The organism is Vreelandella nanhaiensis, assembly GCF_003990185.1.
Classification (GTDB): domain Bacteria; phylum Pseudomonadota; class Gammaproteobacteria; order Pseudomonadales; family Halomonadaceae; genus Vreelandella; species Vreelandella nanhaiensis.
Genome location: NZ_RZHF01000016.1, coordinates 226,267 through 283,122, shown reverse-complemented (window position 1 = coordinate 283,122; position 56,856 = coordinate 226,267). Strand labels below are relative to the sequence as shown.

At 55.4% G+C, this 56,856-nt stretch carries 53 protein-coding genes, 1 pseudogene and 1 riboswitch (2 of these 55 cut by a window edge); of the genes and pseudogenes, 36 read left to right on the top strand and 18 right to left on the bottom strand.

Features of this window, described 5'->3' with window-relative positions; translation table 11 throughout:
- The 9 genes from ELY38_RS13615 to ELY38_RS13575 all read left to right on the top strand — a co-directional run.
- A protein-coding gene (locus ELY38_RS13615) for a flavodoxin family protein (RefSeq protein ID WP_127062813.1) crosses the window boundary here: on the top strand, positions 1–424 show its 3' portion. It extends 191 nt beyond the left edge of the window; only the last 424 of its 615 coding nucleotides appear in the window; its start codon lies off the left edge, out of view; the stop codon is at positions 422–424.
- Between the two features lie 182 nt (positions 425–606).
- Positions 607–1,134, top strand: coding sequence for a DUF1440 domain-containing protein (locus ELY38_RS13610; protein WP_127062812.1), 528 nt, complete (start codon positions 607–609; stop codon positions 1,132–1,134).
- Positions 1,135–1,501: 367 nt separating this feature from the next.
- On the top strand, positions 1,502–2,371 hold the full coding sequence (locus ELY38_RS13605) for a carboxylate/amino acid/amine transporter (RefSeq protein ID WP_127062811.1): 870 nt from the start codon (positions 1,502–1,504) through the stop codon (positions 2,369–2,371).
- Positions 2,372–2,525: 154 nt separating this feature from the next.
- A complete protein-coding gene (locus tag ELY38_RS13600; RefSeq protein WP_127062810.1) occupies positions 2,526–3,449 on the top strand; it encodes an NAD(+) kinase in 924 nt (307 codons plus the stop codon).
- 2 nt (positions 3,450–3,451) lie between these two features.
- Positions 3,452–4,438, top strand: coding sequence for a metallophosphoesterase (locus ELY38_RS13595; protein WP_127062809.1), 987 nt, complete (start codon positions 3,452–3,454; stop codon positions 4,436–4,438).
- Between the two features lie 253 nt (positions 4,439–4,691).
- Positions 4,692–5,543, top strand: a complete 852-nt coding sequence (locus ELY38_RS13590) for a rhomboid family intramembrane serine protease (protein ID WP_127062808.1) — start codon at positions 4,692–4,694, stop codon at positions 5,541–5,543.
- A 10-nt stretch (positions 5,544–5,553) separates the two neighbouring features.
- A complete protein-coding gene (locus ELY38_RS13585) occupies positions 5,554–5,838 on the top strand; it encodes a YeaC family protein (protein ID WP_106375930.1) in 285 nt (94 codons plus the stop codon).
- Positions 5,822–6,673 carry a DUF2797 domain-containing protein gene (locus tag ELY38_RS13580; protein ID WP_127062807.1) on the top strand — a complete coding sequence of 284 codons (852 nt, stop codon included), beginning with the start codon at positions 5,822–5,824 and terminating at the stop codon, positions 6,671–6,673. Before ELY38_RS13585 ends, ELY38_RS13580 begins: the two co-directional genes overlap by 17 nt.
- A gap of 83 nt (positions 6,674–6,756) precedes the next feature.
- A complete protein-coding gene (locus ELY38_RS13575; protein ID WP_127062806.1) occupies positions 6,757–7,182 on the top strand; it encodes a CopD family protein in 426 nt (141 codons plus the stop codon).
- A gap of 21 nt (positions 7,183–7,203) precedes the next feature.
- Here ELY38_RS13575 and ELY38_RS13570 read toward each other — a convergent pair whose 3' ends face one another.
- Positions 7,204–7,665, bottom strand: a complete 462-nt coding sequence (locus tag ELY38_RS13570) for a DUF2231 domain-containing protein (RefSeq protein ID WP_127062805.1) — start codon at positions 7,663–7,665, stop codon at positions 7,204–7,206.
- Positions 7,666–7,700: 35 nt separating this feature from the next.
- On the opposite strand from ELY38_RS13570, the gene coxB reads away from it, so the two are divergent.
- The 4 genes from coxB to ELY38_RS13550 are packed head-to-tail and all read left to right on the top strand — an operon-like array spanning position 7,701 to position 13,857.
- Complete coding sequence (coxB, locus tag ELY38_RS13565) at positions 7,701–8,762, top strand: cytochrome c oxidase subunit II (RefSeq protein ID WP_185858988.1); 1,062 nt, start codon at positions 7,701–7,703, stop codon at positions 8,760–8,762.
- Positions 8,759–11,287, top strand: a complete 2,529-nt coding sequence (gene ctaD / locus ELY38_RS13560) for a cytochrome c oxidase subunit I (protein WP_127062804.1) — start codon at positions 8,759–8,761, stop codon at positions 11,285–11,287. The genes coxB and ctaD overlap by 4 nt, the downstream gene beginning before the upstream one ends.
- A gap of 3 nt (positions 11,288–11,290) precedes the next feature.
- Positions 11,291–11,647: a hypothetical protein gene (locus tag ELY38_RS13555; RefSeq protein ID WP_127062803.1), complete on the top strand. Its 357-nt coding sequence runs from the start codon at positions 11,291–11,293 to the stop codon at positions 11,645–11,647.
- 17 nt (positions 11,648–11,664) lie between these two features.
- Positions 11,665–13,857, top strand: a complete 2,193-nt coding sequence (locus ELY38_RS13550) for a heavy metal translocating P-type ATPase (protein WP_246009145.1) — start codon at positions 11,665–11,667, stop codon at positions 13,855–13,857.
- An 18-nt stretch (positions 13,858–13,875) separates the two neighbouring features.
- On the opposite strand, the gene ELY38_RS13545 is transcribed toward ELY38_RS13550, so the two are convergent.
- Positions 13,876–14,193: a winged helix-turn-helix domain-containing protein gene (locus ELY38_RS13545; protein ID WP_127062802.1), complete on the bottom strand. Its 318-nt coding sequence runs from the start codon at positions 14,191–14,193 to the stop codon at positions 13,876–13,878.
- A gap of 84 nt (positions 14,194–14,277) precedes the next feature.
- Here ELY38_RS13545 and ELY38_RS13540 point away from each other — a divergent pair, with 84 nt between their 5' ends.
- The 4 genes from ELY38_RS13540 (at position 14,278) to ELY38_RS13525 (ending at position 16,747) form a co-directional block, all read left to right on the top strand.
- Entirely contained in the window at positions 14,278–14,499 is a 222-nt protein-coding gene (locus ELY38_RS13540) for a hypothetical protein (protein WP_185858987.1), read from the top strand.
- Positions 14,500–14,530: 31 nt separating this feature from the next.
- Positions 14,531–14,989: a histidine phosphatase family protein gene (locus ELY38_RS13535; protein WP_185858986.1), complete on the top strand. Its 459-nt coding sequence runs from the start codon at positions 14,531–14,533 to the stop codon at positions 14,987–14,989.
- 332 nt (positions 14,990–15,321) lie between these two features.
- A complete protein-coding gene (locus tag ELY38_RS13530; protein WP_127062800.1) occupies positions 15,322–16,506 on the top strand; it encodes a Na/Pi cotransporter family protein in 1,185 nt (394 codons plus the stop codon).
- A gap of 10 nt (positions 16,507–16,516) precedes the next feature.
- The gene (locus ELY38_RS13525) at positions 16,517–16,747 is read left to right on the top strand and encodes a hypothetical protein (RefSeq protein ID WP_127062799.1); all 231 of its coding nucleotides are present in this window, start codon (positions 16,517–16,519) and stop codon (positions 16,745–16,747) included.
- Between the two features lie 99 nt (positions 16,748–16,846).
- Here ELY38_RS13525 and ELY38_RS13520 read toward each other — a convergent pair whose 3' ends face one another.
- Positions 16,847–17,932, bottom strand: coding sequence for a PA0069 family radical SAM protein (locus tag ELY38_RS13520; protein WP_127062798.1), 1,086 nt, complete (start codon positions 17,930–17,932; stop codon positions 16,847–16,849).
- A 229-nt stretch (positions 17,933–18,161) separates the two neighbouring features.
- On the opposite strand from ELY38_RS13520, the gene ELY38_RS13515 reads away from it, so the two are divergent.
- The 3 genes from ELY38_RS13515 (at position 18,162) to ELY38_RS13505 (ending at position 21,060) form a co-directional block, all read left to right on the top strand.
- A complete protein-coding gene (locus ELY38_RS13515) occupies positions 18,162–19,601 on the top strand; it encodes an alkaline phosphatase (protein ID WP_127062797.1) in 1,440 nt (479 codons plus the stop codon).
- A 360-nt stretch (positions 19,602–19,961) separates the two neighbouring features.
- Positions 19,962–20,570 (top strand): cysteine hydrolase family protein, encoded by a 609-nt coding sequence (locus ELY38_RS13510; RefSeq protein ID WP_246009144.1) that lies wholly within the window; start codon positions 19,962–19,964, stop codon positions 20,568–20,570.
- A gap of 55 nt (positions 20,571–20,625) precedes the next feature.
- Entirely contained in the window at positions 20,626–21,060 is a 435-nt protein-coding gene (locus tag ELY38_RS13505; RefSeq protein ID WP_127062796.1) for a GNAT family N-acetyltransferase, read from the top strand.
- Between the two features lie 107 nt (positions 21,061–21,167).
- On the opposite strand, the gene pgi is transcribed toward ELY38_RS13505, so the two are convergent.
- From pgi to ptsP, 4 genes are all read right to left on the bottom strand, one after another.
- Positions 21,168–22,829 carry a glucose-6-phosphate isomerase gene (gene pgi, locus ELY38_RS13500; protein ID WP_127062795.1) on the bottom strand — a complete coding sequence of 554 codons (1,662 nt, stop codon included), beginning with the start codon at positions 22,827–22,829 and terminating at the stop codon, positions 21,168–21,170.
- Positions 22,830–23,143: 314 nt separating this feature from the next.
- A complete protein-coding gene (locus tag ELY38_RS13495; protein ID WP_127062794.1) occupies positions 23,144–24,880 on the bottom strand; it encodes a PTS fructose-like transporter subunit IIB in 1,737 nt (578 codons plus the stop codon).
- Positions 24,880–25,845: a 1-phosphofructokinase gene (gene pfkB / locus ELY38_RS13490; protein WP_127062793.1), complete on the bottom strand. Its 966-nt coding sequence runs from the start codon at positions 25,843–25,845 to the stop codon at positions 24,880–24,882. The genes ELY38_RS13495 and pfkB overlap by 1 nt, the downstream gene beginning before the upstream one ends.
- On the bottom strand, positions 25,845–28,742 hold the full coding sequence (gene ptsP, locus ELY38_RS13485; protein WP_127062792.1) for a phosphoenolpyruvate--protein phosphotransferase: 2,898 nt from the start codon (positions 28,740–28,742) through the stop codon (positions 25,845–25,847). Before ptsP ends, pfkB begins: the two co-directional genes overlap by 1 nt.
- A gap of 213 nt (positions 28,743–28,955) precedes the next feature.
- Here ptsP and cra point away from each other — a divergent pair, with 213 nt between their 5' ends.
- A complete protein-coding gene (cra, locus tag ELY38_RS13480; RefSeq protein ID WP_127062791.1) occupies positions 28,956–29,933 on the top strand; it encodes a catabolite repressor/activator in 978 nt (325 codons plus the stop codon).
- A 37-nt stretch (positions 29,934–29,970) separates the two neighbouring features.
- On the opposite strand, the gene ELY38_RS13475 is transcribed toward cra, so the two are convergent.
- Positions 29,971–30,444 carry a methylglyoxal synthase gene (locus tag ELY38_RS13475; RefSeq protein ID WP_127062790.1) on the bottom strand — a complete coding sequence of 158 codons (474 nt, stop codon included), beginning with the start codon at positions 30,442–30,444 and terminating at the stop codon, positions 29,971–29,973.
- A gap of 3 nt (positions 30,445–30,447) precedes the next feature.
- A complete protein-coding gene (pyk, locus tag ELY38_RS13470) occupies positions 30,448–31,926 on the bottom strand; it encodes a pyruvate kinase (RefSeq protein WP_127062789.1) in 1,479 nt (492 codons plus the stop codon).
- A gap of 257 nt (positions 31,927–32,183) precedes the next feature.
- On the opposite strand from pyk, the gene gap reads away from it, so the two are divergent.
- The 5 genes from gap (at position 32,184) to ELY38_RS13445 (ending at position 38,655) form a co-directional block, all read left to right on the top strand.
- Entirely contained in the window at positions 32,184–33,188 is a 1,005-nt protein-coding gene (gene gap / locus ELY38_RS13465) for a type I glyceraldehyde-3-phosphate dehydrogenase (RefSeq protein WP_127062788.1), read from the top strand.
- 784 nt (positions 33,189–33,972) lie between these two features.
- Positions 33,973–35,478: a glucose-6-phosphate dehydrogenase gene (gene zwf, locus ELY38_RS13460; RefSeq protein ID WP_127062787.1), complete on the top strand. Its 1,506-nt coding sequence runs from the start codon at positions 33,973–33,975 to the stop codon at positions 35,476–35,478.
- A 1-nt stretch (position 35,479) separates the two neighbouring features.
- Positions 35,480–36,145 carry a 6-phosphogluconolactonase gene (gene pgl / locus ELY38_RS13455; protein ID WP_127062786.1) on the top strand — a complete coding sequence of 222 codons (666 nt, stop codon included), beginning with the start codon at positions 35,480–35,482 and terminating at the stop codon, positions 36,143–36,145.
- Positions 36,146–36,177: 32 nt separating this feature from the next.
- Positions 36,178–36,840 carry a bifunctional 4-hydroxy-2-oxoglutarate aldolase/2-dehydro-3-deoxy-phosphogluconate aldolase gene (locus tag ELY38_RS13450; protein WP_127062785.1) on the top strand — a complete coding sequence of 221 codons (663 nt, stop codon included), beginning with the start codon at positions 36,178–36,180 and terminating at the stop codon, positions 36,838–36,840.
- A gap of 219 nt (positions 36,841–37,059) precedes the next feature.
- Positions 37,060–38,655, top strand: coding sequence for a solute:sodium symporter family transporter (locus tag ELY38_RS13445; RefSeq protein WP_127062784.1), 1,596 nt, complete (start codon positions 37,060–37,062; stop codon positions 38,653–38,655).
- A 95-nt stretch (positions 38,656–38,750) separates the two neighbouring features.
- Here the strand turns inward: ELY38_RS13445 and ELY38_RS13440 are convergent, their stop codons facing one another.
- The 7 genes from ELY38_RS13440 to ELY38_RS13410 all read right to left on the bottom strand — a co-directional run bounded on the left by ELY38_RS13440 (position 38,751) and on the right by ELY38_RS13410 (position 45,244).
- A complete protein-coding gene (locus tag ELY38_RS13440; protein WP_127062783.1) occupies positions 38,751–39,638 on the bottom strand; it encodes an SMP-30/gluconolactonase/LRE family protein in 888 nt (295 codons plus the stop codon).
- Positions 39,635–40,243 carry a 2-dehydro-3-deoxy-6-phosphogalactonate aldolase gene (locus ELY38_RS13435; protein ID WP_127062782.1) on the bottom strand — a complete coding sequence of 203 codons (609 nt, stop codon included), beginning with the start codon at positions 40,241–40,243 and terminating at the stop codon, positions 39,635–39,637. The genes ELY38_RS13440 and ELY38_RS13435 overlap by 4 nt, the downstream gene beginning before the upstream one ends.
- 42 nt (positions 40,244–40,285) lie before the next feature.
- Entirely contained in the window at positions 40,286–41,257 is a 972-nt protein-coding gene (locus ELY38_RS13430) for a 2-dehydro-3-deoxygalactonokinase (RefSeq protein WP_127062781.1), read from the bottom strand.
- Positions 41,258–41,288: 31 nt separating this feature from the next.
- The gene (dgoD, locus tag ELY38_RS13425; protein WP_127062780.1) at positions 41,289–42,437 is read right to left on the bottom strand and encodes a galactonate dehydratase; all 1,149 of its coding nucleotides are present in this window, start codon (positions 42,435–42,437) and stop codon (positions 41,289–41,291) included.
- Positions 42,438–42,545: 108 nt separating this feature from the next.
- Entirely contained in the window at positions 42,546–43,286 is a 741-nt protein-coding gene (locus tag ELY38_RS13420) for a FadR/GntR family transcriptional regulator (protein WP_127062779.1), read from the bottom strand.
- 600 nt (positions 43,287–43,886) lie between these two features.
- Positions 43,887–44,993: an NADH:flavin oxidoreductase gene (locus ELY38_RS13415; RefSeq protein ID WP_127062873.1), complete on the bottom strand. Its 1,107-nt coding sequence runs from the start codon at positions 44,991–44,993 to the stop codon at positions 43,887–43,889.
- A 110-nt stretch (positions 44,994–45,103) separates the two neighbouring features.
- Positions 45,104–45,244, bottom strand: a complete 141-nt coding sequence (locus ELY38_RS13410; RefSeq protein WP_222845160.1) for an SDR family NAD(P)-dependent oxidoreductase — start codon at positions 45,242–45,244, stop codon at positions 45,104–45,106.
- Positions 45,245–45,986: 742 nt separating this feature from the next.
- Here ELY38_RS13410 and ELY38_RS19705 point away from each other — a divergent pair.
- A pseudogene (locus ELY38_RS19705) lies at positions 45,987–46,139 on the top strand (IS5/IS1182 family transposase); the annotation flags it as partial.
- Here ELY38_RS19705 and glk read toward each other — a convergent pair.
- Both glk and edd read right to left on the bottom strand, forming a co-directional pair.
- Entirely contained in the window at positions 46,136–47,104 is a 969-nt protein-coding gene (gene glk / locus ELY38_RS13400; protein ID WP_127062778.1) for a glucokinase, read from the bottom strand. The pseudogene ELY38_RS19705 and the gene glk overlap by 4 nt on opposite strands.
- Entirely contained in the window at positions 47,101–48,993 is a 1,893-nt protein-coding gene (gene edd, locus ELY38_RS13395) for a phosphogluconate dehydratase (protein WP_127062777.1), read from the bottom strand. The genes glk and edd overlap by 4 nt, the downstream gene beginning before the upstream one ends.
- Before the next feature lie 211 nt (positions 48,994–49,204).
- Here edd and ELY38_RS13390 point away from each other — a divergent pair, with 211 nt between their 5' ends.
- The 9 genes from ELY38_RS13390 to ELY38_RS13350 form a co-directional block, all read left to right on the top strand.
- Positions 49,205–49,363, top strand: coding sequence for a hypothetical protein (locus tag ELY38_RS13390; RefSeq protein ID WP_246009143.1), 159 nt, complete (start codon positions 49,205–49,207; stop codon positions 49,361–49,363).
- Between the two features lie 109 nt (positions 49,364–49,472).
- Positions 49,473–50,519: a nicotinate-nucleotide--dimethylbenzimidazole phosphoribosyltransferase gene (cobT, locus tag ELY38_RS13385; protein WP_127062776.1), complete on the top strand. Its 1,047-nt coding sequence runs from the start codon at positions 49,473–49,475 to the stop codon at positions 50,517–50,519.
- A 5-nt stretch (positions 50,520–50,524) separates the two neighbouring features.
- Positions 50,525–51,481 carry an adenosylcobinamide-phosphate synthase CbiB gene (gene cbiB, locus ELY38_RS13380; RefSeq protein WP_127062775.1) on the top strand — a complete coding sequence of 319 codons (957 nt, stop codon included), beginning with the start codon at positions 50,525–50,527 and terminating at the stop codon, positions 51,479–51,481.
- Positions 51,478–52,602, top strand: coding sequence for a threonine-phosphate decarboxylase CobD (cobD, locus tag ELY38_RS13375; protein ID WP_340148037.1), 1,125 nt, complete (start codon positions 51,478–51,480; stop codon positions 52,600–52,602). The genes cbiB and cobD overlap by 4 nt, the downstream gene beginning before the upstream one ends.
- Complete coding sequence (locus ELY38_RS13370; RefSeq protein WP_127062774.1) at positions 52,586–53,122, top strand: bifunctional adenosylcobinamide kinase/adenosylcobinamide-phosphate guanylyltransferase; 537 nt, start codon at positions 52,586–52,588, stop codon at positions 53,120–53,122. Before cobD ends, ELY38_RS13370 begins: the two co-directional genes overlap by 17 nt.
- The gene (gene cobS / locus ELY38_RS13365; protein ID WP_127062773.1) at positions 53,119–53,889 is read left to right on the top strand and encodes an adenosylcobinamide-GDP ribazoletransferase; all 771 of its coding nucleotides are present in this window, start codon (positions 53,119–53,121) and stop codon (positions 53,887–53,889) included. Before ELY38_RS13370 ends, cobS begins: the two co-directional genes overlap by 4 nt.
- Positions 53,826–54,479 carry a histidine phosphatase family protein gene (locus ELY38_RS13360; RefSeq protein ID WP_127062772.1) on the top strand — a complete coding sequence of 218 codons (654 nt, stop codon included), beginning with the start codon at positions 53,826–53,828 and terminating at the stop codon, positions 54,477–54,479. Before cobS ends, ELY38_RS13360 begins: the two co-directional genes overlap by 64 nt.
- Entirely contained in the window at positions 54,431–54,862 is a 432-nt protein-coding gene (locus tag ELY38_RS13355) for a bifunctional adenosylcobinamide kinase/adenosylcobinamide-phosphate guanylyltransferase (RefSeq protein WP_127062771.1), read from the top strand. Before ELY38_RS13360 ends, ELY38_RS13355 begins: the two co-directional genes overlap by 49 nt.
- A 47-nt stretch (positions 54,863–54,909) precedes the next feature.
- Positions 54,910–55,117, top strand: a riboswitch (cobalamin riboswitch).
- A 133-nt stretch (positions 55,118–55,250) separates the two neighbouring features.
- Positions 55,251–56,856: the 5' portion of a TonB-dependent receptor domain-containing protein gene (locus ELY38_RS13350; protein WP_127062770.1), read on the top strand. 200 nt of this gene lie beyond the right edge of the window; the window shows 1,606 of its 1,806 coding nt (coding positions 1–1,606); it begins with the start codon at positions 55,251–55,253; its stop codon lies off the right edge, out of view.

Sequence of the window (56,856 nt, the reverse complement as noted above, 5' to 3'; positions counted from 1 at the left end):
TGCGATACGGCAGAAGATTCTTGATGCTGACATTTTTATTCTCGGATCGCCCGTCTGGCTAGGCCACCCTTCCAGCATTTGCCAGCGCGTGCTTGAGCGGCTGGACGCGTTTCTCGGCGAGACGGACGATGAAGGACGGCTGGTTTCCTATGGCCGCGTCGCAGGCGTCGCGGTGGTAGGCAACGAGGATGGAGCCCATCATATCATTGCCGAGCTTTTCCAGGGGTTGAACGATGTCGGCTTCACCATTCCCGCCAGTGCCTGCACCTATTGGGTGGGTGAAGCGATGCAGCCGACCGATTTCAAGGATCTCTCCCAAACGCCAGAGATGATCCAGAAAGCAACGGCTGGTCTCGCGCGTAACTGCGTGCACCTAGCCAACCTTCTCAAGCAAACACCCTACCCCGCGCAGAACACTGGGTGAGCGAAGAAAATTAGCTTCAGGAAAAATTGCTACAGAAACGATACATTCCTAGCTTGTTAGAAAGCCAGCTGGCTTCCACGTTGTATCCTGCTAGCTTAACCAAGCAGTAACATTTCGCTAATTGGTAATGGAATTGCTTAACTCCAAAGCTTAGTAAAAAACCGGTATCGAAGGAGGCGAAAATGCGACACGCAGACAATCGCATGGAGCGAAACAGTCTAATAAACGGCGCCCTGAAAGGGGCTGTAGCCGGTGCTATTGCCGTATGGGTTATGGACCGGTTCGATTGGTTTGACTGGGAACATGAAGATCCCGAAACGCGACAGCGCACCCAGCAGGTGCGTCCAGGCGGAATGGACCCCGCACATGTCACTGCGAATAAGGTAGCGGAGGCGACCGGCAAGGAGCTTTCTCCTTCTCAGCCCCACCCAGCCGGGCAAATGGTGCACTACAGCCTGGGAGTTGGGCCTGGTGCGCTTTATGGGGCGCTAGGTGATCAGTATCCAGTGCTCACGACAGGCCGAGGCGCACTTTTCGGACTTGGACTATTCATAGCCCAGGACGAAATTCTCAATTCAGTCACAGGCCTTGCAGCCAAACCCCAAGATTATCCTTGGCAAGACCATGCGCGCGGCCTTAAGCAGCACGTAATCTACGGATTGGTAACCGACTCCGTTTTACGATTGCTAAATAAGGTAATAAAGAGCTAAGTGACTTCAGAACCTGCCTTGAAGCTTATTCAGACAGATCAGGGAGCAGCCCAGTAGCGTAAAGGCATAATGAATATCGACTCGCCTTTGATAGCGAGTGGCGAGTCGCCTCATCCGTCCTAGCCAGGGAAAGGTCCGAGCGCAGAACGAACAGGATACCTGCCAGAGTTGCGGTTAGAAACGGGAGGTCTTCCGCCACGCGGCTTGGGTGTCCTTCACCTTCACCTTGCTTACAGTCCATTTTAGTTAAACCTACAGTACGAAGTGCCGGGCGCAAACCTACAGGTGTAAATGACGGTTTATTGGTTGGCAGGCGAGAAGAAGTCCGTATAATTCAAGTAAACCATTTTAGAGAATGAGGTTTACAGTGAGTTATCTAATAAGCATAACGGTGCTTTGGGCGTTTTCCTTTTCATTGATTGGCGTGTATCTGGCCGGGCAGGTTGACAGCTATTTTGCGGTGCTGGTCCGGGTCACGCTGGCGATGCTGGTCTTTTTGCCTTTTTTACGCCCCAGCTTACTGCGTGGTAAGCAGCGTCTGGCGTTGATGGCATTGGGTGCTATACAGCTGGGGGTCATGTACACCTTTTTTTACCAGTCGTTTTTACTGCTTTCAGTGCCTGAAGTGTTGCTGTTTACGATCTTTACTCCGGTCTACATTGCTCTGCTGGACGATCTTATGTTCAGGCGTTTCACGCCAGTTTATCTGTTAACTGCGCTGCTGGCCGTCGTGGGCGCTGCGGTGATTCGCTACGATGGTATTGATAGCGGTTTTTGGCTCGGGTTTCTCGTGGTACAGGGCGCCAACATGTGCTTTGCCCTTGGCCAGGTTGGCTATCGTCGCCTAGCCGCTGATTTACCGCCCACTCTGGCTTGGCATAATGTGTTTGGCTGGTTCTTTATTGGCGCCATGCTGGTCGCGCTGCCCGCTTACCTGCTGTTTGGCAATAGTGACGCGCTCCCTTCTACCCCCGTTCAGTGGGGCGTACTGGCGTGGCTTGGGCTAATGGCCTCAGGAGTCGGCTACTTTGTGTGGAATCGGGGTGCGACAAAAGTTGATGCGGGCGCGTTGGCGATCATGAACAACGCACTCATTCCGGCAGGGCTTCTGGTCAACCTGCTTATATGGAACCGCGATGCAGATATCATCCGGTTGCTGATAGGCGCGCTGATCATGGGCGCATCGCTTTGGTTGAATCACTGGTGGCTCTCACGCCGCAAGACGGCTATTGCCTGAGATGTTTTGCCAGCAACCGGCTCTGGCAGAGGATCAAGCGTGGGTGCTAATCAGACGACTTCTTACTAAGTAGTTGTCTTAATTTGACTAAGCCTATTTGCCCGATACCCTGGGTAGCTCCATAATGGGAAGCTGATGCTAGCGAGAGCCGTCCATGCTGAATCCAACGTCAAGGCCGTCACCCGACCAGAGGAGTACCCGGCCCTTTAAAACGATCGGCTTGATTGGTCGCCTGGGAAGTGAAAAAGTCGTCGATTCGTTACAGCGGTTGATTCGCTACCTTGTCGAGCACGACTATCACGTATTGGTCGAAGACCGTACGGCAACCGTGATTCCTCACCACGGCCAGCCCGAAGCGAGCCGCCGGATGCTGGGCGAGCTTTGCGATCTTGTGATTGTGATTGGTGGCGATGGTAGCTTGCTGGGTGCGGCCCGCACGCTTTGCCGAAGTGGCACACTGATTTTAGGCGTTAACCGCGGGCGGCTGGGGTTTCTTACCGATATCTCGCCGGATGAGCTGGAAAGCCGGGTAGGCGAAGTCCTGGCCGGTGAGTACGAGATCGAAGAGCGCTTTTTGCTGGATGCGGTGCTGTACCGTAACGGTGTTGCGGTAGGCAATGGCGATGCTTTGAATGAAGTGGTCGTGCATCCTGGAAAAGCCGTACGCATGATTGAGTTCGAGCTGTTTATTGACGGCCAGTTTGTGTACAGCCAGCGTAGCGATGGCTTGATTATCGCCACGCCAACCGGGTCAACGGCATACGCACTTTCTGGTGGGGGACCCATCATGCACCCCAAGCTCGATGTCGTGACGCTGGTGCCCATGTTTCCTCATACGCTTTCAAGCCGCCCCATTGTAGTGGATGCAGCCAGTGAGATTCGCATTCATATCGGGGAAACCAATCAGGCGTACCCGCATATAAGCTGCGATGGGCAGACCCGAGCCGTTGCCAAGCCAGATGACGTACTGGTAATTAAGCGCAAGGCCGAGCGCGTCAAGCTTGTGCATCCCATCGGGCATAATTTCTATGAAGTGCTGCGCAGTAAACTAGGTTGGAGCCACCGGCTGGGAGATTAAGCATGGCGGGTTACGACCTGATTGGTGATGTTCATGGCTGCGGTGCCACGTTGGTTGCCTTACTGGAAAAACTGGGTTACCGAGAGCAAGGCGGCGTATACCAGCATCCGCAGCGTAAAGTGATTTTTCTAGGCGATCTGATTGACCGAGGTCCGCGCATTCGTCTGGCCGTTACCGTGGCCCGGCGCATGGTGGAAGCGGGTGAAGCGTATATCGTCATGGGTAATCATGAACACAATGCGCTGGCATATACCCACCCAGCACCGCCCGGCAGTGCCAAGCGCTGGCTGCGCGAGCATACGCCACGTCATAATCGTATCATGGAAGATACACTGGCCCAGTACCAGGATTACACCAATGAATGGGATGACACGCTGGCCTGGTTTAAAACGCTACCGCTTTTTTTGGAAATGGATGGTATTCGCGTTGTGCATGCGTGTTGGGATGAAGCGCTTATTAATCAGTTAAAAAAGCGTTTTCCGGATGGGCGTATCGATAACAGCTTTCTGATAGAGTCGACCGATACCTCCACCCAGGCTTATCAAATTATTGACCGACTGACCCGTGGAGCGAATATCCCCCTGCCACGGGGCATGACTATTCAATCAGGCGATGGCTATACCCGGCAAAGCTTTCGGGCGCATTTCTGGGCTGCCCATCCCGAGCAGTGGGGCGATGTGGTGTTTCAGCCAGATAACCTGCCGGGCGATTTGGAAACGCGTCCGTTAAGCCCACATGAGCGTCAGCGCTTGAGCTACTACGGTCCCCAAGAGCCACCGCTTTTTATTGGCCACTACTGGTGTGAAGGAATTCCGGCACTACCGACCCAGAATATTGCCTGCCTGGATTATAGTGCAGTGAAGTATGGTCGGCTGGTGGCCTATCGCTGGAGCGGAGAAACTAAGCTAAGCGCTGATAACTTCGAGTGGGTTCAAGTAGTTGAAGAGGATTGCGCCTGCACGGATTTAGATAGAAATGATTCTGATTAACCTAAGCTTCTTTTTGATACAATTGCTTACATTATTTTTTCAAAAAGGCTGAACTAACTGTGCAGTCGGATATCAGAGTAGGTGTTCCCTTGAATGATCCCTTGCTTTGATCCGGCGGCCCCCTCCGCCGGATTTTTTTGGTTTATGGTTTTTATTCCCCTTTATCGAGAGAGGTTCAGTGATAAAGAGGCCGGTTATTTACTGAACTGACATATCCCTTTTGCATGGGCGAAGGTTTTTACAGGGAGAGACTATGCACCCCGTTGTGCGTTTACCAAGTGGCGCCAATACCCAGGAGCTGCGCAAGGCACTTTGGCATTATCGAATCGGCCACCGCATTACTGAAGAGCCCGATGGCCCTTTGTTGTGGATAGCCGATCCGCGCCAGCACGAGCAGCTCAAAGCGCTGGTTGTACGCTGGGAACGCGGTGAGCCGCTTGTTCTGGATCAACCCGTTGAACACCCTCATACAAAAGGCAACACGTTAGCCACACTCAGAAGGGTTCCCGTCACCGCGATGGTCATTGTCATCAGTCTGATGATTTTTACGCTAATAGGACTTTTTGGCGATAGCCTCATGACGGCACTTACCATTGTGCCGGTCGGCGTTAGTGGTAATCAGCTAGTGTATGGCAGCTTAGCCGATGCACTAGGGTCGGGGCAGGTATGGCGGTTGCTGTCTCCGGCATTTTTGCACTTTGGCTGGATGCATCTCATCTTCAACCTGATGTGGCTGTGGTATTTTGGGCGCCAGATCGAGGCGCTACAGGGCAGCCGAACCATGCTACTGCTTATCCTGGTGGCGGGTATTGGTGCCAATCTCGCCCAGTACGTGACGGGTACGGTACTGTTCGGCGGCATGTCGGGCGTCGTTTATGCGCTATTGGGCCATGTCTGGTTAATGTCACGCCGCGTACCCTACAGCGGATTTTTTGTGCCTCAAATGCTGGTGGTTTTCATGTTGGGGTGGATGGTATTCACCATGACGGACCTGGCGGGTTCAGTAGGTTTTGGCAACGTGGCCAACGAAGCGCATTTGGGTGGACTCCTCGTGGGGCTTGTGACGGGCTGGTACTATTCGTCCCGACGTTTGAGAAAAAAATGAGAGGCTTTCAATGAGCGATATGACCTTTGATAAAATGATTAACCAGATGACGCCTGCAATTTATGAAAGTCTCAAGCAGGCGGTATCGCTACGCAAATGGCCCGACGGTCGTTTCTTGACTCAGGAGCAAACGGAACTCTGTCTGGAAGCGGTCATGCGTTACGAGGCTGAAAACAACGTGCCTGAAGAGAACCGTGTGGGCTATCTTGAGCAGCGCACCTGCGGAGCAGCGTCTTCAGGTGCTAATGTCACGCCGGAAATGGCGGGCCTGGCTCGGGATGCAACGCGTGATTGAAGTGTCCAACCAGATTCAAGGATGTTTAAGCAAAATGGCGGCGGCACTGCCAAGCCACCAAGATGCTCAAGTGGTCTATCATTTGCGCGCAGGCAAGCATCAGGTTCCCCTGAATGAGCGAATCGGCAAACCGATATCGCTTGAGTGGAGCGGGGCGATTGCCTGTACGCATTGCGGTCGGGCAACCAAGAAAAGCTTTGCGCAAGGCTACTGCTACCCTTGCTTCAAGCGACTGGCCCAGTGCGATACCTGCATCATGAAACCGGAAACCTGTCACTTTTTCTTAGGTACTTGTCGTGAGCCCGAGTGGGGCGAAAAGCACTGCTTTCAACCGCATATTGTTTATCTGGCTAATTCCTCAGGACTTAAGGTGGGCATCACCCGTAAAACCCAGATGCCGACCCGCTGGCTGGACCAAGGTGCTATCCAGGCGCTTCCTATACTGGAAGTCAACACACGCCAGCAGTCAGGGTTTGTCGAGATGCTTTTCAAGGAGCAGGTAAGTGACCGAACCAATTGGCGAGCCATGTTGAAAGGGGAAGTGGAGTCGCTTGATTTAAGTGCCGAGCGTGATCGCCTGCTGGAAACGCTTAGCGATGGCTTGAATCAACTGCGTGACCTACATGGAGAGGACGCGATTCGTGCATTGAATGAAACACCTTCCACGTTTCACTATCCGGTCGAAGTTTTTCCACGCAAGGTGGTATCCCATAATTTTGATAAGCAACCGCTGGTCGAAGGCATACTGCAAGGAATTAAAGGACAGTATCTAATTCTGGATAGCGGGGTAATTAATCTCCGGAAATTCACGGGTTACGAAATTACCCTGACATAAATCGCCTAGCCAGAGTGTCAAGTGTTGACTAAAGTAAAGGGAGAACAATTTACCTAAGTCCAACGCCACGCAAGGAAGCTTCAATGCCCTGGCTAAAACTGCTGCATATAGCCTCGCTCGTTATCTGGTGCGGCTCACTTCTGTATCTGCCTGCGTTACTTAGCTATTCACTACAGCTGCGTAAAGATGCGGGCTTTGCCCAGGGCTCTCCGCCCATGCCGCGGTTTTTTTATATTTCCGTGGCAACACCGGCAGCTTTGATTGCCATATTTTCAGGCACCCTATTATTTCTGTTTCATGGCCTGCTGGGCGGATGGCTAGTGCTTAAACTGGGTGCGGTCGTTGCCATGGTAGCCGCCCACGGTAGCTGTGGGTGGCTTATTCTGCGCTTGGAAATGGGAATTTATAAAGGGGTAAAAATTGCGTCAATAGTGGCACTGCTGCTGGCGTTGGCGGGCATTATCAGCGTTTTGGGTTTTGTATTGGCCAAACCGCTGGATTGGAGCTAACCCGCCATGATATCTACCTTGTTACTCCTCTACCTCAACCCCCACCGCGTGTTCATACACCAACTGGCCGCCCAGCCAGCCCGCCAGCGCAACAAGGCCTGCAGTTACTACGGATACGGCGATACCCCAGGGCAGTACCAGATCGGGGTCAGTAAAGCGTATCAGCCAATTAAGCGAGGCCAGCGAAAGCATGACCACCGCGACAATGGCGTGACTCCAGCCGGTAATCAGGCGGCGAATTTGGCCTACGCTCACCAGGTCGATGGTGCCTGCGATACTCGCAAACCAGCCGCCCAACGCGCCAACGCCTGCCAGCCAAAGGCCAACACGCAGCCAGAAGGGGTCTTCGGTATACCAGTAACCCAAATCGCAGGCCACCAGAGTCATGAGCGCAGCAACGGGAAAATGAACCATCAAGGGATGCAGCGGGTGGCCAGCAATGGCAGCGCGACTTTTAATTGTACGCCTATTGGGGTTTGCCATGATCACTTCCTGTGGGCAGAAAAAGGGACAACAACATGAGGGAACGCTACTTGTATCACGTCACCTCGCTATGTATTCAACGTGTTGCGCTGCGACGGGTCAACCGGTTAATGGTGTTACTGACCGTGTTGGTACTTGCTGGGTGCGCAGGCGATAAATCTATTTTAGACCCCGCTGGGCAAGCTGCACGGGATGTCGCGCTTGTCTGGTGGGTCATGCTGACATTTTTCACGATCGTATTTATCGGCGTTATCGCGCTGTGGCTTTATGCGTTCAAGCGCAAGCACCATGAGCGCACGGCTGCCCAGGAGCGTAAAATTGCCCGGCGCTGGATTATAGGGGGGGGAATTTTACTGCCTGTGTTTAGCGTTAGTGCGCTTCTCATGTTTGGCATACCGGCTGGCAAGCGCATGCTGCCTTTGCCATTGAGCGAGCCACCTGAGGTGATTGAAGTCATCGGCCACCAGTGGTGGTGGGAAGTCCGCTACCCGGGCGCTGAAAATGGCGAAGTCGTCACCTCGAATCAGCTCATCATGCCAGCAGGAGAACCTGTTGATTTTCACGTGACTTCTGCCGATGTTATCCATGCTTTCTGGATACCCCGGTTAGGCGGCAAGATCGATATGCTGCCGGGACGCGTTAACGTGATCCGCCTTGAAGCCGATGAACCGGGTGTATACGGGGCTCAGTGTGCAGAGTTCTGCGGCGCCCAGCATGCGCATATGGACCTTTACGTCGAAGCCGTCGAGCGCGAGGAGTTTGACGCGTGGCTGGCGGATCGCCAGGAAGAGCGTTTGGCAGAATTGGCCGTGGCGGATGATGAGTTTGCCCAGGCGCGTGAGACTTTCACTTCCACCTGTGCGGCTTGCCATAGTGTTGCCGGTCTTTCTACTTCAAACATAGGTCCTGATCTTTCCGATATTGGCGCGCGCCCTATGCTGGGGACTGGCGTACTGCCTATGGAAGAGGGCGCTATTCAGTATTGGCTGGAAAATCACCAAACGCTTAAACCGAGTAACAAGATGCCGTCTCACAATTATATGGATACTGCCACCTTGGAGTCCCTGGGTGCTTGGCTGGAGACCCTGACCCCATGACTACGATAAATCGTGAAGCAACGGGCCCTGAAAATCTTCAAAAGTTACACGACGACCTCTCTGAGGTATGGGGTAACCCAAAGGGTTTAAAAGCATTAACCATCGTCAACCACACCACACTTGGCCTTCGGTTTATGGTCACGGGGATGGCATTTTTTCTGATTGGCGGCATTTTAGCAATGCTGATCCGCACGCAGATTGCCACGCCCGACCAGAATTTCATGACCCCGGAGATTTATAGCCAGGTCACCACCATGCACGGCACGGTGATGATGTTTCTGTTCGCTATTCCCATTCTGGAGGGGCTGGCGATCTATATGATCCCCAAGATGATTGGCGCGCGCGACCTGGTGTGCCCCCGGTTAACTGCTTTAGGCTATTGGTGCTATCTGTTTGGCGGCATCATCCTTTGCTTCAGCATGGTGCTGGAAATGGCCCCCGACAGCGGTTGGTTCATGTATACGCCGCTGAGCAGCAACGAATACTCGCCAGGACTTGGGTCTGATTTCTGGCTTTTGGGCATTACCTTTGTTGAGATTTCGGCGCTTTCAGCGGGTGTCGAGCTGGTGGTTTCCATCTTGCGCACCCGTACCCAGGGCATGGCGTTACATAAAATGCCGCTGTTTGCCTGGTACATTCTTGCCATGGCGCTGATGATTGTGGTGGGCTTTCCGCCCCTGATTCTGGGCAGTATTTTGCTTGAGCTTGAACGCGCGGTAGGCATGCCGTTCTTCGATATTGCAGGTGGCGGTGATCCGGTGCTTTGGCAGCACCTGTTCTGGCTATTTGGTCACCCTGAGGTTTACATCATTTTCTTGCCGGCTGCAGGCATTGTGTCAACACTCATTCCCGTATTCGCCGGACGGCCTATCGTAGGGTATGGCTGGGTTGTTTTTGCGATTACCGTTATGGGATTCATCAGTTTTGGCTTGTGGGTTCACCACATGTTCACTGTGGGTATTCCTCAGCTGGCCCAGGCGTTTTTCTCGGCAGCCAGTATGCTGGTGGCGATTCCAACCGGTATTCAGGTGTTTGTCTGGCTTGCCACGCTGTGGCTTGGCAAGCCAAAAATGAAACTGCCTATGCTATGGATCATCGGTTTTCTGGTGATTTTTGTGTGCGGCGGTTTGACTGGTGTCATGCTGGCGCTGGTGCCCTTCGACTGGCAGGTGCATGACACCCACTTTGTGGTTGCCCATATGCACTACGTGCTGGTGGGCGGCATGCTGTTTCCGCTTATGGCCGGGATCTACTACTGGCTGCCGCTGTTTTCCGGACGTATGCCGTCAGAAACAATCGGCAAGTGGGGGTTCTGGCTGGTGTTTATCGGCTTTAACGCCACTTTCCTGATTATGCACTGGACAGGGCTTCTGGGTATGCCGCGCCGGGTATATACCTACAATACTGGCTTTGGCTGGGATATCTTCAACCTGCTTTCCTCGATTGGCGGCTTTGTCATGTCGGCGGGCTTTGCCATGGTACTTATCGATATTACCTTGCACTTTCGTTACGGCAAGCCAGCCAAAACCAATCCATGGAACGCCGATACGCTGGAGTGGGCCAACAAGTTGCCACCTACTCCCTATAATTTTGTGAGCTTGCCGCCTATCGAAACGCGTCACCCGCTTTGGGAGCATCCTGAGCTTCCGCAGGAGATGCAGGAAGGCAGGCATGGCCTGGCCACAGCAAGCCACGGACGCCGTGAGCTTTGGGGGACCGACCCACTGACCGGTAAGGTGCGTGAAATTATTCACGTGCCCAGCAACTCCTGGTGGCCGCTATTTGCGGCTATGGCACTTGCCGTGGTGTGTATCAGCCTGCTGCTGCGCTGGTACCCGGTGGCAGGGGCCGGGGTGATGGTTGCCATTGGCTTTTTGTTGCGCTGGTCGTGGGAAAACGGCGCTCATCCTAAAGCAGCTCCCGATGCCAAAGTGATGCCCGGCGATCCTCCGCTTCATTCGCGTACCATGGATGGCCCCGGTTTATGGGCCATGACCACGGCGATGATCGCCAATGGCTCCTTCTTCCTATCCTATCTCTTCGGCTGGTTCTATTTATGGACCGTATCGCCAGAGTGGCGCATGCCTGACGCCTCGCCGCTCTCGCTGGTTGCTCTAGTCGTTGCAGGTGTCGCGTTACTGGGTGGCTCGGCACTGATGGAGAGCAGCGTACGTAGGTTACGTAAGCAGCTGGACAGCGGCCTAGCGATGCGCCTTTACGGGGCAGCGCTTTTAGGCGGCTTACAGTTTGTGCTGATTTTATGGGTGATGTGGAACGCCAACTTGGTTGTCACTGAAACCTCCCACGATGCCATCTTGATGGTAGGCCTGTACTACGCATTGCTGCATAGCGCCTTGGGAACAGTCATTTCCCTGTTACAAGGCATGCGTGTTGGCTACCGCTATGTGGGCGCCCATGCGCCGTTTGAGCCTGTAGTGGTTACCTACTTCTGGCGCTATAACGTCGTGGTGTTTTGGATACTGATTGCTGCGTTGGCTGTTTTACCACGAGTGATTGGAGGTTAAGGGATGAATGCGATGGTGCAGCGACTACACCTTACCCATCCGGGCCATTTCGTGGGTGGGCTGACTCTTTGGAGCATCTGGTTTATCGCCGTTTACGGCGGGCTCTCGGTGGCCTGCGCCGTGGTGCCGCCTGATCCGGCCCAAGGCGCACTCACCCATATCAATATCACCCTGCTATTGGTGAGTTTAATCACAGCTCTGCTGTTGGCAGGGCTGGCCTGGGGATGCTTTCAGGAAGCCAAGCAGCACAAAGGGCGTCAGCACTTCAACGCCTTCGTTTCCGCGTGGCTTTATGTGTTTTCTACCTTGGCTGTAGCGTTTGTCGCCGCACCAATCATTGGCCTACCGCCTTGCCTGTAAGCGGTAAAGAACAGCCGATGAAGGCGATTGGCGAGTCAGACACTAACGAAGCCCTCTACACGCTAAACGGTATGTGGTGCACTAGCTGTGCACTAGCAGTAGAGGGTGTGTTGGCCCATCGACAGGGTATTGAGCGTATTAGCGTTCATTACCCGAGCGCAACGCTGTGGGTAAGAGGAAGTGCCAAGTCCATTTCGCTTGAAGCGCTGGCGCCTAAAGTAAAACGTCTGGGCTATCGCTTAACCGAGCTTGAAGCTCACGCGGATGCGCATGCGCGACTAGAACAGGAAAGCCGCTATTTAAGTTTGCGCCTGCTGGTGGGCTCGGTGTTTGGCATGTGGACCATGCTCGCCTCCATCTTGATTTATGCTGGCGCGTTGCCTAACCCGACGATTGAATGGGTCGTTGCCTGGGTGTCAGGAGCGTTTTCTATTCCGGTGATCACCTTTGCCGGTTGGCCGTTTTATCGGGCGGGCCTGCGCACGCTGCGCGCCAAGCGCCCGGGCATGGATGTGCTGGTAGCCCTTGGCGTCTGGTCGGCGGTCGGGGTGTCAGTCGGGCTCTTATGGCGCGGCTCGGCAGAGGTGTATTTTGATACGGCCGTCATGCTGATTGTGCTGCTACTAGGCGGGCGGCTGGTGGAAACGCTATGCCGTCACCGCGGGTTAAAAGCTCTGGATGTTTTGCCCCAGCCAAGCGACGAGGCCATGGTTTGGGAAGATACCCAGTGGCGGTTCAAATCTTTAACCGACGTTCAACCAGGCGCGCGGGCTATGCTCAGTCCAGGCGAACTTATTTCACTGGATGGTGTTTTGGAAGAGGCCGCCTGGGTGGATACAGCGTCATTAACCGGCGAGAGCACACCTCGCCACTTTCCCAAAGGCGAGCCAGTTTATGCCGGGTGTCGGCTATTGGGTAGTGCTGATGTCGTTATTAGGGTCACTCACGCCCTAGGGCAGCGCCGCCTGGACCGCCTTCGTGATCAGATGCGCCACTATCAGACCCAAAAAGGTGAGCTGCAAAAACTTGCCGACCGGTTTGCCGCCTGGCTAAGCCCCGTGGCGTTGATACTGGGAGTGGCCACTCTACCAGTAGGCCTAGTGATGGGGCTTGGGATAGAGGACGCCATCGTTCGAGCGCTTTCAGTACTGGTAGTAGCCTGCCCCTGCGCGGTAGGGCTGGCCGTGCCCTTAGCAAGCCTGGCAGGGAGTGGGCAACTTTTGAATCAAGGCATTGCGTTGCGCGATCCGGCAGCGCTTGAAACGTTAGCTAGAGTAAAAGCTATTGCTCTGGATAAAACCGGCACGCTGACACAAGGCGAGCCTTTGCTTGTGAACTGGGCAAGCCGTGAAGGGATAACCGAACAAGCGCTTAAAGCCACGCTTTATCAGGTAGCAGCCAACAGCCAGCATCCTTTGTCTAAGACGCTCAAACGTTGGGCGCGTTCTGACCAGTCACCTGCGATGCCAGAAGTCAGCGCACCTCTCTGTGTAGTACAGGACGTTCCCGGGCAAGGTGTGCACCTTCGTTTATCAGAATATGGCGATATTTGGCTGGGCAGCCAGCGTTTTCTAAATAGTCAGGGTATTGAGCCACCTGCAAATAGAACCGACACCTCATTCCAGGCAGCTTCTGAAGTAATGCTAGCTGATGCCCAAGGCTGGCTAGGCAGCTTCTACCTTGAAGATACGCCGTATGAGGACGCCGCGCCGAGTATCCAATTACTGCAGGCCGATTACTGGGTGGTCATGCTGAGCGGGGACCGGCCAAGTGCGGTCGAAGCAGCGGCTGAACGAATTGGATTGGCGCCGGATGCCTGCTTTGCAGAGCGCTCGCCAGAGGCGAAAGCCCGCCTAGTGCAGGGGCTGCCAAGCCCCACGATGTTTGTAGGCGATGGGGTTAACGACACACTGAGCCTGGCTGCCGCCGATATTGGTGTGGCGCCTTTCAACGCCAGTGATGCTGCCCAGGAAGGGGCCGCGGCACACCTGCTCAAGCCCGGCATTGCGAGTCTGGTTGAAGGGCTTGCCATTGCCCGGGCCACCCGTCGTGTCATGCTGCAGAATTTAACCTTGTCGGCGGTGTATAACACCCTGGCGCTTGGGTTGGTGATCATCATGGCTATTCCCCCGCTGGTCGCGGTGCTGGCCATGGTCGCCAGCTCATTAAGCGTTACGCTAAATGCCGCGCGGCTTGCCTGGCGCGATTGATCTGTTGAGCAGGCAGACCTATGGAGCAGCATTGATAACCGGGTAGCCAAGTGCGTCGGCCAGCGATTTGGCCTGCTTTTTGACCCAGACAGGGTCAATGGGCCCCCAGCTGATAATCCGGTATTCGCCGCTGTTATGGCGTTCGCCTTCGGTCGGTTGAAACTGGCATTCAATATCCAGCTCGGCCAGAGAGACGAGGGTATCCTGAGCCGTACGTCGCGGCATGCCACAGGTGCTCACTAGCGCAGGTACGCTAGAAACCCCCTGATCGATCAGATAAGCCACGTAAAGACGGCGATAGAAGCTGGATTTTGTCTTGCTGAGAGGATCGGTCATAAAATCTACCGTGTGATTACCTTATAAATGAGCGCGGACTAAAGCATACTGAACGCCCTCTGCCACAGCCACCGTTTAATACGTATGCACATTCTCTTTAAAGACGCTATGCCGCATGCGTTGGCCCAGGCGATTGATGCGCTCCACACGGCGAGCTTCACCTCACGGTTGACGGCGCTGCTCAAAGCCATTATCCACTTCAACTGTGCAGTGATCATTGGGCATCGGCCCGGCAAACATCCTATCTATCTGTTCGATTCCATCCCCGAGCGCCGGGAACTGCTTTTTCAGCTCTATCTACTGTAGGACTATCAGCAAGACCCTTTCCTGGTGGCGCTTGGCCACGCCCCGCGTCTCAGGGGATATCGAAGAGCGTTTCGGTGGTATCTATGATGATCACCTGACATCGCTCGGGCAAGAACAAAGTAGAGAGGTCGCAAGGGCGCTTCAGTTAATAGGTGCTGAATCATTATATGCGAGCTCACTCATGCGGGCGCAAGAAACTGCTGCCATTATTAGTGAAGCCACTGGCTTAGTATGTAGGACTCTTCCTGAATTTCAGGAGCGAAATCGCTATGGCGTGCTAAGCGGGATAGTTAAATCAGAAGCAGCACGCACTTTTCCGGACGAAATTCAAAAAAATCAAGATGAAAAGAGCAGCATCGAAGGATCAGAAACATATGCGGCTTTTAAGCAAAGGGTTTTATCCGCGCTTGATAAGTTAAAACATGAATTGACTAAAACTCCTTCCATCCTTGTGGCTCATGGGGACGTTATTCGCCTTTTTCTCAAATAATTGTTTCATATTCAGCATGTTAAAGTGGGTGGTCGTGCTTGTTTGAAACTAACCCTTTTAGATGATAATTACGAAGTTAACGTTGTAAAGGGAGTGATGTTTCGATCATCGCCTAAAGATTGATATACATATCTAGCTTTTGTTAAAAAGCCTGATGCTTATAAATAACCGCAAATTAACTGAATATTTATTAAAACTCTTTTCAGTTCTTAAAATTAGCGCTGGAACATCATAGTGCCACGCCATTGTCACGCCTATGTCACTTATAGTCGCCATTCTTCGATGGAGTGGTTGGGTTATAAGTGCGTTCTTCCTTACAAGGGGATGTAGCAATGGCCGAAAATATCAATAGCGCTGTTCAAGAGGTTTTACCCAACCAGAGAGGAAGGGTAAAGGTAAGGCGCAAAGGTACGCTAAGGCAGTGGCTTACGCTTGCCTTACTGGTATATTTTTTGATTTGTGCGGTATCGATCATTGGCAATGGGTTTAAAATTGCCGCAGGTGAACACGCTGCTCAACTGTTTGAGTTTGCAGTTAACCCCTTTATAGGGCTGATGATCGGAATTACCGCTACAGCCTTGATTCAATCCTCGTCGACCGTTACCTCCGTTATTGTGGCCTTTGTGGCTGGGGGACTGCCGGTTGCTACCGCGGTGCCTATGATTATGGGAGCTAATATTGGTACCACTGTAACGAATACGTTAGTAAGCCTTGGTCATGTTCGCGATAAAGCCGAGTTTCGGCGGGCATTCTCAGCAGCCACTGTTCATGACTTTTTCAATTTACTGGCCGTAGCCATTTTCCTGCCTATTGAACTTATCTTTCATCCACTTGAGAAACTGGCACTAAGTACGGCGTTTATGTTTTATGGCGACGCGGACCTTTCCATGGGAAGCATCAATATTGTCGGTATGGCAACGAAGCCGATTACCTCTACCGTCGAAAGTATGGCCATGAACCTGCCCACGATTGCTGGTGGAATTGCCATGATTGTTTTTGGCATTGCCGTGATTTTTTTAGCGATTCGCTATATTGGTGCGCTGCTGAGAGTATTAATGGTAGGGCAGGCGAAAAATATCATGCATAACGCCATTGGGCGCGGCCCCGTTACCGGTATTGCTTCCGGCGCTTTGGTTACGTTTTTAGTCCAGTCCTCTTCCACGACCACAAGTTTAATGGTGCCATTGGCGGGGTCAGGGGCGTTCTCTTTACGTCAAATCTATCCCTTTACGTTAGGGACTAATATTGGAACTACGTTTACGGCGCTGCTTGCTGCCACTGCGATTACCGGAGCGACGGCCATACTGGCCCTTGAGATCGCCCTGGTCCACTTAATGTTTAACTGCTTCGCGGTGCTGATTATCTTCGGGTTGCCATTTCTTCGTCCGCTACCTGTTAAAGGTGCTGAGTGGCTAGGCCGGGTGGCTTCTGAAAGAAAAGTCTTAGCAGCCGCTTGGGTATTAGGCGTATTTATTTTAATACCAGCCATCCTGATCGCGTTCACTACGCTGCTTTGAGGTAAAACTCATGACGACCCCACACAAGATCGTTTCAACATCGACTGCTGAGCTTAAGTCCATGCTGGATGATTCAGCCGAGCTTATTGAAGAAATACGCGATGAACTGGCCGAGAGGGAGGCCCAAGAGCGCGAGCTGGAACCGTTTGATACGCTGATTGAACAAGCGCGCCCCAAGCTCGATGAAATACGGGGCTTCTTTACGCTGGTACTTAATGAGCTTCGTGACCGACGTAAATAGGGGTTGCGCATAGCTAATTACTAGCCATTACCCTCTAGGCATTTGTTTGGAACTCCCTGCTCGCTAGGAGAAGACCACTCAGATGCCTTTTACTAAACGCTAATAAAAAAGGTCGCCTTGAGCGTTGGGTGGTCGAAAGTCCTGAGTATTCAGCCCTTGCTCGGTGCGCGCCTGGAAATTCCACTGTCGGCTAGCGCGGTTGAAGCGTTGGGCGATCATATCGGCAAAGATTCCTTCCCCGCGAAAGCGTTTACCAAACTGGGCGTCGTAAGCCTTGCCGCCCCGGCATTGGCGCATCAAGCTCATTACTTTCGCCGCACGCTCGGGGTAGTGGGCTTCAAGCCACGCTTCAAAAAGCGGTGCCACCTCATGGGGCAAACGTAGCAACATCCAGGTCGCCGTTCGTGCGCCTGCACGGCTGGCGGCTTCCAGAATGCGCTCTATTTCATGGTCGGTAAGCCCCGGAATAACTGGGCTAACCAAAGTGCCCACAGGAATGCCCACGGTATTAAGCTCACGGATGACTTTTAAACGCGCCTGGGGCGATGCTGCCCGCGGTTCAAGGGTGCGCTTCAGGGCAGCATCCAGGCTGGTCAGGCTAACAAACACGCGCACCAAGCGGTGTTCAGCCATTTCAGCCAACAGGTCAATATCCCGCAACACCAACGTACTTTTAGTGACAATTGTGACCGGGTGGCGACATGTCAATAACAGCTCAAGCAGTTGGCGCGTTAACAGGCGCTTAGCTTCCAACGGTTGGTAGCAATCGGTATTGCCAGAAAGGTTGATAGGCCGACAAACGTAGCCCGGCTTGCAAAACTCTTCGCTTAAGCGTTCGACCAGACCATTGCGAGCTATCAGCTTGGTTTCAAAATCAAGCCCTGGGGAAAGATCCCAATAGGCATGAGAGGGTCGAGCGTAGCAGTAAACGCAGCCATGCTCGCAGCCTCGGTAAGGGTTCAGCGAACGGTCAAAAGGGAGGTCGGGCGAATTATTCCAGGAAAGCGCACTTTTACTGGTTTCTTCGCGTACTTCCGTTGCCCGCGTTGTTGAAGCTTCCTCCCGCCACCAGCCGTCGTCTTCAGCCACGCTGTAAGTTGGCGCAAAACGGTTATGTGGGTCATAGGTAGCCCCACGCCCTTTATGTATGGTGGTATGGGTGGGCGGTTTATCAAGAGACGCCATATGTCTGCCTCTATTTGTACATGTTTATATGTACAGTATAAGTGGCATATTTAAGTGCGCAAGCTTTGGTTAAGCAACTGGTCGGCAAAAGCACTATTAAACGGCTGCTGACTCTGCCGTTTATTTATTGGAAAAATGAATCTGCTTTATTAGCATTCACGAAAATGACATTTCCGCAGGCTAAGCTAATTCAAATATGGAGTTAGTTAAATTTAGCTTGGGGATGAAAATGAAAAATTTTAAGCGGAATGCACTCACGTTGGCACTGGCATCGGTCATGATGACGCCGGTATTTGCGCAGGCAGATGCGGCTAAAAACGTAATCTTGATGATCACCGATGGTGCCGGTATCGAGACGTTTCGGGCGGCCAGTTTCTACCGCCATGGCGCGTTGGGTCACGAGATTTATGACGATTTCGATGTGCAAGTATTTACAGCCACACATCCCCTTAACACTTCCAAAAAACCTACCATGAGCGATAAAGGTGCAATCACCTTTGACCCCGCTGAGCTGTGGTCGGATGAACAGGTGGAAGGCACCGGATACGAAGGGAATCTTATCAACTACGAAGGGTATTTTGCGGGCTACAACTATGCCCGTGAGAACTTTACCGACAGCGCTGCCGCCGGTACGGCCCTTGCCTCTGGTAATAAGACCTATAACAGCGCGATTAACTGGTCCAACGACGACGAGCCGTTAAAGCATATTGGTGAGTACGTGGTTGAGAGTGGTCGGGCGCTGGGTGTAGTGTCTTCTGTACAACTCAGCCATGCCACGCCTGCCGCTTTCCTTGGTCATAACGCAAGCCGTAACGAATACGCAGAGCTTGGCCAGGAAATTATTGATTCCGGCCTTGCGACCGTCGTGTTTGGTGCTGGCCACCCTTACTACAATGGAGCGGGTGAGGAAGTCGAATCACCCGAGGAGAGTGCTTTCCGCTATGTGGGTGGGCAGGCCACTTGGGAGCGTCTGGTTAATGGAGAAACCGATTACCAACTGATTGAAAGCCGCGATGACTTCGAGTCTCTGGCAGAAGGCAGTTTCACGCTAAATAGCGATAAAGTGATGGGTGTTTTCCAAAATAACGAAACGCTGCAGTTCAACCGCCCGGGCGTTACTGCAGGCAACCTGATTGAGAGCGTGCCCAGCCTACCCACGCTCACACTAGGTGCCCTTGAAGTGCTCAACAACAACGAAGATGGTTTCTTTCTGATGGTGGAAGGCGGCGCCGTTGATTGGGCCGCTCACGCCAACAACTTGCCGCGTATTATCGAAGAGCAAATCGACTTCAACGAAGCGGTCGAAGCTGCTGTGGAATGGGTAGAAGTGAACAGCAGCTGGGACGAGACAATGATAATCGTCACGACCGACCACGGTAATGGCCTGCTGCAGGGTGCGGACTCAGATACTAACGCCTATAGCCCCGTGGTAAGTCAGGGGGCCGGAGCGCTGCCGCTGGTGCGCTGGCACTCGGATAACCACACCCGTGAGCTGGTACCGCTTTATGCCCAAGGTGTTGGCGCCGCATTCTTCAACAGCATTGCTGAGCGAGATGACGGCCTGGCAACCTATGCGGTGGACGACGCCTACCAGTACTGGGTCGACAATACCGATGTTTTCCGCGCCGCCATGAATGCCATGGGTATTGAGGCAGATACCACGAACTAAGGCTTCGTTAAAAGTAGAAATAGCACTGCCCATATCGCCCCGGTTTCTTTAAGACGGGGCGATGTTGTATCTGAATGCTGGTGACGTTTGGATAGCTTTTTGATCGACTTAACTCTTTTCGTTCAGCATTTGGGCACGTTAATTGTCCATTGGGCGTGGGGCGGTCTGTTGACCCACGGCGCGCTGATCGTCATTGTTCTGAGTATGGATTAGTGCTGGGCAATCGCTGTTTATGCAAGCTGTATAGGCGGTTAAAGTATTTTGTGTAATGAAGGTAGTAGGTGGACCAATGATATCCAGATTTAGCGCAAGCGATGAGTTTATGCTTGACCGAAGAAGCTTATAAAAGAGGTCGTTGAGTTGGCAACGAACAAACAACCCGCCGCTCTGATTATCATCGATATGCAGCGCGGGATGAATGACCCCACAGCCGGTGAGCGCAACAACCCAGGTGCTGAAAGCAATATCCAGCGACTACTTGCTGGATGGCGTAATACAGACTGGCCGGTGGTACATGTACGGCATAACTCACGTACACCCGGCTCACCGTTCTGGCCGGGGCAGCCCGGCGCGGAGTTTCAGCCAGCGCTTGCGCCATTATCTCATGAGCATGTAGTCGAAAAGAACGTGCCAGATGCGTTTACCCATTCCGGCTTAGAGCGCTGGTTGAACGTTCGTGGAATTAAACAGCTGGTTATCGTAGGTGTCAGTACCAGCAACTCCGTTGAAGCCACCGCCCGTACGGCGGGTAATCTCGGCCTTGATACACACGTAGTGGCAGATGCTACGTTTACCTTCGCCAAGCGGGATTACGCGGGCACTTATCGCACGGCGAATGAAGTGCACGCCATGTCGCTGGCGAACCTGGAAGGGGAGTATGCGGCTATTATTCATACCAATGATGCGCTGACGCTGTTAACAGCTTTTAGACCATATCCTCTTCAATCAGGTGAATTTTCAGCGTACTAATCACTCCATGTTTAGATTTTAAGCTTCCGGCAACCGATTTAGGCGGTATAAAGCAATGCACATTGCCAGAATGATAGCGGTGGAGGGCGATTACGATTTCATCTGGGGCGCCTATTCAAGCGCTTACCAAAAAGTGGTCGAGCGCCAGTTCGGCGCTTGGGAAAGTAAGCTTCAAAAGTCAGCCTTCGATGAAAAATGGCGCCAAGGCGGTTTTGAAGTCTTACAGCTAAACGGCACATGTGTGGGTGCAGTTTGGGTAACAAACGAAGGGAAATTTCTCCAGCTTCGAGAGATATTTCTTGCACCTCAATATCAGAGGCGGGGGATTGGAGCGCAAATTGTGCGTCAGGAACTGGAAGCGGCAAGAGCTGCAGGTATGTCTTTACGGCTTCGTGTCTTAAAGCAGAGCCATGCTATTGCATTATACGAACGTCTGGGTTTTGCAAGGTGTGGTGAGACATCAACGCACTACTGGATGGAAGCGGTCTAAACCGCACTTGTTGCCTATGCAGAACCATCAACTGGCTTATTCGAAAAGCCCCAGCTATTTATTCAGCCAGGGCTTTTGCTTTTCTCTTTTCTCTGTTTCTAAACTCTCTAACTTTTCTTCTTTCCCGTCTTTTTACCGCTTTCGGCTTGGCCATTCTCTTCAGCACTACCACTTGGGAAATGCGCCCGCACCAGCTCCAAAAGCCCCTGCGTGGAAGCATCAAAATCCGCCGCATTGGTATCAATACGTTCGCTGATTTCGCCCGCGATGCGCTTGCCGAGCTGAACACCCCACTGGTCGAACGAGTTGATGTTCCAGATTACGCCCTGCACGAATACCTTGTGCTCGTAGAGTGCGATCAACGCACCGAGGTTGCGGGGTGTGAGTTCGTCCAATAGCAGTGTGCTAGAAGGGCGATTGCCGGGGCAGCTATAGGGGTCGTGCTGGCTGAGTTCCTTGCCGTCGCCCTGGCTGCCTTCCATAAAGGCATTGGCCTGAGCAAGCATATTGGTGAGTAGGGCGAAGTGGTGGTCTTCTACGCCCGGCTCGGGTTTGAGTGAGGCTATAAAATCGATAGGCACATAGCGGGTGCCTTGGTGCAGCAACTGAAAGAACGCGTGTTGGCCGTTGGAGCCGGTTTGGCCCCATACAATCGGGCCAGTCTTGTAGTTGACCGGGTGGCCGAAAATATCCACCGATTTACCGTTGGACTCCATATCCAGCTGCTGCAGGAAGGAGGGCAACTGATTCAGCGCCTGGTCATAAGGCACGATGGCCTGGGTTTCGGCGCCGATAAAGTTGATGTACCAAATACCGATCAGCGCCATTAGCACCGGCATGTTCTGCGCAAAGGGCGCCTCGATGAAATGGCGGTCCATTTCGTGGGCGCCTTCCAGCAGCTCGATAAAGCCATCAAAGCCAATGGAGAGGGCAATCGGAAGGCCGATCGACGACCACATAGAGTAGCGTCCGCCTACCCAGGCCCAGAACTCGAATACGTTCTCTTCTCGAATGCCGAATTCCATCGCTGCCTTGCGGTTGGTAGAGGCGGCAATAAAGTGCGCGCCCACATCGGCGTCATCACCGGCGTTTTCTACAAACCAGCGGCGCGCGGTCTTGGCATTCAGCAAGGTTTCCTGAGTGGAGAACGTCTTGGTCGAAACGATAAACAGGGTAGTGGCTGGGTCCAGGCGCGAAAGCACCTTTTGAATATGCGTGCCGTCCACGTTGGAAACAAAGTGGAAGTGCAACTCCGGGTGGCGATACTTTAAAAGTGCCCGCACCGCCATGTTGGGCCCCAAGTCCGAGCCGCCAATCCCGATATTCACCACGTCCTTGATGCGCTTGCCGCTGTAGCCTTTCCACTCGCCGCTGCGCACCGCTTCTGAGAATTGCTTGATCTGCTCGCGGGTGCGGGTGATTTCCGGCATCACGTCTTCGCCGTCTACATACACCGGCTCATCACCAAGGTTGCGCAGGGCGGTATGCAATACCGGACGGTTTTCGGTCACGTTGATAATATCGCCGGAGAACATCTGCGCCCGGCGCTGCACCAGGGCTGAGTGATCGGCAAGCTCAATCAGTTTGGCCAGCACCTCATCGGAAACGTGGTGCTTGGAGTAGTCCAGAAACAGGCCGCCCACGCGCAGGCTCATCTTCTCGAAGCGCTGCGGGTCATGGGTGAAGTAGTCACGGATGCGGTCGTTATGGGTTTTGTCGCGCAGGCGCTCAAGTGCCTGCCAGGTGACACTGCGGGTAAGCTGAAACATAAGGCGGTCCGTGGTTGCTTCGGCTCTAGGTTCTGTCTGAAAAAGTGTCTGCGCTCGGCAATACGGCGTTAAAAATCGACTCAGAATACTCATTTACTCTCTGTAAACTCCGTTTCTTCGTCGATTTTGCCTTGTCTTGCCTTCGCTCGCCGACTTTTCAGACAGAACCTAGGCCGTTGAGTTATTTATGTAAAAATACTACATAAAAAGTGGGGCGGGGAGAATAGGTACAGATAACTCAAGTTCGGGAAGTAATAAAACAAGAGGGAGGGACGAAAGGCAGGCTGGCCTGCCTTTCTACGGCTAAACGATGTTTAGCTGGTAACCGCAACCGGCGCCGCGCCGCGCTTGATCATTGCGTAGCTTAAACCGGTCACCAGAGAGCCCGCCACAATCGCGCCCAGGTACAGCAGGCCGGGGGTAATCGCATTGGGAATCAGTAGTACAAAAATACCGCCGTGAGGCGCCATTAGCTTGGCGCCGACCAGCATGGAGAGCGCGCCGGTGATGGCTCCACCCGCGATGCTGCAAGGAATGACCCGCAGCGGATCCTTGGCGGCAAACGGAATGGCGCCTTCACTGATAAAACACAGACCTAGCACGAAAGAAGCCTTGCCAGCTTCGCGCTCGGGTTCGGAGTACTTGTAGCGTGCTACAAAGCTTGCAATACCCATGCCGATGGCTGGCACCATGCCTGCCGCCATGATAGCCGCCATGGGGCCGTAGGTTTCTGAAGCCAGCAGGCCCACGCCAAAGGTGTAGGCGGCCTTGTTGATCGGCCCACCCAGGTCGAAGCACATCATCGCGCCCAGCAGAATGCCCAGCAGCACAGCGTTGGTTGAATCCATGGAGGCCAGGAAGCTGGTCAGTGCGCTCAACAGCGCCGCAACCGGCTCACCCACCACGTAAATCATGATCAAACCGGTGACGAGACTGGCGACCAACGGGATGATCAGAATAGGCTTGAGCGACTCAACGCTTGAAGGCAGCTTCACATGGCGGGTAATCGCCAGCGCAACGTAACCGGCCAGAAAGCCCGCTAAAATGCCGCCAATAAACCCGGAGCCAATGTTAGCCGCCAGCATGCCGCCAATCATGCCGGGAGCGATGCCGGGTCGGTCGGCAATTGAATAGGCGATATAGCCCGCCAGCACCGGGATCATGAGCGCGAAGGCCGTGCCGCCGCCAATCTGCATAAGCGCCGCGGCCAGCGTGCCTTCCTGCTCGAAAGCTTCAATACCGAACATGAACGAAAGGGCAATCAGCAGGCCGCCCGCCACGACCATGGGCAGCATGAACGACACGCCGGTGAGCAGGTGCTTATACACGCCCTTTTCTTTCAGGCCTTTACCTTCATTTGAGGAAGCGTTGGAAGCTCCAGCGCTTTCCAGCATGGCCTGGGCCAAGGCGTTCTCAATCGTTGCCTGGGATTTTTTCAGCGCGGTGCCGGTCGAGGTACGGTAAACGCGCTTGCCCGCAAAGCGAGTAGGATCAACTTCAATATCGCAGGCCAGAATTACTACATCAGCGGCGGCAATCTCGTCGTCAGTCAGCTTGTCCTGTGCGCCCACCGATCCTTGTGTTTCCACACGGATCGAATGGCCTAGCGCCTTGCCTGCTTCGGCTAGCGCTTCGGCGGCCATAAAGGTGTGGGCAACACCGGTGGGGCAGGCAGTTACTGCGACGATGCGCTGCCCATCTTTGGCAGTCGTAGTGCTCACCGGGGCAATTTTTGGCGGTGTATATAAGGGCGCTTCACGTTTGGCGGTAGCTAGAAATGCTTCGGGGTCGGGGAGCGCCTGGGCAATAGAAGCCTGATACAAGCGCTTGCCGGTGAAGCGCTCTGGCGCAGGCACCTGGTCCGCGGCAACCACAATTAAATCAGCATGTGCGATCTGTTCGGCGTTGGCGGCCTCGACCGGGGCCAATTCACCGTGCATCTCCACATGAACCTTCCAGCCCTGGCGTTTTGCCGCCTGCTCCAAGCGTTTGGCAGCAAGGAAGGTCGTGGCCATGCCGCTGGGGCAGGCGGTAATCAGAATAACGTTCATCAAAGGGTTCCCTCGGTGTGGCTTGCGTGCAGGTGCTGTACCCGAGTACGTTGTAAGAGTAAGGAGAAGTCGTCGGCTTGGGTCGTGCCCACGCCAACATGACGGACGGATTCGGCGGAGAGTGCCGTGGCAAAGCGCAAGGTTTCTTCTTTATCCTGTTGGCTAAGCAAACCATGCAGCATGCCCGCGACAAAGGTGTCGCCAGCGCCCACGGTGTTGACTGCCTGAACGCTGGGAGGAGTTGCCTGCCAGGCTCCGCATGTGTTAACCCAGATGACGCCCTCGGCCCCGGCGGAAAGTAATGCCTGTTTGATACCTGCCTGATAAAGCCGTGTGGTGGCGTTAACCCGGCTGTCGTGACTCTCAAGTGTGCTACCGGCCCAGTCGGCGAGCTCGAGTTCGTTGGGTTTGACTGCTTCGGGAGCTATCTCAATGGCGCGCAGCAAGGCCTCACCGCTGGTATCGACCCAAAGCGGCACGCCGGTGGCTTTCAGGTGAGTGAGAAGCTCACTAAATGCTGGCAGGCTTAATCCAGGCGGCAGGCTACCAGCCACCAGAATGGCGTCTGCCGGTGCATCGTTTAGCTGCTGTTCAATGGTGTCGAGCAGGCTGGCCACTTGCGCGGTATCCACTCCAATGCCTGGGCCGTTGATGTCCGTCACCCGGCCGCTTTTTTCGGCCAGTTTGGCATTGATGCGCGTTTCCCCTGACACGCGGACAAACGCATCCGTCACGCCCATGTGCTTAAACGCGAGCTGGAAGGGACCATCGTTATCACGTCCCAAAAAGCCACTTACTACGACATCATGGCCGAGTGCGGCCAGCACGCGCGCGACGTTAACGCCTTTGCCGGCGGCTTCAAGCTGGGCGTGTTTGGGGCGGTTAACCGTTCCTAAGGCCAGCTCTTCAAGCTCGAATGCCAGATCCAGGGCGGGGTTCAAAGTGATGCATATCACACGAGCCATTAGCGTGCCTCCAGCGCATCGCGCACGTCGTCGCTGGTAGCCTGACTTAAGGCCAATTGAGCGCTTGCCTGAGCCTCGGTCAGGTCGAACTCACGCAGGCGGGCCTTCACCAGCGGGATTTGACGTGCGCTGACGGAAAGCTCGTCGACCCCCAGGCCCACCAGCACCGGGATAGCCGCAGTATCAGAGGCCAGCTCTCCACACACGCCTACCCATTTACCCTGGGCGTGGGCGGCGTCAACGGTCATCTGAATCAGGCGTAATACCGCCGGGTGAAGACCATCCGCCTGGGCGGATAGCTCCGGGTGGCCGCGGTCAATCGCCAGGGTATACTGGGTGAGATCGTTGGTACCAACCGAGAAGAAATCCACCTCGGCGGCAAGCGTTGGTGCCAGCAGGGCGCTGGAGGGGATTTCAATCATCACGCCCAACTGCACATCGCTTGCCCGCTCACTTACGGGGATTTCGGCAAGCAGCCGATCAAAGATTGCCTTGGCAGCGCGGAACTCGGCAACGTCCTTGACCATGGGCAGCATGATACGCAGCGGCCGCGGCGTATCTTCAGAACCCACTACAGGGGCTGCCGCCATCAGTAAGGCGCGCAGCTGGGTTTCGAGTACCTCGGGCTCGGTCAGGGCCAGGCGAATGCCGCGCAGGCCCAGGAACGGGTTGTCCTCTTGGGGTACGGGCCAGTAGGGCAGTGGCTTGTCGCCGCCGACATCCAGTGTACGTGCCACCAGTGGGCGCCCGTTTAGGGCATCTATCGCCTGACGATACTCGGTGGTTTGCGTGGCAAGGTCTGGCGCGCTTGAATGCGCCATAAACAGGAACTCGGTGCGCAGCAGGCCGACGCCTTCAGCGCCACGTCCCACGGCGTCTTCCGCGTGGGCAGTGTTACCCAGGTTAGCTGCGACTTCAACGCGGTGGCCGTCGCGGGTCTGGGCGGTTTCAAAGCGCCGCTCCCAGGCATCGGCTTCGCGCTCTCGCAGATCAAGCAGGTTCTGCTCGGCGCGGCGTAAGCGCTCCTCTGAAGGCGAGGGAATTACCCGGCCCCGTTCACCGTCGAGAATCATCATGCTGGCATTGGTCAATGCCATTACCGCCTTGCCTGCGCCCACCACTGCCGGGATGCCCAGCGCACGGGCCAGAATGGCGCTATGCGCCGTAGCGCCGCCGCGCTCGGTCAGCAGGCCGCGTACCCGTGAGGTATCCAGGCGGGCAACGTCAGAGGGGCCGATATCGTCCATCACCAGGATGTAGGGGTGGTCGGGCGGCTCGGGCAGTTGAATGTCGCACAGAATGCTCAGCACCCGCCGGCCTACATCGCGAAGGTCGGCGGCGCGCTCTGCGAGCAGACGGTCAGCCAGCATTTCCTGGGCGTGGGCGGCGGTTTCAATTGCATCCCACCAGGCGGCTTCAGCCGAGCGGCCTTCCCGAATGGCGTCTTCGGCAGCGCGGTGAAGCTCGGGGTCGTCCAGCATTTCTTCGTGCATGGAGAGAATATCGGCGACTTCACCGCCGGCGGCGTTACGAACCAGGGCTTCCAGCTGGGCAATGCCTTCCTGAACAGCATTATGCAGCCGGGTCAGCTCGCGGTCCGGGTTGTCGGCATGCTCGGGATAATCAAAATGCTGAGGACGAATCACAAATACCGGCCCAATCGCCAGGCCTGGGGAGGCCGCGATGGCCGTATGGGGTGTGTCCGCCGCCAGCGGCTCAATGGCGGGTTCCTGGTGGGTGTGCTGGGGTGCTAAGCGTTCGCGGCCACTGTCAAAGGGCGTCACCTTCTCGCCAAGGCCGCTTTCAATGGCACTGGCTATTTCCGCAAGCGCCTGCGGGGCTTCGCTGCCTTCGGCGGAAAGTACCAGCCATTGGCCGCGCCGCGCGCCCAGGCCAATCACCTTGGTCAGGCTTGCCGCTGAAACGCTCGTCGGGCTACCTTCTTCCAGGCGCACATTCACCGGTGCCGCCTGGGCGCGAGCTACCTGTACCAACTGCTTGGCCGGGCGGGCGTGCAAGCCATGGGGGTTTAGTACACGTACGCGCAGCGTGTGCGTATTGGCGGTTTCACCCGCCAACTGGGCCAGCACCTGAGAGGCAGAAGCTTCCTGTAACGTCTGGCTGTCGGTGTTTTCGAGTACGGCCTGAAGCTGCTCCAGCAGCGGGCGGTGGTAGTTGCCTTGAGCGGCAAGACAAAACAGGCCATGCAGCGCATGACCGTTTTCTGTCAGATGAGGATCGACCGGAGTAGCAACGCCCAGCGCAGGCTGGTCGACCCCGCTGGCGCTACTGGCAAGCCAGAAGCCATTGCCCAGCCATACCGGCGGTTTTTCGGCGATATCGGCAATAAAGCGGTTATCCACGCAGCCGCTTTGGCGCAGGCGGGCAGCGGCAGCCAGGGCCAGCTCCTGTACGCTCTGGGCGGGAAACTGCAGGCACAGGGTGTCGCTATCAAGCTTAGGCGTGGGAATGGATTTGGAGAGCAGGCGGGCAACCTCATCAGCCGAGCTTGCCGCCGCCAGCGCTTTAGCCACGCCGTCTCGGTCGAGCACGTGAGTGAGCGCGCGCAGAATATCCAGATGCTCGTCGTTTTGCGCCGCAATAGTCACCAGCACGTAAACGCGTTGACCATCGTGCCAGTCAACGCCTTCAGGAAACTGCAGCACCCGCACGCCGGTATGTATAACATGCTGGCGGCTTTCCGGCGTGCCATGGGGAATGGCAATGGCATTGCCCAGATAGGTAGACGACTGCGCCTCGCGGGCATGCAAGCCGTCACGATAACCGGGTTCGACCAGCCCCGCGTCAGCCAGCACCCGAGCGGCATCATCCAGCGCCGCTTGCCAGCTATCCGCCTGGCGGCCTAGCAAGATGTCATTTGGGCCCAGTGTGAGCATGCAATTCTCCTGTAAAGACGAGCCCGCTGTGGCCCGGCAGTAACATAAATAGATAATCAAGCGCCGAGCTTTCGGGATTGAACGATGCCCGTAGTTTATGGTGATAATGCTGAAACGATTCACCTAAAGGCACAAGGGGTGTGTTTTTAGACGTTGGTAGGGGTGGAGTCAAGGCGCTGGTACACTGCGCTGGCTTAATTAGGGGAAAAAACCATGACACTTGCCGATATTGCCCGGCTGGCTGGCGTTTCACGCACCACAGCAAGTTATGTTATCAACGGGCAGGCGGAGCAGCGGCGGATCAGTTTAGCCACCATCGAAAAGGTAATGACGGTTGTACGTCAGCACCAATACCAGATCAACCCCCAGGCCGCGGCACTGCGCCGTGGGTCAAGTCGCTTATTGGGGTTGATTGTCCCTGACCTGGAAAATATCAGCTATGCACGCCTGGCCAAGCGCCTGGAGCGTGGGGCGCGCGAGCAGGGCTATCGGTTGCTGATTGTAAGCTCCGACGATTGCGCACAAAGCGAGCGCGCCCTGGCGCTGGCACTACGTGCTCAGCGCTGCGAAGCGTTGATTACCGCCAGCTGCCTAGCTGACAGCGACCCCTTTTATGCAGAGTTGATAAACGATGGCTGGGCCGTAGTCGGGATGGACAGGGGGCTGGATAGTCAGCGCTTTGTCAGCGTGGTGAGCGACGACCGCGGCGCTGCCGAGCAGCTAACGCGTTCGGTATTGTTTGAAGGAGTCCGCCGGGTAGCCTGGATGGATGCCATGCCCGGGCTTTCCATTAGCCGTGAGCGCCGGGCCGGGTTTCAGGCAGCGTTACAGGCGCGCAATATCGAACCCGTTTATTTAAGCGGCGCTCGTTACGAGCGGGAGGAAGCTGTACGCCTAGCCCGCCAGTTGCTTGATGAAGCCAAGCCGGTGGATGCCTTGGTAACAGCGTCATATACCTTGATGGAAGGCGTTTTCGATACATTTTTGGCGCGTGGTGGGCTTTCAAGCCGCATTAAGCTTGCGACCTTTGGTGACCATCCCCTGCTGGACTTTTTACCCCAGCCGGTAAACTCTGCGTTTCAGGATTACGACAGAATCGCCGAGCTGACGCTCTGCAGCGCTCTAGAGGCTGCCCGCGGCGAACGTCACGTTGGGCAGCAAGTGGTCAAACGTCATCTACGCCAGCGTTAATAAACGCTGGTGTTCCATCACATGTCTGAAGGCCAAGCTAGGTTCTTGCGCTGGCCCAGGCATTGGCATCCGGGATTGACATGGCATAACTTTCGCTGAGATAGGGGGAAGAGAGCAGAAAGTCAGCGCTAGCGGCGTTGCAGGCGACCGGCACGTTCCAGAGTGCTGCAAGACGCAAGAGCGCTTTGACGTCCGGGTCGTGGGGTTGCGGGGCGAAGGGGTCCCAGAAGAATACCAGTACATCAAGTTTCTGCTCCGCAATGCGCGCGCCAATTTGCTGGTCGCCTCCAAGCGGCCCGCTCATCAGCCCTTCAACCGTCAAGCCCAGCTGGTTGGTCAGACGCGCAGCCGTGGTGCCCGTACCTGTTAGCTGGTGCTGGCGCAGCGTTTCCTGCCAGCGTTCGGCCCACTCCAAAAGCTCCTCTTTCTTGCCATCATGGGCGATAAGCGCAATGCGCTTTTGGGCGGGTAGGGTACGTAGCGCCTGGCGAGGCGGTCGGGCATTATTCATTCATTACTCTCCGGATTCTTCCTGCTCGATGGCGATGATTTTCATGGTATTCGTGCCGCCATGGGCATTCATATGGTCGCCGCGAGTAAGAATGATATGTCCGCCAGGGCGTGCCAATCCATAGGCCTTAAGCAATTTTAGCGCTTCCTGGTTTACCTCGGTGGGCTCCATCTGCGTAGTATCGAAGGGGAGCGAGACCACGCCGCGATAAAGTGCCATGCGGCGCTGAGCAACGGGACTATGGGCCAGGCCGACAATGGGTAAGCCCGAACGAATGCGCGAGGCGATAAGTGGCGTATAGCCGGTGGAGGTCATGCAGGCAATCGCGCTGACACCGGTTAAGTGGTTGGCGGCATACATAGCCGAAAGGGCGATGGTTTCATCAATACGCTCAAAGCCTTCATGCATGCGGTGGCCGGACGACTGTGCCAACCGCTCACGCTCGGCACCCAGACAAACCCGGTCCATGGCTTCAACGGTTTCTACCGGAAACTCACCGGCGGCGGTTTCTGCCGAAAGCATGACGGCGTCGGTGGCATCCAGCACGGCGTTGGCTACATCGAACACCTCGGCGCGGGTCGGCAGCGGTGATTCGATCATCGATTCCATCATCTGCGTGGCGGTAATTACCGCGCGGTTAAGCGTACGGGCATGCTTGATGATGCGCTTTTGGGTACCGATCAGTGCTTCATCGCCTATCTCTACGCCCAGGTCGCCGCGGGCCACCATCACTGCTTCTGATGCGATGATAATGCCATCCAGCGTTTCGTCATCCGCGACCGCTTCGGCACGTTCCAGCTTGGCAACCAAGCCAATTTCCTTACCTTCTTCGCCAAGTAATGTGCGTGCTTCCTGCATATCGGCCGCCGAGCGCGGAAAGGAAACCGCCAGATAATCCACACCGATTTCCACGGCAGTTTTTAAATCGGCTCGGTCCTTGTCGGTCAAGGCCGGAGCGGAAAGGCCGCCGCCTTGCTTATTGATGCCCTTGTTATTGGAGAGTTTGCCGCCCACATGCACATGGGTGTGGATCTCCTGGCCAACAATGGACGTCACATCCAATACCACGCGGCCATCATCCAGCAGCAAGCGGTCGCCAGGAGAAACATCATCAATCAGTGCCGGGTAGTCGCAGCCTACGCGTTCGCTATTGCCAGCATAGGTGTCGAGCGCCATATCCAGAATAAACGGCTGCCCCGCTTCTAAATGAACAGGGCCTTCGGCAAAGCGAGCGATGCGGATTTTGGGACCCTGTAAATCGCCTAAAGCGGCAACACATTTGCCTAAGCGCTGCGCAATATCGCGAACGTCTTGCAAGCGGCGGCGGTGGTCATCAGGCGATCCGTGAGAAAAGTTAAGGCGAACCACGTCGACCCCCGCTTTGATCATCGCTTCGAGCACGCCTGGGCGGTCGCTGGCAGGGCCTAAGGTAGCAACAATTTTGGTACGACGAAGCGGCAGAGGTGAGGTTGATGAATTCATGGCAGGTTCTCCTTAAATATTACTAATAAACCGTAAAAACCAGCATTGTCAGGGATCAGAATGTTGATGTAATTGTCATGATGAAGATATAGACGACCTTAGTTATAATATAGTAATTTTACTACATATAAGTTATTAAATAGCTACTATGAAACCGGTTTAAGCCATTTATAAGCTTGTCAGGGCACATAAAAGTGTCTTTTTGGTAATTTTTTTACTGAAGTGAAGCCATTCACTATCGGGCGTGAGGTGCCAGTATGACTATCAGAGTTGCTATTAACGGGTTTGGCCGGATCGGTCGTAACGTACTTCGAGCTCTTTATGAAAATCGTTACCGCGAGCAGATCCAGGTGGTGGCGATTAATGATCTTGGCGACCCATCGTTAAATTCACATCTATTGCGCCACGATACCGTTCATGGGCATTTCCCCTTTACTGTAGAGCACGATGCGGAAAGCATCAGTGTCGATGGCGATCGCATCGCTATCTCGTCAGAGCGCGACCCCGCCAAGCTTCCCTGGGCCTCCATGAATATTGATTTGGTTATGGAATGTACGGGCCTATTTACCAAGCGCGAGGCCGCCGCCAAGCATCTGGAAGCGGGCGCCAAAAGGGTGCTGATCTCAGCGCCTAGTCCTGATGCTGACGCGACGATTGTCTACGGAGTTAATGACAGTGTGCTGACCGCCGAACACAAGGTGGTATCCAACGCTTCCTGTACGACCAATTGCCTGGCGCCAGTGGCCAAAGCATTAAACGATACGGTGGGTATTGAAAACGGTTTGATGACGACGGTGCATGCCTACACCAATGATCAGAATCTTTCAGACGTTTACCACTCTGATCCGTACCGCGCGCGTAGCGCGACGCACTCCATGATCCCGACCAAAACCGGGGCCGCTGCTGCAGTTGGGCTGGTACTGCCTGAGCTGGAAGGCAAACTGGATGGGTTAGCGGTGCGTGTGCCGGTAATTAACGTGTCGTTGGTGGACCTAACCTTTACCGCAAGCCGTGACACTAGCAAGGAAGAGATCAATCAGATCGTCGAAAAAGCCGCCGCCAACTCGAAAGTCCTGGCGGTGAATGCTCAGCCGCTGGTGTCTATCGATTTCAACCATGATGCGCATTCATCGACATTTGATGCTAACCACACGCGTGTAAACGGGCGCTTGGTCAAAGTGATGGCGTGGTACGACAACGAGTGGGGCTTCTCCAACCGGATGCTGGATACTGCGCTTGCCATGCAGGCCGTCGCCAACTAAGTATCAAACCCACTGAAAATGTTTAAGTAAAAGGCTGCGGAGCAATCCGCGGCTTTTTTTTAAAGGCGGAGTAGCGCTGGACGCGCCTTTCGATGCTGTCCGTGAGGGGGACGACCTCCGTCGTGACCTATCAGGCTGACTAAATTCTTTGGACGGCCGCGTATAAGCTTCAAGTATTCTCAAGACAATCAGCTGCTTAAACTGACGTTTGAAGAAGAAACCGGTTCGGCAACCGGCTTGCCTAACGGGCCCATCGAGTTTATTGGTAGGACGTGGAAATTTAGCAAGTATTTAAAGCGTCAATCCTAAACGTGGGCGCTATGCTCGCTACCTTTAGCGACGTTCCCGCTATAGGTTGCTTGGGCCACTCTTCATTACAGATAACAAGCTATAAGAGAGGCTCACACCGACCTGCATTAGGCATTTCACCTCACGTATGCGGCGCTTGCTGGTTATGAATAGACATCATTCCCTAATATGCTCAGCTATGACTCTTTGACTGCGTTAAAGTACTGGCCATCAAGCGAAACCTCTGATGGTCAAGCTCATCGCCATTGTCTGAAACACTGGCGCCAGCCTGAAAAGGCAAATTCATCGAGAAGGGGTGGTCGGAGGGCTGGCCAAAACGTAGAGTGAGCACAAATACTGGGTAAAAAGGCTTTCGCGCTTATCCATGATTGTTTTTGTAGTAAAATTACATTTAATATTGCGTTTTAGGCCGCTTTTTAGGTAGATTTTAGGTAATCTAACTACCAAACCGGCTTGGCGATACATAGGAGCAGAGATGAGCAAGTCATATGCCTCTCCAGGCGCCCCGTTAGGTGGACGTGATCATGCCATTGATTTGGCGCTGTTTGGAGCATTGGGCGACCTTGCCATGCGCAAGCTATTTCCTGCTTTATACCATCTTGACCGCGAAGGCTTGATGCCGGAAAGCACGCGTATTCTGGGACTGGCGCGCCAGGAGCACGATGTGGCGACCTTTCGGCAAATGGTCAGCGAGGCGCTGCGCAAGCGGCTAAAAAGCAGCGAGGTAGACGAAGCGGGTTTCGAGCGTTTTCTTGAGCGCCTGGACTATCGTCAGCTCGATTTTACGACCGCCGAAGGGTATGACGCCATTCGCCAATGGCGCGAAGGCGCCGAGCGCCCCATGGTGGTCTATCTTTCGGTTGGCGCGCGCATTTATGGTGATATCTGCCACAACCTTCATGCCAGCGGCAGTCTAGATGACGATACGCGCGTCGTAGTTGAAAAGCCCATTGGCTATGACCTCAAGTCCTCCGAGCAGATTAACGACGCGATTGGCGCCGTTTTTCCTGAGTCGCGGGTATACCGGATCGATCACTATCTAGGTAAGGAAACAGTTCAAAACCTGATTGCACTGCGCTTTGCCAATCCGCTGTTTGGTACCCAGTGGAATCAGAACCATATTTCTCACGTAGAAATTACCGTTGCTGAAAAGGTTGGCATTGAAGGCCGTTGGGGCTATTTCGATGAGGCGGGTCAGCTGCGTGACATGGTTCAGAATCATCTTTTGCAGCTACTTTGCCTGATTGCCATGGACCCGCCTTCCAACCTGGATGCCGATGCCATCCGTGATGAAAAGGTCAAGGTACTCAAGGCGCTCAAACCCTTTACAGGGGAAGCGCTGGGCCGTGACGTGGTGCGCGGCCAGTATATTGCCGGTACCAGCGATGGTCAGTCCGTGCCAGGTTATCTGGAGGAGGAGGACGCCAATACCCAGAGCCAGACAGAAACCTTCGTAGCGATGAAGACCGAAGTGGCCAACTGGCGCTGGGCCGGAGTGCCGTTCTACCTGCGTACCGGCAAGCGCATGCCGGAAAAGCTTTCGCAAATCGTTATTCACTTTCGCCAGCAGCCGCATTATATCTTTGATCCGGACCAGCGTGGCATTGCCTCCAACAAGCTGATTATCCGCCTGCAGCCGGAAGAGGGGATTGCCCTTCAGGTACTCACCAAAGATAGCGGTCTGGATAAAGGCATGCGCCTGCGCCCCGGCCCACTTCACCTGGATTTCAACAGCGCCTTCCCTAAATCGCGAATTCCCGATGCCTACGAGCGGCTGCTGCTGGAAGTCATGAAAGGCCAACAGTACCTGTTTGTGCGCCGCGATGAGGTCGAGCACGCCTGGCGCTGGTGTGATCAGCTGATTGAAGGCTGGCAGGAACGAGAAACGCCGCCACGGCGCTACCCGGCAGGCTCCTGGGGGCCGGTGGCTTCCATTGCCATGATTACCCAGGACGGCCGCAGCTGGTACGAGGATTACTGATATGACAAAAGCACGCCAAAAGCTTGCTGAGCAGCTGGCAGAAGCAGTAGCGCAAGCGCTGAGCGAAGATCTGGAGCGCCAGGAGCGCGCGCTGCTGATCGTCTCCGGCGGCTCCACGCCGGTGCCTTTTTTCAAGGCCTTGGCCACCAAGCTACTTGCCTGGGAGCGTATCGATATTACCCTGGCTGACGAGCGCTGGGTGGATGAACACAGCAGCGACAGCAACGCCAAGCTGGTACGGGATAATCTGTTGCAAGGTAACGCGGCCGCCGCGCACTTTGTGCCATTGACCTCAAAGGCTTCTACGCCGGAAGAGGGTGTGGCAGAAGTGGCTGAGCGCACGGCATCGCTTGCCTGGCCTGCAAGCGTTGTGGTTCTGGGAATGGGCGGTGATGGGCATACGGCATCGCTGTTTCCCGATAGCCAGGAACTGGGGCTGGCGCTGGCAACCGATGAGCCATTGGTGGCGGTGCGCACTCCCAGCCAACCCCAGCCGCGCATCACCTTCTCTGCGGCAAGCCTGCATCAGGCAAACCGGCATATTCTGCATATTACCGGTGATGACAAGCGCGCCGTGCTGGCGAACGCGTTGAATGGCGATGATGTTCGACAACTGCCGATACGCGCTTTCCTCTCCTGCCCGCTGGCTATTTACTGGGCGCCCTGACAATCAAACAACACGCTATCTGGAGACACCTCATGTCAATCGATAAACAGCTGCCCTCAACACGTACCGCCGAGCTCGACAGCATCTGTCACAAGGCCGAAGTGATTCCGGTCATCACCATTGAGCGTATCGAGGACGCCGTACCGCTAGGCAAAGCACTGCTGGAAGGCGGCTTGAGCGTACTTGAAGTGACTCTGCGTACCGACTGCGCGCTTGAAGCGATCAAGCGTATGAAGAAAGAGCTGACCGGGGCCAGCATCGGGGTCGGCACTGTGCTGACTCCTGCACAATACCGCCAGGCTGAAGAAGTGGGCGCAGATTTTGTCGTCACCCCGGGCGCGACCGAAGCACTGTACCGTTACGGTATTGAAAGCCCCGTGCCCATGCTGCCAGGCGTCTCAACCGTCTCGGAACTGATGACCGGCTGGCAGTATGGTTATCGCCGTTTCAAGTTCTTTCCGGCAGAGTCCAGCGGCGGTGCCAAGGCGCTTAAAGCGTTTGGCGCCCCGATTCCCGGCGCGCAGTTCTGTCCTACGGGCGGCATTACCGTGGATAATGCCGAATCCTACTTGTCGCTGCCCAATGTCATGTGTGTTGGCGGTTCCTGGCTCACGCCCAGCAAGCTGGTCGAGGCTGAGGACTGGGATGGCATTCGTAAGCTGGCGCAAGAGGCCGCCGAGCGTTTTCATCGCTAAGAGCAGTCTCGTAAGGCAGTAACGCTGCCATTAATTATTCGCCGGACAGGTTACGCCTGCCCGGTTTTTTTATGCTCTAAATCAAGCAAATTGCTAAGACCAAAGGGGGATAACGCGTCAAACGCCGGGTCTATTAAACTCATTGTTAATATGTCAGACATTTAGGTGCGCATAGCCTAGAGCGCGCGGATTCCCCCTTACAAGATGGAGTAAGCCAATATGCATATGTTGACTCTGGCGTCTTTCCTGTTTTTTACAGGCCTGGTCGCCTTTGTCACGTGGCGGATTACGCACCGTGATGATCACTCAAGCACCAGTGGCTACTTTCTGGCTGGCCGTTCGCTTACCTTTCCGCTGATTGCGGGCTCGCTGTTAATGACGAACCTCTCCACCGAGCAGATGGTGGGGCTCAACGGGGCTGCCTTTGCCGATGGTTTGAGTGTTATGGCATGGGAAGTGGTCGCCGTGATTGCGCTGGTAGCCCTGGCGCTATTTTTCCTGCCGCGTTTTTTGAAAAGCGGTATCGCGACGCTCCCCCAATTGCTGGAAATTCGCTTCGATAAAGACACTCAGCTGATTACCAACATTATCTTTCTGATCGCCTACGCAGTGATTCTGCTGCCGATCATTCTCTACTCAGGCGCGATAGGCCTGCAGGGTATGCTGGATTTACCGGGGTTAACTGGCATTCAGTCATCTACCGCGCTTTTATGGCTAACGGTGTGGATCGTAGGAATCATCGGCGCGATATATGCCTTGTTTGGCGGGCTACGCACGGTGGCGGTGTCCGATACGCTTAACGGTGTCGGGTTGCTGGTGGGCGGCTTCGTGATCGTTTATTTCGGGCTGCAAGCCGTGAGTGACGGTACGGGCATCATGGAAGGCTGGAGCATCCTCAAAGAGAGTAACCCTGAAAAGCTTAATTCGATTGGCAGCGCTGAACAGCAGGTGCCGTTCTTTACGCTGTTTACCGGCGTGTTTTTGATCAATCTGTTCTACTGGAGCACCAACCAGCAGATTATTCAGCGCACGTTTGCCGCCAAGAACCTTGCCGAAGGTCAGAAGGGTGTGTTGTTGACGGGCCTGTTCAAGCTGCTGGGGCCGCTGTATCTAGTGCTGCCAGGCATCATTGCTTATCACCTTTACGCCGAACAGGGCGTGCGTGCCGATGAAGCCTATGGGCATCTGGTCTTCAACGTATTGCCGCCTTATTTGACCGGCTTCTTTGCCGCCGTGATGGTCGGGGCGATTCTCTCATCGTTCAACTCGGCGCTTAACAGTACCACCACCATTTTCAGCCTGGGTATTTACAAAGGCGTGCTGAACAAGGATGCAACCGAAGAGCAGGTGGTTAAATCGGGCAAGGTGTTTGGCTGGATTATGGCGATTATTACCATGATCATTGCGCCGTTGCTGGCTGGGCAGGACAGCCTGTTTGGCTACCTGCAGAAGATGAACGCGATCTACTTTATTCCGATTCTGGCGGTGGTGCTGGTAGGGCTTCTCACCAAGCGTGTTCCGCCTATGGCGGCCAAGATTGCCTTGGTAGGCGGCTGCCTGTTAATCGCGGCAGGCTACTTTGTGCCGCCTTTTACGCTCTTGCCCCAGGTAATGCATGAATTTCACTTCGTGGCGCTGGTGTTCGTGCTGTTAGTGGCGGTCATGCTGATTATCGGCAAGCTGCGCCCCCGTGAGACTGACTGGGTGCAGGAGCATACCGGTGACGTTGATCTGACACCCTGGAAAGGGGCAGTACCCGCCGGCATTGCGCTTGTGGTGCTGGTCATCGTCATGTATATAAGCTTCGCCGGTTAAGCGCTGCACTGACTCGGTAAACTTAAAGCCAGCATAAAAGCCCCGCGAGTGGACGCTCTCGGGGCTTTTAGTTAAAAGAGCCGCTATATCATGCCTTAGGTCAGTCGCAGCGGCGGCTCAGCCAACCCTTTGATACCGGTCTGCACTGCGAAAAGAGAGCCTGCTGTGGGCGTTTGAGCCAGTTGCGCGGCGCTTAGCCCTTCTTGGGCCGTAGTGATATACAGTGTTTCAAGGTCAGGCCCTGCAAACACAGGGCAGGAGGGTTGGTTGACCGGCAGCACAACACGCCCAATCATCTGGCCGTCTGTGTTTAAGCGAACCACCTCGCCCGCGCCCCACAGGGCCAGCCACATACAGCCTTCGCTATCTATCACCGCGCCATCCGGGTTGCCTGCATGCCCGGAAAAATCGACAAAGCGCTTCGGTTCGCCCAAGGGCCAGCCCTGCTTATCCAGCGCCCAGCGCATGACCTGGCCAGTGGGCGTGTCGGTAAAGTACGCCATTTTCCCATCGGCTGAAAAGCACAGCGCATTGGGAATGGTCAGGTGGGTACGCAGCTTGCAAAGCTCACCGCGATGTAGCCGGTAGAGGCTGCCTGCTTCAGGTTCGGCCTGCTTTCCCATGCTGGAAAGCCATAAGCTGCCGTGGCGATCAACACGGGCGTCATTGCTGCGCGTCACCGGATTGTCTGCCTCGAAATCGTAAAGCTTCTCAATGTGCCCGCTGGTTGGGTTGAAACGGTTCAGTGCATGTTCGCCGACCAGCAGCAGGTTGCCATCGTCAAGGGGGGCAGCAAGCGAGACTTTCTGGTCAAGCGGATAATGGCCGTGCTTTTCTGTAGCGGGAGAGAGCCAATGCAGACGTTTGCCTAGAATGTCGCACCAGTAAAGCCGCTCGTGGCTGGCATGCCATTGCGGACCTTCACCCAGTTCGCAGCGTGAATCCACGGCAAGCACGGCCTGCCAGGTGGGAATATTATTCATGCTTGCGCTCCTGCTTCCCAGGCGGCCACCAACGCTTTCGCCTGACGGCTTACTTCAGAAGGCGTCTGGCCCGGCTTATACAGAGCGCTTCCTAACCCGGCGCCATCAACGCCCGCTGCCCGCCAAGCGGCAAAATTATCAACGCCAACGCCGCCCACGGCGTAAAGCAGCGTGCCGCTTGGCAGCACCGCGCGTACTGCCTTCATGCCTTCAAGACCGACCTGCACCGCTGGAAATAGCTTGAGCCCAGTGGCGCCTGCATCTAAGGCATCGAACGCTTCAGAAGGGGTAACAATACCCGGCCAGCTAGCCATGCCCAGGCGTCGGGTTTCCTCGATCACGCTGGGGCGGCAGTTGGGTGAAACAATCAGGCGCCCGCCTGCGTCATATACCTCGCGTACCTGCTCGGGAGTAAGTACCGTTCCCGCGCCAATCACGGCGCGCTCACCAAACGCTTCGGCGAGCAGGTTAATGCTGGTAAACGGGTCGGGGGAGTTAAGCGGTACTTCAATTTGTGTAATACCAGCTTCGAGCACCTCTTGAGCAATATCCACCGCCTCATCAGGCTTAATCCCACGCAAAATACCAATCAAGGGCAACGTCATCGACACTCTCTCCATTATCAGTCAGCACCCAGAAGGGCGGTATTAAGCTGTTAGGGCCTGATGGGCGAGGCAAAGGCCTGCCAGTACGGCGGCATCGCCATCCATATGTCGGGCCTGGAAGCCAACAGCATTCAGCGCCATTTTGTAACGCTGGCACAACGCTTGATTGCCGATCAGTGTGACCGGCTCATTAGCTGCTGATATGCGACAGGCACCTGTGAGTTCAAGGCCAATCGCCAGCCCCGAAAGCCGGGCCGATAACATGGCAGCACGGGCGTTGCCGGAAGGCAGGCGGCCATCGAGCAGGTCCTGGGCTCGCAGTTCAAACAGCCGACTGCTGAACGTTTCCGGGGCTGCATGAATTTCGCTCACGGCGGCGATAAAGGCCTCGCAGCAGGCCGGGTCATTCAGATCGTCGCTGCCCACCGAGTGCTTGAGAACCGACTGGTTCGCCAGCAGTTGATAAAGCTCGCCGGTCAGGTAAGTGGTGAACTGCGTCACCGTGCCTGCCTCAAGAGTAGCCCATTTGGCATGGGTGCCGGGCAGGCAGGCGAGACCTGAAAAAAATGGTGTATCGGCCACTAGCCCGGCAAGCTGGGTTTCCTCTCCGCGCATGACATCGAAAGGGTGCGTAGCACTGCGGGTCTGGCTCAGGCCCGGTAACAGATGAACACGTAGTTGTGTGTCTGTAAGTCGGGGCATGACGGCGCCCTGGCTGAGCTGGTCGAGCGCTGTGGGAACCGGCAGGTAGGCGGCTTCCAACCAGCCCTGACGCGCACCCGCCATGCCGCATATCATCACCTCGATCTGGCCACTGTCTGGCAACCATGGGCTAACCAGGCGCCTTAGCTCGGCTTCATATTCATCGGGCTTAAGCGAAAGCATGCCCTTGTCACTACTGGCTTCGGCGATGACTTGGTCGTGATGATCCAGAGCCCAGGCGCGCAGATTGCTTGAGCCCCAGTCCACCGCAATCCAGGCCAGGGTGTGCGCTAGTGCATCATTGGTATGCATTTGGCTACTCTCCTGATTGAGATCGCATGGCTTACCACTCGGCGATGGAACCGTCGTCATGGGTCCATACCGGGTTGCGCCAGCGGTGGCCGGTTTTGGCGCGCTCTTCCACAAAGGCTTCGTCGATCTCAACACCCAGGCCGGGGCCTTGAGGAATGGCGCAGAAGCCGTCAGTAATACTCAACGCCGTCTTATCCACCAGGTAATCCAACACGTCGTTGCCTTGGTTATAGTGAATGCCCATGCTTTGTTCCTGGATAAACGCGTTGTGACTTACGGCATCCAGTTGAAGAGAGGCGGCAAGCGTTAGCGGGCCAAGCGGGCAGTGGGGGGCGAGCGCAACGTCATAGGCAGAGGCGAGTGCGGCAATTTTTAACCCCTCGCTGATACCGCCGCAGTGAGAAATATCCGGCTGGATAATATCGATCATGCCATCGGCCAGCAGGTCGCGGAACTGAAAGCGCGTATGCAAGCGTTCACCGGTCGCCAAAGGGTAGCCCAGCCCGCCGGCAATATCTTTCAAGCACGGCAGATGCTCCGGTGCGACGGGTTCCTCGACAAACATGGGGTGATAGGGCTCAAGCTCGCGCAGTAGTGCCTTGGCCATGGGGCGGTGAACACGGCCATGAAAATCAATACCGATACCCACATCAGGCCCAACGGCGTTGCGTGCTTCGGCCACCCGGGCTACGGCTTCATCGACCTTGCGGTGCGAGTCGACGATTTGCATCTCGGGCGTGCCGTTCATCTTGAACGCGGTAAAGCCTTTTTCCACCAGCGCTTTGGCGCCTGCGCCTACCTCACTTGGGCGGTCACCGCCGGTCCAGGCGTACATACGCATCTTGTCGCGTACCGCGCCGCCTAATAGCTGGTGAACGGGCACACCCAAATCGCGCCCTTTCAGATCCCAAAGCGCCTGGTCGATACCCGCGATGGCGCTCATCAGAATAGGTCCGCCGCGATAGAAACCGGCGCGGTAAAGTGTGTTCCAGAGGTGCTCGATCCGGTGTGGGTCCTGGCCAATCAGGTAGTCGGCAAGCTCATGCACTGCCGCTTCCACGGTAGCTGCTCGGCCTTCAATCACCGGCTCGCCCCAGCCGTAGCAGCCTTCGTCCGTTTCAATTTTAAGAAATAGCCAGCGCGGCGGTACTTGCCAGGTCTTAAGGCGGGTGATTTTCATGCGATGCAATCCTCATGGTGGGCCGCGTGGCACGGCAAGCGGTAAGTGAAAACGAAGGGCTGAGCCGGTCTGCCGGCCAAGCCCTCTATAAGCGTTGAATAGGCCAAATTACCTCCCATCAGAAAGCGTGTCGGGCACAATGCCTAGATCAATAGCCGTGCGTCGCAGCACTTCACGGGCCGCCGCTTCGGCAGCAGCCACATCACCGGCCTGAATGGCTTTTAGTACATGGCCATGACGGGCGAGGCTATCATCCAGGGTTTTGATATCATGTTGTGAACGATGCACCAGCGCCATGATCGAGGGGCGCAGCAGGTGGCCCATCTGACGCCAGACCAGATTATGCGTGGCCTGGTAGATCACATCATGAAAGGCCACATCGTGCTCGATATGCTGATGGCGGGCTTCTGGCTGGCCTGCCGTGCGCTGCATACCTTCAAACGCGGTTTCAAGCCGGGCGATATCGTCAGCGCTGGCCGCCTGGGCGGCCAGGCCTGCCACCAGCGGCTCGGCTGAAAAGCGAAACGCGTAAATGGCGCGCACAAGTTGCGGGTCAAGATTCATGAGCCCCGTCATCCATTCGCTCATTAGCGGGTCCAGCAGATGCCATTCGCTCATGGCGCGAACCTGGGTGCCGCGCCCGGCGGTTCGCTCCAAAAGCCCGGCAGCTGAAAGGCTTGCCAGCGCATTACGTACCTGGTTGCGGCTGACGGAAAAATGCTGGCCGATATCCAGTTCTTTAGGAAACACGTCGCCCGGCTGCCAGTGGCCGGTCAGCAGGGCCCGGGCCAACAGCCTGGCTAAGTTTTCAGCCCCGCCCTGATGGGCAGGTAAGGCATCTAGCGTCATGGCACGTCTCTTAACAGTAAGTACAGTTAACAGTAGGTACAGTGAGTAGTGTCGAAAGCTTATTAAATGTCTGACATTTCATCAATCCGACGAAAGTGGCCTTTCATAGGCCAGCCATGCTAACTCAGACGTAGCGTTTTAATGTCAGCCTGGGCGGGCAGCGCGGCATAAGCGCCTAAGCAGATAACGGCATGAGCGCCGCAGCGGCTGGCTGAAGGAAAAGCAGCGCCTGTATACATGATATGACAAGCTGGCCAGTAGGTAGCGTCAGAGCCATGGTGACACTGGCCTATGTCGAGCGTTGCATGAGGGCCGACTTTTCAGACAGAACTTAGTATCAATGGAGTTAACCGAAACTGCCTCGAAGGAAATAATCTGTTCCAATGGTCAGGTATGGGTCAATCAGGTTGGCATCAACCAAGCCGGAGATAGTAAGCGGTATGAGGTCCCTGCGGGTGCCCAGTAAGGCATCGGCTGTAAGGACAGCTTTCGCCCAAAGCTTGCTTGGCAACAACTTCCCCTACGCAGCAGAGTCGAGCTGTCGCTTCAAGACTATGGCTACGACCAAGGCCGAGCAGGACTGCTCGGCCAAGGACGCTTCTAGAGTTCATGTTCCTTGATGTATGCCTGAGGCTGGAGGATAGAGAAGTCAAATTCCTCAACCGGTTCACCTTCCATCACTCGCTTCGGCCAGGAGGGGTTCGCCAACGCTGATTTGCCCAAGGTGATCACGTCGGCCATGCCATTCGCGATCATTTCTTCCGCCTTTGCCGGCTCGCCTAGCTGACCATTGGCGATAACGGGAACGTGAGTGTAGCGCTTGGCGAGCTCCGTCAATGTTTCTCCGTCATCGAACGCCGGGCGCGTCGCATCATATTCGGTGATGTGAATAAAGTCCGGCCCTGCCTTGGCAAGGCTTTCGAAGATGATTCGTGCATCTTCCTTGCCATTGGCCCACTTATGGTAAAAGTCGTTCACCTTGCCTTGGGAAATACGAATGCCGACAGGATAGTCTTTGCCAACTTCCCGACGAACGGCTTCTAGTACCTCGACATGCAGACGTATTCGATTCTCGGTCGAACCGCCGTATTCATCTGTGCGCTGATTCGTGTAGTCGGTCAGGAACTGATCTAGAACGTAGCCGTTGGCGCCATGAATCTCTATACCATCAAAGCCAGCATCGCGGGCTCGACCCGCCGCTTCGGCGAAGCTGCGAATGACGGACTCGATATCGTGCCTGGTCATTTCACGCGGTGTAGAAAATTCGCCCTGACCACCGTAAATGTCCAACTGTTCTCCAACCGGCTTCACTGATGAGGGGGCGATTGTCTCGTCGGTGTAGAGGTTACCTTGAGAAAGCGCTCCTGCATGCATCAATTGCATGAAAATAAGGCCATCTTCATGATGCACGGCATCCACGACTCTGCGCCAGGCATCGGCCTGAGCCTGGTTGGCGATACCGGGCTGGTTATGGTAACCCTGGCTATAGGTCTCGTCCGTATAGGTTCCCTCTGTAATGACCAGGCTGTAGCAGCCACGGGCGAATCTGGCGTAGTAGCGCCCCATCTCCTCGGTCGCGAGGCCGTCCTCGGTAGCGCTAGTCCGGGTCATGGGGGATAAGGCAATACGATTCTTTAAGGTGAGATGCCCTATCCTTGGCTGTTCAAACAGAATCGCATGGCTGTTCTGCTTCTGGGATTGATCCATCATTCTTCTCCTAAAGAGAGTATGAAGAGACATGAACGAGTTCGGCCTAGAGTTCCTGTTTTGTAGGCCGGATGATCATCTCGTTCACGTCTACATCCACTCAATGGCTTCTACCTGCGCTCTGAGCCGGCCTCACGTAGTGCGGCCAACATCAGCTTGGCGCCTGCCTGGGCCAGACGATGAGCCGTCGCCTCACCCAGCCCACTGCTTGCACCAGTGATAATGGCAACTTTATCTTTAATTCCAGGCATAACCCCTCCTCGGCCAAAATCTGATCTTTGTTCAGCGTTCAATGACAGGTAATCAGTATAGTCACGCTCATCGAGCACGCTATGCGATACCGTCGATGCTCGACGGGGAGGGAAGGCTTCGGTCATTGGTCGTGGCGGCAGGGCATGTATGCGCCACTCTATGATGCCATCAAGGCGGCTAAGCGTAAGGCCCATGACGTGATTTATCAGCCCAACAGCTGGCAATCGTGCATACATCAGATTCCACGACAGAAGTTTGGAATCAAGCCGCAGCTCCAAACGCTAATCAGCTAGATTCTGTCTGAAAAGTCATTGTTGCTAAGCTGTCCCTGCCCACCAGTCAGGAGACAGTCATGGCGGGCCGTTAAGAGCTTTCCGGCCAGCGCTGGCGATGATCGGGGATATCTTTCTCCACTGCCGAGCATGGACGTCCTCGGCGCGATGACCGCCGTATATTAAGTGATACCTTTGGATTCTCTATTTTGGAGCTCAGTGGCGTAACAATGGCGCCCTTGTTCAAACCTTGACGCGCCTACATCTTCGCCGACGGGAAGGCGGTTTTATGTATCTCGACACGTGGATGACCGATTCGACCTCCATCCGTACGGCCCGAGCGGCCAGTGGTGCCGGTAAAAGAGAATTGATAGAACCTTTCGACCATGCATTCGGGCGCAGTCGCGGCGGGCTAATTCCAAATACACTTATTACTTGATAGCTGGGGTTTCCCGTTCGCTTTTGCTTTCAATGCAATAGGATTGAGCGCCTGCTCGGTTGGTTGAAGGAAAAACGGCGCCTGAATACGCGATATGACAAGCTGGCCAGTCGCATCAAAGCCATGGTAACACAGGCCTGTATCGAGCGTTGCATGAGGGCCAGCTGTTCAGACAGAACCTAGAACACTTCCTCGTTATGCAGTGCTTCGGCAGCCCCTAAAAGGCCTGTCCAGGGGTGGGTAACCACCCAGATAGGAATATCGGCATTGTAGGCATGCATGCGCCCTTTGTTGATAAATGCCTCGCACAGGGCGCTTTTCGGTAGCCAGTCCAACAGGCGCGGAATAATTCCACCGCAAAGATAGACCCCGCCACGTGCCCCCATGCTGAGTGTTGTGTCGCCGCAGACATCGCCAAGGATCTTCAAGAACCGTTGCAGCGTACGCCGAGCAAGCGTATCACCCTGATTGGCAGCCTGAGTTACCTCAGCGGCGCTGGTAAAGCCTGGAGCTACGCCTTCAAGAGCACAATAGGCGGTATAGATATCCACGATACCCTGACCGCAGAGCAGACGCTCGACGCTGACCCGTGAATAGTGCTTGTGAAATTCATCAAGAAGCTCGCGTTCGCGAGCGTCGGTAGGCGCAAACGCCACATGACCGCCTTCAGTGGGAAGCGGTATCCATGCATGCTGGCTAGGGAAAATGCCTGCCACGCCCAGGCCGGTTCCGGGACCGATCACCAGGCGCAACGCATGCGCCTGGGCGGTGCCGGGCTTTACCGCAACCAAATCCTGATCGGGTACGTGGGGAATGCCTAATGCTTGGGCAGTGAAGTCGTTAATCACTTTGAAAAGGGAAAGATTCAGCGCCTGCTGCACATCATGCTTCAGGAACTGCCAATGGTTATTGGTCATCTTGACCTGCTCGGCATGCACCGGGCAGGCAAACGCCAGGCAGGCCTCACCAGGCGCGTTGCTGCCAGTGGCGCCCACGCGATCCAAGTAGTCCTGAGCGGCTTCTACCACGCCCGGGTAGTCGGCGCAGGGCAGGCTAAGAATATCCTGAGGCGACGTTTGCCCTGGGGTTACCAGGGCAAAGCGGGCATTGGTGCCTCCGATATCCCCAATGAGGGCCGGTCGGCTCATTGATCCTCCTGCTCGATCTTTTCCAGTTCCCGAGACAGGACATCGGCTTCAAAACCGCCAAACACGCCCGCACCTTCTTCGGCCCTGGTTGCCAGATGGCGGAAGCCGCCAAACAGCTCGCGACCCATGCCAAAGTGATTGTGTTCGAGATTGACCTGGGCAAAGGGACGGGCAGCCAGGGTGGCCGCATCCACCAGTACGTTAAGCTCGCCGGTTTCGGCGTCCAGGCGCACGATATCGCCGTCCTGAAGCTTTGCGAGCGGCCCCCGGTCAACCGCTTCGGGCGTCACGTGAATGGCGGAGGGCACCTTGCCGGAAGCGCCGGACATTCGGCCATCAGTAACCAGGGCAACTTTAAAGCCGCGGTCTTGCAGCACGCCTAAAAACGGCGTGAGCTTGTGAAGCTCGGGCATACCGTTGGCTTTGGGGCCTTGAAAGCGTACCACCACGATGACATCGCGATCCAGCTGGCCGGATTCAAATGCCGCTTTTACCTGGTTCTGGTCGTCAAACAGCTGAACGGGCGCCTCAACAATGCGGTGCGCCTGCTTGACGGCGGAAATTTTAATCACGCCACGGCCCAGATTGCCATCCAGCACGGTAAGCCCGCCGGTCGGCGAGAAGGGATTGCTGACCGGGCGAAGTACCTCTGGGTCATGGCTTGATTCAGGACCTTCACGCCAGGTGAGCTTGCCGTCTTCAAGGAATGGCTCCTGGGTGTAGGCGGTCATGTCGGTGCCGAATACGGTAGGAATGTCGGCATGAATAAGCCCGGCTTGAAGCAGTTCGCGAATCAGCAGGCTCATGCCGCCAGCCGCCTGGAAGTGGTTCACGTCAGCCTGGCCGTTGGGGTAGATACGGGTCATGCTGGGCACCACGGCAGAAAGCTCGGTGAAATCATCCCAGTTGATAGTGATACCCGCCGCTGCCGCCATGGCAACCAGGTGCAAGGTATGATTGGTAGACCCACCAGAAGCCAGCAAGCCGACCATGGCGTTGACGATGGCGCGCTCGTCAATCTGCTTGTAGAACGGGCGGTAGTTGCCGCTTTGTTCGGTATTGCGAACGGCCTGTTCGGTAGCATAGCGGGTGAGCGCTTCGCGCAAGGGCGTACCAGGGTTAACAAACGACGCGCCCGGTAAATGCAGGCCCATCATTTCCATCATTAGCTGGTTGGAGTTAGCGGTGCCGTAAAACGTGCAGGTGCCAGGGCTGTGATACGACTGGGACTCGGACTCCAGAAGTTCGTCTCGGCCCACTTTGCCTTCGGCGTAAAGCTGGCGAACGCGGGCTTTTTCATCGTTGGGCAGGCCGGTGGTCATTGGGCCGCCGGGCACGAACATGGCGGGTAGATGGCCAAAGCGTGCCGCGCCGATGAACAGCCCCGGTACGATCTTGTCGCAAATCCCCAGATACAGCGTGGCATCAAACATGTTGTGGGAAAGCGCCACCGCGGTTGCCATAGCAATAACATCCCGAGAGAAAAGCGACAGTTCCATGCCGGGCTGGCCCTGGGTCACGCCGTCGCACATGGCCGGAACGCCACCGGCAAACTGGGCGGTCGAGCCCATGCCGCGAGCCGCTTCCTTGATAATGGCGGGATAGTCTTCATAAGGCCGGTGGGCAGAAAGCATGTCGTTATATGACGAGACGATGCCCAGGTTGGCGCTGTTGGTAAGCTTGAGGCGGTCTTTGTCGGTAGGCACGTCACAACCGGCAAAGCCGTGAGCCAAGTTTCCGCAGGAGAGCTCGCCACGATGCACGCCCTGTTTATGCTGGTCGGCCATGTGGGCTTCATAAAGCGCCCGCCGGTGCCGGGAGCGCTCGCGGATACGCTGGGTAACCTGGGCAACGGTGGTATGTAACGTAGCAGGTGCTGGGCTCGGCATAAGGACCTCTGCATGATAGAAACGGCACGAAATGTGTAGTTATTTTACATATTTTTAAGCGGCTTTAAGTAAATAAAAAATATAATAGGTTATTTGTTTGGTTTTATTACTACCAATATAGCGATTGCTAATAAAACCAGGCTAGGTAAAGGTGAGTATGAAGCAAGTAAACTGCTCGCTTAAACAGCTTAGTATAATCCAAGATGGCAATATGGAGCGTCTTGACGTCGAGCGCTCGCTGCTTTCGGCCGAACTCGACCGTGCGGATGTGCTGCGAGAGCGTTTGGCAGCGGCCGCCACGTTATTTAAAGCGTTAGGAGGTAGGGGGCAAGTCAATATGCCCACGCAAACGCAAGCGTCTTCCGGTTAACAGAAAAAACTGTATTACTGCGCCTGAAAGGGCAGTCATAAAGATATAACATTTGTTATTATTTTAATTTTGATTCTTTGTTTCACATTACCCCGCGCTGGAGCTCGTTATGCATGCCCTTATTGCCCAGATAAAACCTGTCGATTCTGCATCTGGCGATAGGGCAAGAGCTTATCTGGACACGCTGACCAAACCACCCGGAAGCTTGGGGATGCTGGAGCAGCTGGCGATCCAGCTAAGCGAGATCAGCGGAGAGCTTGCGTCCTCTATAACGCCGCCTGGGGTAGTGGTATTTGCCGCTGACCACGGCGTGGCGGCCGAAGGCGTTTCCGCCTTTCCTCAGGCGGTTACGGCACAGATGGTGGCTAACTTCGCCCATGGTGGGGCAGCCATCAATGTATTTGCTCGCCAGATTAATGCGCATCTGGAAGTGGTGGATGTGGGCGTGGTCAGCGATGTTGAAGCGCCAGGAGTGATCGTCGACAAGACTCGTCGCGCCTCAGGTAATATCGCTACTGAAAACGCCATGTATCCAGAAGAGGCCCAGGCCGCGATTGAAGCGGGTATTCGTGCCGTTGAGCGGGCGCGAAAAGCAGGGTGTCGCAGTGTCATCATAGGCGAAATGGGGATCGCCAACACCACGGCTAGCAGCGCCATGCTGGCGGCTTTTACCGGCACGGCAGTTGAAGAGGTTGTGGGTGCAGGCACAGGGCTTAATAGTCAACAGCAAACCCATAAAGTCAGTGTCATTGAGCGAGCGCTAGCGGCGCGCGATTATGAAGCCGATAAGCCATTAAGCGTACTGGCTGCCTTGGGCGGGCTGGAAATTGCCGCCATGGCCGGTGCCTATCTCGCCGCGGCCGCTTATCGTTTGCCTGCCGTTGTGGATGGTTTTATTGCGACCGTTGCGGCACTCACCGCCTGCCGGATTTGCCCCGCCGTGCGTGGTTATCTTGTTTTTGGCCACCGTTCTGAGGAGCCCGGGCACGGCGTGGCGCTAGAGGCGCTTGAGGCAAAACCGCTGCTTGCTTTGGGCATGCGTCTGGGTGAGGGCAGCGGTGCCGCGCTGGCATTTCCATTGCTTCAAGCTGCTAACGCCATGATGGCAGAAATGGCGACATTCGCCTCGGCAGGTATCGCGGACAAAGCGCCGTGACCTTCATGCTGCTTATCACGCTCGCTATCGGGCTGGATTTACTGATAGGCGATCCGCGTTCGTTACCTCACCCGGTCGTTTTCATCGGCCGCATAATCAGCTTTTTGGAAAAGCGCTGGAATCATGGATCTTCAACGCAGCGGAAGCGGCGCGGTTTTTTACTTACCGCAACGGTAGTTATGAGCGTATGGGGAATAAGCTGGGCAGCGCTTGTACTATTGGCCGCCATTCACCCCTGGCTTGGGATAGCTGCTGAGCTTTGGCTTCTGGCCTCCACGCTAGCCATTAAAGGATTAGCGGATGCAGGTCGCGCCGTGGCAGCGCCGCTTATGCAAGGCGATCTGCCGGGCGCGCGGCGGGCACTTTCCATGATAGTGGGGCGCGATACGGCAGAGCTTGATGAGGCGGAAATTACTCGTGGTACGGTGGAAACCGTGGCGGAAAACACGGTGGATGGAATCACGGCGCCACTGTTTTTTGCAGTAGTGGGAGGCGCGCCGCTGGCGCTGGCTTACAAGGCGACCAACACGCTTGATTCCATGGTGGGTTACCGGAATGAGCGATATAAAGACTTCGGCTTTGCCTCGGCTAAATTGGACGATATTGCCAACTGGCTACCTGCCAGGTTGACCGCGCTGTGCCTGTGGATAGGCGGTGTCATTTTAGCGACGATGGGCAATAGACCGCTGCGCTGGCGCGGCGCGTTACGGGCCACCTGCCATGAGGCGCCGCGCCACCCAAGCCCCAATGCAGGCTGGCCAGAGACCATGGTAGCGCGCTTGCTTGGGGTACAGCTGGGTGGTGTTAATACCTATCAAGGCGTTATTTCCCGTCGTGCTACGCTGGGCGAACCTTTCGAGCCGCTGGGCGTGGCGCATATTGGAGCCACCATTTCATTGATGCATATGGGCTGGCTGCTGTTTACGGGATTGATGGGGGTAATCTGGGTGTTGTTAACGTGAGTCACCAACTGTCTATGCTAAGCACGCCCTCATGGCCAAGTCATGGCGGCCAGTCAGCGGCACTTTTGCAGCGCTTTGGACTGCCGCCAGATTATCCACTAGAGGATTTTAGTGCCAACCTGAACCCCCTCGGCCCGCCCGAATGGGTAGCTGAGGCATTAAGTAGCCAGCTATTAGCCTTAAAGCACTATCCCGCGCCGGACTACGGCGCCGCCCGCGAAGCCATTGCGGCTTATCACAGGGTAGCTGTCGAGCAAGTTCTTCTCACCAACGGCGGGGCTGAGGCCATTTTTCTGGCAGCCTCCCTTCACGCAGGGCAAAAAGCGGGTGTACTTGCACCCAGTTTTGGGGAGTACGCACGGGCCTGCCACGCCTACCAGATGCCGGTCACATCCATTACCTTGCCAGCGCCCGCCTTTGCACTTGATCTTGATGCTTTCGTGGCGGCCCTTGAGGGCATTGATGTGGTATTCCTGTGTCGGCCCAATAACCCGACCGCCACGCTGATTTCATTTGATGACATGCAGGCGCTCCTGGCGCGTACGGCAGCTATCAACTGCCGGGTAGTGGTCGATGAAGCATTTATCGATATGACGGTAGGGCGGGGTGAAGCGGCCTCGCTCACGCCGCTGTTGGTAGATCATCCGCATATGCTGCTGCTGCGCTCAATGACCAAATTTTTTACTCTTCCAGGATTACGGTTGGGCTACGTGCTGGCAAGCGCGCCGCTCATCCGCTCGTTGGGAGCGCGTCAGCCCCCCTGGAGTGTTAATCAGATGGCGGCTGAGCTGGTGGCGCCGCTACTCGCCGACCAGGCATTTGCCGAGCGAACCCGTACCTGGCTTGAAATTGAGCATCCTCGCATGGCGATAGCACTGAGGGCAAAGGGGCTGGAGGTAGTGCCTAGCACGACCAACTTTTTTCTGGTTCGGCCTAATAATGCTTTGCGTGAGGGCGGGCTTGACAGTAACGTGCTTTTTGAACGGCTGTTACAACGCGGCATGCTGGTTCGCCATACCCAGAATTTTTCTGGCCTTGATGGCGGTTGGCTACGTATTGCGCTGCGCGATGCCCAGGCCAATCATCGACTCTTGAAGGTATTCAATGATTGTCTTTGTTAGTGGCGGTGCCCGCTCTGGGAAAAGCGAGGTGGCTGAGCAGCACGTCATAAAGGCGGCCAACGGCGGTAACTGCTATTACATTGCCACTGCAGAGGTTTATGACACTGAAATGGCTGCCCGAGTGGCACGCCATCAACGCGCCCGGAATACCCAGTGGATCACCATTGAGGCACCGGTTGCGATTGATCAGGCTGTTGCGAGAGTGCCAAACGGCGCTGCTGTGCTGCTGGATTGTTTGACCCTTTGGGCAAGCCAGGCTCGTTACTCCAGTGGATTAACCGACTCCCAGGGCAAGGCGCTTTTAGCAAAAAGCGTTCAAGATGCACGTTCACGCGGCATACACTTGGTGCTGGTTTCCAACGACCTTAATGAAGACCTGCTCCCACGCAATAAAGAGGTTTGGCAGTACCTGACCTTTTTACAGTCACTGCATTGCTGGTTAGCGGTCGAGGCGGACTCAGTACTTGAAGTCGTGGCCGGGCAAGCGGTTGAGTGGAAGCCTAAGGACGGTTCTCAGTGAAGAGTGTGCTTTACGGTGGCGTTCTAGCGCTGCAATTTCTAACCCGTTTACCGGTACCCATAGGCTGCCCCTGGACACCCAAAACCCGCCGTTGGGCTATCCGCGCCTATCCGCTTGTTGGGCTTTTGTTGGGTGGCTTGCTGTCACTGCTGGCGCTGTTAATGCAAAACGCACCCACCCCGATTGCCGCACTTGCACTACTTAGCCTGTGGGTAGCCATGAGCGGCGGCCTACATCTGGATGGTGTGATGGACTTGGCCGATGCATTGGGCAGCAACCAGCCACTGGTGCGCCGTTGGGAGATCATGAAAGACCCTCAGGTTGGCAGCTTCGGCATACTGGCGCTGTTTTTCCTGTTGGCCTGGAAAGGGGTTTTTCTGTGGGCGCTGCTTCACTACCACGCCCCGCTCTGGTGGCTGGCCGTGCTACCCAGTTTGGCCCGCTGGGGCGGGGCGGCATTGCTGGTTTTGACTCCCTGCGCTCAGCAAAAAGGCATGGCGTGGTCTTGGAAGCAGTCACTTGGCCCAAGGGATGTGGTGCTGGCGCTGGCACCTATGCTGTTGCTTGCTTTTTTCTGGCCGGGCCTGACGTTGGCGCTGGTGGCAATTGCCGTCTTCGTGGGGGCTAGCCGGTGGGCATTAATGACATTATTTCAGGGCATTAATGGTGATATGGTGGGGGCAACCATTGAAGGAGGAGAACTATGGCTGATGGGATTAATGTTGAGCTGGTGGTGGTTCGCCATGGCATCACCGCCTGGAATCTAGAGCGCCGCTATCAAGGCCAGCATGATATACCGCTGCTGTTCCCTGACGCCGAAGAAGGCCTTTTGGCGCTCAAGGACGCGTTGATTAGCGAGCGCTTTGACGCCATCTATTCAAGTGACCTCAAGCGCTGTCAGCAAACTCTGGAGTGGATTCAGGCTGCCAAGCCAGGCATGCCGCACCATCTGGAGCCGCGCCTGCGTGAACTCAATTTTGGCGAGTATGAAGGCAAGGTTTACGACGAATTGAAAGACTTGCCTCATTACCGCGCCTGGGTGGATAGCGTTGGTGAGTTGCAGATTCCCGGCGGCGAGTCAGCCGCCCAGCTGCGCACCCGCCTGGAGGCGTGGCTTTCTGATATGGCCATTGATGCTCGAAAACAGGGGTACCGGAAAATTCTGGTAATTACCCACGGCGGCGTTATTCGTGAACTGCGTCGACGTTTTGAAACCATCGACTTCTGGGAAGGCGCGGTGCTTCAAGCCCAGGGAAGACGCTGGCAACTGACGCATCAAGCAGGCGTAAGTGGTAAAGGAGAATGGCTATGCAACTGTTCATCGGCGGTGCCTGTGCCGGTAAGCGAACCATCGTAAAAACGCGGTTTCCCAGTGCGGTATGGTGGCGCTTGGCACCTGGACAACGCTTACGGGAGTGTATCGACGTTATGTTGCCCGGCACACCGTTCATTATTCACGGTGTACTGGATTGGTTGTCGGCATCCATAGAGTCTGACGCAGGCAGCGATGGCTGGCGAGCGCATTGGTGCGACGACTTAAACGAGCTTCGTTTCTCAGCCAATGCACAGCAAGTAGCATTGGTCATTATCATTAACGATATCGGCCGGGGCATCGTACCCATGGAACACCAAAAGCGCCGCCTGCGTGATTTGAATGGTTGGTTTAGCCAGGATGCTGCTGAGTGTGCTGAACACGTTTGGTATGTGCGTCATGGGCTTATCATGCCGCTATCATCTTAAAATTGATCTTATTTTTGATAAAATTGACCCCAACATAGCAACTTGCTAGTTTACGAGCTCTTTCAGGTGTCGGCGGCCAAGGCCGCTGGTGAAACGGGAAGTTGGTGTTAAATCCAACGCTGCCCCCGCAACGGTGATCAAGTTAAGAGCCCTCGTTACCACTGTGCAATATAAACGCATGGGAAGGTGAGTGCTTGGAAGCCCCAGTGTGCTTCGCTTGTCAGCCCGGAGACCGGCCTGAGAGAGGGCTATATGAGCCGAACATGCCAAGACGCGGTGGGCGTTTTCAAGGCGATTAGTGACTTCCTGCTATTCCCTTGTAGTGCCTGCGCTTGGCGATTAAAAAACCACGCTGTGCGGGTTGGCACAGCGCGCAAGGTACCTCCTCATGCCTAACTATCTTTCTGTTTCTGCCGCGCTCGCTGCGTTGGTTGTATCTCCCGTGGTCGCTGCTCAAAGTGGGGCGTTAGGCGCTCAAGCTGACTCGCAAAGCACCCTTAATCCGGTGGTGGTGACCGCTGCGCTGGCGCCGCGTACGGCAAATGAAAGCCTCTCCTCGGTTACCGTATTGGATGAAGCCACGCTGCGCCGCCAAGACCCGGTGAGCATCACCGATCTGTTTCGCGGCCAGCCGGGGGTGGATGTCAGCACTAACGGCAGCTTTGGTAAAAACAGCAGCGTGTATATTCGCGGTACCGGAAGCGGCCAAAACCTGCTGTTGATTGACGGCATTCGTTTGCGCTCAGCCACCAGCGGTGGGGCCGCCTGGTCGTATCTTGACCCGCGTATGTTTGAGCGTGCTGAAATTGTGCGTGGCCCGCGGGGTAGCCTGTACGGTGCCGATGCGATTGGCGGGGTAGTGCAGTTATTTACGCCCCAAACGAGCGAAGAGAGGCCGCAGCCGAGGTTTTCGATAGGCGGTGGTTCGTTCGATACTCAGCGAGTAAGCGCAGGAATCAGCGGTCGCGAAGGCGGTACCCGCTACAGCTTTGCGGGCAGCCACTTTACTACCGATGGCCAGCCGGTTCGTCGTAATGGTGAAGATAAAGGCTATGACAATACCTCCGCTCTGGCACGAGTTTCCCATACCTTTGAAAGCGGTGCTGAAATGGGCGCGCTTGCCCTACGCGCTCGGGGTAACAACGAATACGACGGCGGTGAAAACGACTTTGTTCAACAAGTAGCCGGTATCTATGGCGAGTTGCCGATCACGAACGACTGGCACAGCCGCCTCACGCTGAGTGAATCCCGCGATGAGAGCGATGATTTTGCAAGCTTTGGCGACTCGGTATTCAATACCAAAGTAAGCACGGCGCGCTGGGAAAATACTTTTACCTCGGGTGCTCACGAGCTGATTGCAGGCGCTGAATACAGTGAGGACAAAGTTGCCAGTACCATTGAATATAATGAAACCAGCCGCAGCAATAAAGCCGTATTCACCCAGGCGTTGCTAGATTTTTCACCGCTAACGCTGCAAGCCAGCTTACGCTTTGATGATAATGAAGCTTATGGCGATGAAGTTACCGGCAGCCTGGCAGCAGGCTACGCGTTGGATAACAACCATACCCTGCGGGCCAGCTATGGCACGGCGTTTAACGCGCCGACGTATAACCAGCTTTACTACCCGGGGTTTGGTAATCCGGACCTTGAGTCTGAGACCTCTGAAACCGTTGAAGCGGGCGTTCGTGGCCAATACGCGCAGTGGTTTTGGGATGCCGCTCTCTATCAAACGGATATCGATAATCTGATTGCGGGGCAGGGCGTTCAGTCTAACGTACCTTCGTCACGGATTCGTGGAGTAGAGCTTGCCAGCGGCGTGGAGGTCAATGATTGGACGCTTGCCGCGGCACTCACTTATACCGACCCGGAAAACCGCCTAACGGGCAACCGGTTGCAGAACCGGGCCACGCAAAGCGTGCGTCTGGATATCGACCGCGAACTAGGCAAATGGTCGCTAGGCGGTTCGTGGGTCGCTCAAAACCACCGCTATCGTG

What these genes read in the sequence shown, in the direction of transcription:
- ELY38_RS13440 (WP_127062783.1), bottom strand. Translation starts at nt 39,638, where the DNA reads ATGAATAATATTCCCACCTGGCAGGCCGTGCTTGCCGTGGATTCACGC.
- ELY38_RS13360 (WP_127062772.1), top strand. Translation starts at nt 53,826, where the DNA reads ATGGCTGATGGGATTAATGTTGAGCTGGTGGTGGTTCGCCATGGCATC.
- ELY38_RS13545 (WP_127062802.1), bottom strand. Translation starts at nt 14,193, where the DNA reads ATGACCGATCCTCTCAGCAAGACAAAATCCAGCTTCTATCGCCGTCTT.
- ELY38_RS13390 (WP_246009143.1), top strand. Translation starts at nt 49,205, where the DNA reads ATGGAGCGTCTTGACGTCGAGCGCTCGCTGCTTTCGGCCGAACTCGAC.
- cbiB (WP_127062775.1), top strand. Translation starts at nt 50,525, where the DNA reads ATGCTGCTTATCACGCTCGCTATCGGGCTGGATTTACTGATAGGCGAT.
- pfkB (WP_127062793.1), bottom strand. Translation starts at nt 25,845, where the DNA reads ATGGCTCGTGTGATATGCATCACTTTGAACCCCGCCCTGGATCTGGCA.
- gap (WP_127062788.1), top strand. Translation starts at nt 32,184, where the DNA reads ATGACTATCAGAGTTGCTATTAACGGGTTTGGCCGGATCGGTCGTAAC.
- ELY38_RS13520 (WP_127062798.1), bottom strand. Translation starts at nt 17,932, where the DNA reads ATGGCGTCTCTTGATAAACCGCCCACCCATACCACCATACATAAAGGG.
- ELY38_RS13530 (WP_127062800.1), top strand. Translation starts at nt 15,322, where the DNA reads ATGGCCGAAAATATCAATAGCGCTGTTCAAGAGGTTTTACCCAACCAG.
- cra (WP_127062791.1), top strand. Translation starts at nt 28,956, where the DNA reads ATGACACTTGCCGATATTGCCCGGCTGGCTGGCGTTTCACGCACCACA.
- ELY38_RS13540 (WP_185858987.1), top strand. Translation starts at nt 14,278, where the DNA reads ATGCACATTCTCTTTAAAGACGCTATGCCGCATGCGTTGGCCCAGGCG.
- ELY38_RS13420 (WP_127062779.1), bottom strand. Translation starts at nt 43,286, where the DNA reads ATGACGCTAGATGCCTTACCTGCCCATCAGGGCGGGGCTGAAAACTTA.
- ELY38_RS13550 (WP_246009145.1), top strand. Translation starts at nt 11,665, where the DNA reads ATGAAGGCGATTGGCGAGTCAGACACTAACGAAGCCCTCTACACGCTA.
- ELY38_RS13450 (WP_127062785.1), top strand. Translation starts at nt 36,178, where the DNA reads ATGTCAATCGATAAACAGCTGCCCTCAACACGTACCGCCGAGCTCGAC.
- ELY38_RS13495 (WP_127062794.1), bottom strand. Translation starts at nt 24,880, where the DNA reads ATGAACGTTATTCTGATTACCGCCTGCCCCAGCGGCATGGCCACGACC.
- ctaD (WP_127062804.1), top strand. Translation starts at nt 8,759, where the DNA reads ATGACTACGATAAATCGTGAAGCAACGGGCCCTGAAAATCTTCAAAAG.
- ELY38_RS13515 (WP_127062797.1), top strand. Translation starts at nt 18,162, where the DNA reads ATGAAAAATTTTAAGCGGAATGCACTCACGTTGGCACTGGCATCGGTC.
- ELY38_RS13590 (WP_127062808.1), top strand. Translation starts at nt 4,692, where the DNA reads ATGCACCCCGTTGTGCGTTTACCAAGTGGCGCCAATACCCAGGAGCTG.
- ELY38_RS13610 (WP_127062812.1), top strand. Translation starts at nt 607, where the DNA reads ATGCGACACGCAGACAATCGCATGGAGCGAAACAGTCTAATAAACGGC.
- pgl (WP_127062786.1), top strand. Translation starts at nt 35,480, where the DNA reads ATGACAAAAGCACGCCAAAAGCTTGCTGAGCAGCTGGCAGAAGCAGTA.
- pyk (WP_127062789.1), bottom strand. Translation starts at nt 31,926, where the DNA reads ATGAATTCATCAACCTCACCTCTGCCGCTTCGTCGTACCAAAATTGTT.
- ELY38_RS13475 (WP_127062790.1), bottom strand. Translation starts at nt 30,444, where the DNA reads ATGAATAATGCCCGACCGCCTCGCCAGGCGCTACGTACCCTACCCGCC.
- ELY38_RS13505 (WP_127062796.1), top strand. Translation starts at nt 20,626, where the DNA reads ATGCACATTGCCAGAATGATAGCGGTGGAGGGCGATTACGATTTCATC.
- edd (WP_127062777.1), bottom strand. Translation starts at nt 48,993, where the DNA reads ATGCCGAGCCCAGCACCTGCTACGTTACATACCACCGTTGCCCAGGTT.
- coxB (WP_185858988.1), top strand. Translation starts at nt 7,701, where the DNA reads ATGAGGGAACGCTACTTGTATCACGTCACCTCGCTATGTATTCAACGT.
- ELY38_RS13435 (WP_127062782.1), bottom strand. Translation starts at nt 40,243, where the DNA reads ATGACGTTGCCCTTGATTGGTATTTTGCGTGGGATTAAGCCTGATGAG.
- ELY38_RS13355 (WP_127062771.1), top strand. Translation starts at nt 54,431, where the DNA reads ATGCAACTGTTCATCGGCGGTGCCTGTGCCGGTAAGCGAACCATCGTA.
- ELY38_RS13410 (WP_222845160.1), bottom strand. Translation starts at nt 45,244, where the DNA reads ATGCCTGGAATTAAAGATAAAGTTGCCATTATCACTGGTGCAAGCAGT.
- ELY38_RS13580 (WP_127062807.1), top strand. Translation starts at nt 5,822, where the DNA reads ATGCAACGCGTGATTGAAGTGTCCAACCAGATTCAAGGATGTTTAAGC.
- ELY38_RS13570 (WP_127062805.1), bottom strand. Translation starts at nt 7,665, where the DNA reads ATGGCAAACCCCAATAGGCGTACAATTAAAAGTCGCGCTGCCATTGCT.
- ELY38_RS13555 (WP_127062803.1), top strand. Translation starts at nt 11,291, where the DNA reads ATGAATGCGATGGTGCAGCGACTACACCTTACCCATCCGGGCCATTTC.
- ELY38_RS13525 (WP_127062799.1), top strand. Translation starts at nt 16,517, where the DNA reads ATGACGACCCCACACAAGATCGTTTCAACATCGACTGCTGAGCTTAAG.
- ELY38_RS13415 (WP_127062873.1), bottom strand. Translation starts at nt 44,993, where the DNA reads ATGGATCAATCCCAGAAGCAGAACAGCCATGCGATTCTGTTTGAACAG.
- dgoD (WP_127062780.1), bottom strand. Translation starts at nt 42,437, where the DNA reads ATGAAAATCACCCGCCTTAAGACCTGGCAAGTACCGCCGCGCTGGCTA.
- ELY38_RS13445 (WP_127062784.1), top strand. Translation starts at nt 37,060, where the DNA reads ATGCATATGTTGACTCTGGCGTCTTTCCTGTTTTTTACAGGCCTGGTC.
- ptsP (WP_127062792.1), bottom strand. Translation starts at nt 28,742, where the DNA reads ATGCTCACACTGGGCCCAAATGACATCTTGCTAGGCCGCCAGGCGGAT.
- zwf (WP_127062787.1), top strand. Translation starts at nt 33,973, where the DNA reads ATGAGCAAGTCATATGCCTCTCCAGGCGCCCCGTTAGGTGGACGTGAT.
- ELY38_RS13370 (WP_127062774.1), top strand. Translation starts at nt 52,586, where the DNA reads ATGATTGTCTTTGTTAGTGGCGGTGCCCGCTCTGGGAAAAGCGAGGTG.
- glk (WP_127062778.1), bottom strand. Translation starts at nt 47,104, where the DNA reads ATGAGCCGACCGGCCCTCATTGGGGATATCGGAGGCACCAATGCCCGC.
- ELY38_RS13430 (WP_127062781.1), bottom strand. Translation starts at nt 41,257, where the DNA reads ATGCATACCAATGATGCACTAGCGCACACCCTGGCCTGGATTGCGGTG.
- ELY38_RS13595 (WP_127062809.1), top strand. Translation starts at nt 3,452, where the DNA reads ATGGCGGGTTACGACCTGATTGGTGATGTTCATGGCTGCGGTGCCACG.
- cobT (WP_127062776.1), top strand. Translation starts at nt 49,473, where the DNA reads ATGCATGCCCTTATTGCCCAGATAAAACCTGTCGATTCTGCATCTGGC.
- ELY38_RS13585 (WP_106375930.1), top strand. Translation starts at nt 5,554, where the DNA reads ATGAGCGATATGACCTTTGATAAAATGATTAACCAGATGACGCCTGCA.
- ELY38_RS13575 (WP_127062806.1), top strand. Translation starts at nt 6,757, where the DNA reads ATGCCCTGGCTAAAACTGCTGCATATAGCCTCGCTCGTTATCTGGTGC.
- pgi (WP_127062795.1), bottom strand. Translation starts at nt 22,829, where the DNA reads ATGTTTCAGCTTACCCGCAGTGTCACCTGGCAGGCACTTGAGCGCCTG.
- ELY38_RS13600 (WP_127062810.1), top strand. Translation starts at nt 2,526, where the DNA reads ATGCTGAATCCAACGTCAAGGCCGTCACCCGACCAGAGGAGTACCCGG.